Origin of the sequence: Rosistilla oblonga (assembly GCF_007751715.1) — a bacterium.
Lineage (GTDB): Bacteria > Planctomycetota > Planctomycetia > Pirellulales > Pirellulaceae > Rosistilla > Rosistilla oblonga.
In genome coordinates, this window is sequence record NZ_CP036292.1 from 6,862,907 (window position 1) to 6,920,577 (window position 57,671).

Annotated in this window: 46 protein-coding genes and 1 riboswitch (2 of these 47 running past the window's edge); of the genes, 15 read left to right on the forward strand and 31 right to left on the reverse strand. The window is 59.5% G+C overall.

All coding sequences use genetic code 11. The features are described 5' to 3' along the window. The 9 genes from CA51_RS24210 to CA51_RS24250 form a co-directional block, all read right to left on the reverse strand. Nucleotides 1-55, reverse strand: the start of a protein-coding gene (locus CA51_RS24210; protein WP_145123695.1) for a S41 family peptidase. Its footprint begins 1,379 nt before the window's first position; only the first 55 of its 1,434 coding nucleotides appear in the window; its start codon is at nt 53-55; its stop codon lies beyond the left edge, outside the window. A gap of 554 nt (nt 56-609) precedes the next feature. Then, the gene (locus CA51_RS24215) at nt 610-1,386 is read right to left on the reverse strand and encodes a hypothetical protein (protein WP_145123696.1); all 777 of its coding nucleotides are present in this window, start codon (nt 1,384-1,386) and stop codon (nt 610-612) included. Nucleotides 1,387-1,466: 80 nt separating this feature from the next. Then, nucleotides 1,467-2,174 (reverse strand): ABC transporter ATP-binding protein, encoded by a 708-nt coding sequence (locus CA51_RS24220; protein ID WP_145123697.1) that lies wholly within the window; start codon nt 2,172-2,174, stop codon nt 1,467-1,469. Nucleotides 2,175-2,433: 259 nt separating this feature from the next. After that, nucleotides 2,434-3,186 (reverse strand): 3-oxoacyl-ACP reductase FabG, encoded by a 753-nt coding sequence (gene fabG / locus CA51_RS24225; protein ID WP_145123698.1) that lies wholly within the window; start codon nt 3,184-3,186, stop codon nt 2,434-2,436. Nucleotides 3,187-3,240: 54 nt separating this feature from the next. Next, nucleotides 3,241-4,638: a GntP family permease gene (locus CA51_RS24230; RefSeq protein WP_145123699.1), complete on the reverse strand. Its 1,398-nt coding sequence runs from the start codon at nt 4,636-4,638 to the stop codon at nt 3,241-3,243. Further along, nucleotides 4,635-5,393 carry a 3-hydroxybutyrate dehydrogenase gene (locus CA51_RS24235; RefSeq protein WP_145123700.1) on the reverse strand — a complete coding sequence of 253 codons (759 nt, stop codon included), beginning with the start codon at nt 5,391-5,393 and terminating at the stop codon, nt 4,635-4,637. Before CA51_RS24235 ends, CA51_RS24230 begins: the two co-directional genes overlap by 4 nt. Then, a complete protein-coding gene (locus tag CA51_RS24240) occupies nt 5,390-7,240 on the reverse strand; it encodes an AMP-binding protein (protein WP_197451439.1) in 1,851 nt (616 codons plus the stop codon). The genes CA51_RS24235 and CA51_RS24240 overlap by 4 nt, the downstream gene beginning before the upstream one ends. Next, nucleotides 7,237-8,376: a thiolase family protein gene (locus tag CA51_RS24245; RefSeq protein ID WP_145123701.1), complete on the reverse strand. Its 1,140-nt coding sequence runs from the start codon at nt 8,374-8,376 to the stop codon at nt 7,237-7,239. Before CA51_RS24245 ends, CA51_RS24240 begins: the two co-directional genes overlap by 4 nt. 4 nt (nt 8,377-8,380) lie before the next feature. Continuing rightward, nucleotides 8,381-9,271 carry an alpha/beta hydrolase gene (locus tag CA51_RS24250; protein ID WP_145123702.1) on the reverse strand — a complete coding sequence of 297 codons (891 nt, stop codon included), beginning with the start codon at nt 9,269-9,271 and terminating at the stop codon, nt 8,381-8,383. Between the two features lie 270 nt (nt 9,272-9,541). Between CA51_RS24250 and CA51_RS24255 the strand changes: the two genes are divergently transcribed. Then, nucleotides 9,542-9,919, forward strand: a complete 378-nt coding sequence (locus CA51_RS24255) for a hypothetical protein (RefSeq protein ID WP_197451440.1) — start codon at nt 9,542-9,544, stop codon at nt 9,917-9,919. Nucleotides 9,920-10,032: 113 nt separating this feature from the next. Here CA51_RS24255 and CA51_RS24260 read toward each other — a convergent pair whose 3' ends face one another. From CA51_RS24260 to CA51_RS24280, 5 genes are read right to left on the reverse strand one after another with little or no spacing between them, the layout of a single operon-like run. Beyond that, nucleotides 10,033-10,815: a DUF1295 domain-containing protein gene (locus tag CA51_RS24260; RefSeq protein ID WP_231745875.1), complete on the reverse strand. Its 783-nt coding sequence runs from the start codon at nt 10,813-10,815 to the stop codon at nt 10,033-10,035. 10 nt (nt 10,816-10,825) lie between these two features. Further along, nucleotides 10,826-11,902, reverse strand: a complete 1,077-nt coding sequence (locus CA51_RS24265) for an SAM-dependent methyltransferase (protein WP_231745876.1) — start codon at nt 11,900-11,902, stop codon at nt 10,826-10,828. Further along, a complete protein-coding gene (locus CA51_RS24270; protein ID WP_145123703.1) occupies nt 11,881-13,122 on the reverse strand; it encodes an SAM-dependent methyltransferase in 1,242 nt (413 codons plus the stop codon). Before CA51_RS24270 ends, CA51_RS24265 begins: the two co-directional genes overlap by 22 nt. Next, nucleotides 13,119-13,976 (reverse strand): DUF1365 domain-containing protein, encoded by an 858-nt coding sequence (locus tag CA51_RS24275; protein WP_197451441.1) that lies wholly within the window; start codon nt 13,974-13,976, stop codon nt 13,119-13,121. The genes CA51_RS24270 and CA51_RS24275 overlap by 4 nt, the downstream gene beginning before the upstream one ends. Next, nucleotides 13,973-15,343: an NAD(P)/FAD-dependent oxidoreductase gene (locus tag CA51_RS24280; protein WP_231745877.1), complete on the reverse strand. Its 1,371-nt coding sequence runs from the start codon at nt 15,341-15,343 to the stop codon at nt 13,973-13,975. The genes CA51_RS24275 and CA51_RS24280 overlap by 4 nt, the downstream gene beginning before the upstream one ends. Before the next feature lie 211 nt (nt 15,344-15,554). Here CA51_RS24280 and CA51_RS24285 point away from each other — a divergent pair, with 211 nt between their 5' ends. From CA51_RS24285 to CA51_RS24295, 3 genes are all read left to right on the forward strand, one after another. Continuing rightward, the gene (locus CA51_RS24285; RefSeq protein WP_197451442.1) at nt 15,555-16,418 is read left to right on the forward strand and encodes a sigma-70 family RNA polymerase sigma factor; all 864 of its coding nucleotides are present in this window, start codon (nt 15,555-15,557) and stop codon (nt 16,416-16,418) included. Beyond that, a complete protein-coding gene (locus CA51_RS24290; RefSeq protein ID WP_145123706.1) occupies nt 16,415-17,422 on the forward strand; it encodes a thioredoxin domain-containing protein in 1,008 nt (335 codons plus the stop codon). Before CA51_RS24285 ends, CA51_RS24290 begins: the two co-directional genes overlap by 4 nt. A 221-nt stretch (nt 17,423-17,643) precedes the next feature. Next, the gene (locus CA51_RS24295) at nt 17,644-17,859 is read left to right on the forward strand and encodes a type II toxin-antitoxin system HicB family antitoxin (RefSeq protein ID WP_197451879.1); all 216 of its coding nucleotides are present in this window, start codon (nt 17,644-17,646) and stop codon (nt 17,857-17,859) included. A 27-nt stretch (nt 17,860-17,886) separates the two neighbouring features. Here the strand turns inward: CA51_RS24295 and CA51_RS24300 are convergent, their stop codons facing one another. The 4 genes from CA51_RS24300 to CA51_RS24315 form a co-directional block, all read right to left on the reverse strand. Further along, complete coding sequence (locus CA51_RS24300) at nt 17,887-18,231, reverse strand: type II toxin-antitoxin system PemK/MazF family toxin (RefSeq protein WP_197451443.1); 345 nt, start codon at nt 18,229-18,231, stop codon at nt 17,887-17,889. Beyond that, entirely contained in the window at nt 18,228-18,443 is a 216-nt protein-coding gene (locus CA51_RS24305; RefSeq protein WP_145101769.1) for a hypothetical protein, read from the reverse strand. The genes CA51_RS24300 and CA51_RS24305 overlap by 4 nt, the downstream gene beginning before the upstream one ends. Before the next feature lie 129 nt (nt 18,444-18,572). Further along, nucleotides 18,573-18,797: a ribbon-helix-helix domain-containing protein gene (locus CA51_RS24310; protein WP_145101771.1), complete on the reverse strand. Its 225-nt coding sequence runs from the start codon at nt 18,795-18,797 to the stop codon at nt 18,573-18,575. A gap of 119 nt (nt 18,798-18,916) precedes the next feature. Next, nucleotides 18,917-20,446: a sulfatase family protein gene (locus tag CA51_RS24315; protein ID WP_145123708.1), complete on the reverse strand. Its 1,530-nt coding sequence runs from the start codon at nt 20,444-20,446 to the stop codon at nt 18,917-18,919. 198 nt (nt 20,447-20,644) lie between these two features. Here CA51_RS24315 and CA51_RS24320 point away from each other — a divergent pair, with 198 nt between their 5' ends. Beyond that, nucleotides 20,645-21,883, forward strand: a complete 1,239-nt coding sequence (locus CA51_RS24320) for an outer membrane protein assembly factor BamB family protein (RefSeq protein WP_231745878.1) — start codon at nt 20,645-20,647, stop codon at nt 21,881-21,883. Between the two features lie 14 nt (nt 21,884-21,897). On the opposite strand, the gene CA51_RS24325 is transcribed toward CA51_RS24320, so the two are convergent. Beyond that, on the reverse strand, nt 21,898-22,251 hold the full coding sequence (locus CA51_RS24325) for a DUF4870 domain-containing protein (RefSeq protein ID WP_197451444.1): 354 nt from the start codon (nt 22,249-22,251) through the stop codon (nt 21,898-21,900). Nucleotides 22,252-22,447: 196 nt separating this feature from the next. Continuing rightward, nucleotides 22,448-22,665: riboswitch (cobalamin riboswitch) on the forward strand. 188 nt (nt 22,666-22,853) lie between these two features. On the opposite strand from CA51_RS24325, the gene CA51_RS24330 reads away from it, so the two are divergent. Then, on the forward strand, nt 22,854-23,741 hold the full coding sequence (locus CA51_RS24330) for a DUF1559 family PulG-like putative transporter (RefSeq protein WP_145124332.1): 888 nt from the start codon (nt 22,854-22,856) through the stop codon (nt 23,739-23,741). A 60-nt stretch (nt 23,742-23,801) separates the two neighbouring features. Then, nucleotides 23,802-24,137, forward strand: coding sequence for a hypothetical protein (locus tag CA51_RS24335; protein ID WP_145123710.1), 336 nt, complete (start codon nt 23,802-23,804; stop codon nt 24,135-24,137). A 536-nt stretch (nt 24,138-24,673) separates the two neighbouring features. Here the strand turns inward: CA51_RS24335 and CA51_RS24340 are convergent. The 5 genes from CA51_RS24340 to CA51_RS24360 are packed head-to-tail and all read right to left on the reverse strand — an operon-like array spanning nt 24,674 to nt 28,348. Beyond that, nucleotides 24,674-25,567 carry a DUF58 domain-containing protein gene (locus tag CA51_RS24340; RefSeq protein ID WP_145123711.1) on the reverse strand — a complete coding sequence of 298 codons (894 nt, stop codon included), beginning with the start codon at nt 25,565-25,567 and terminating at the stop codon, nt 24,674-24,676. A 22-nt stretch (nt 25,568-25,589) separates the two neighbouring features. Continuing rightward, nucleotides 25,590-26,618 (reverse strand): AAA family ATPase, encoded by a 1,029-nt coding sequence (locus CA51_RS24345; RefSeq protein WP_197451446.1) that lies wholly within the window; start codon nt 26,616-26,618, stop codon nt 25,590-25,592. Between the two features lie 33 nt (nt 26,619-26,651). After that, nucleotides 26,652-26,984 carry a hypothetical protein gene (locus CA51_RS24350; protein ID WP_145123712.1) on the reverse strand — a complete coding sequence of 111 codons (333 nt, stop codon included), beginning with the start codon at nt 26,982-26,984 and terminating at the stop codon, nt 26,652-26,654. 2 nt (nt 26,985-26,986) lie between these two features. Continuing rightward, entirely contained in the window at nt 26,987-27,604 is a 618-nt protein-coding gene (locus CA51_RS24355; protein WP_145123713.1) for a class I SAM-dependent methyltransferase, read from the reverse strand. 27 nt (nt 27,605-27,631) lie between these two features. Continuing rightward, entirely contained in the window at nt 27,632-28,348 is a 717-nt protein-coding gene (locus CA51_RS24360) for a sugar phosphate isomerase/epimerase family protein (RefSeq protein WP_145123714.1), read from the reverse strand. A 179-nt stretch (nt 28,349-28,527) separates the two neighbouring features. Between CA51_RS24360 and CA51_RS24365 the strand changes: the two genes are divergently transcribed. The 3 genes from CA51_RS24365 to CA51_RS24375 all read left to right on the forward strand — a co-directional run bounded on the left by CA51_RS24365 (nt 28,528) and on the right by CA51_RS24375 (nt 35,040). Then, a complete protein-coding gene (locus CA51_RS24365) occupies nt 28,528-31,311 on the forward strand; it encodes a COG1470 family protein (protein ID WP_145123715.1) in 2,784 nt (927 codons plus the stop codon). 129 nt (nt 31,312-31,440) lie between these two features. Continuing rightward, a complete protein-coding gene (locus CA51_RS24370; RefSeq protein ID WP_145123716.1) occupies nt 31,441-32,580 on the forward strand; it encodes a site-2 protease family protein in 1,140 nt (379 codons plus the stop codon). 24 nt (nt 32,581-32,604) lie between these two features. After that, nucleotides 32,605-35,040, forward strand: a complete 2,436-nt coding sequence (locus CA51_RS24375; RefSeq protein ID WP_145123717.1) for an alpha/beta hydrolase family protein — start codon at nt 32,605-32,607, stop codon at nt 35,038-35,040. On the opposite strand, the gene CA51_RS24380 is transcribed toward CA51_RS24375, so the two are convergent. Next, the gene (locus CA51_RS24380; protein ID WP_145123718.1) at nt 35,037-36,725 is read right to left on the reverse strand and encodes a serine/threonine protein kinase; all 1,689 of its coding nucleotides are present in this window, start codon (nt 36,723-36,725) and stop codon (nt 35,037-35,039) included. The genes CA51_RS24375 and CA51_RS24380 overlap by 4 nt on opposite strands. Before the next feature lie 215 nt (nt 36,726-36,940). Between CA51_RS24380 and CA51_RS24385 the strand changes: the two genes are divergently transcribed. Further along, complete coding sequence (locus CA51_RS24385; RefSeq protein ID WP_145123719.1) at nt 36,941-41,221, forward strand: serine/threonine-protein kinase; 4,281 nt, start codon at nt 36,941-36,943, stop codon at nt 41,219-41,221. Nucleotides 41,222-41,225: 4 nt separating this feature from the next. Here the strand turns inward: CA51_RS24385 and CA51_RS24390 are convergent, their stop codons facing one another. Next, nucleotides 41,226-44,393 (reverse strand): NAD(P)-binding protein, encoded by a 3,168-nt coding sequence (locus CA51_RS24390; RefSeq protein ID WP_145123720.1) that lies wholly within the window; start codon nt 44,391-44,393, stop codon nt 41,226-41,228. Nucleotides 44,394-44,573: 180 nt separating this feature from the next. Between CA51_RS24390 and CA51_RS24395 the strand changes: the two genes are divergently transcribed. Continuing rightward, a complete protein-coding gene (locus CA51_RS24395; RefSeq protein WP_231745879.1) occupies nt 44,574-45,854 on the forward strand; it encodes an OmpP1/FadL family transporter in 1,281 nt (426 codons plus the stop codon). Nucleotides 45,855-45,935: 81 nt separating this feature from the next. Here CA51_RS24395 and CA51_RS24400 read toward each other — a convergent pair whose 3' ends face one another. Together CA51_RS24400 and CA51_RS24405 are read right to left on the reverse strand one after the other, a co-directional pair. After that, nucleotides 45,936-46,934 (reverse strand): ATP-binding response regulator, encoded by a 999-nt coding sequence (locus tag CA51_RS24400; protein WP_145123722.1) that lies wholly within the window; start codon nt 46,932-46,934, stop codon nt 45,936-45,938. An 83-nt stretch (nt 46,935-47,017) separates the two neighbouring features. After that, a complete protein-coding gene (locus CA51_RS24405) occupies nt 47,018-47,815 on the reverse strand; it encodes an SDR family NAD(P)-dependent oxidoreductase (protein ID WP_145123723.1) in 798 nt (265 codons plus the stop codon). 387 nt (nt 47,816-48,202) lie between these two features. Between CA51_RS24405 and CA51_RS24410 the strand changes: the two genes are divergently transcribed. Beyond that, nucleotides 48,203-49,471 (forward strand): phenylacetate--CoA ligase family protein, encoded by a 1,269-nt coding sequence (locus CA51_RS24410; RefSeq protein WP_145123724.1) that lies wholly within the window; start codon nt 48,203-48,205, stop codon nt 49,469-49,471. Here CA51_RS24410 and CA51_RS24415 read toward each other — a convergent pair. Both CA51_RS24415 and floA read right to left on the reverse strand, forming a co-directional pair. Next, nucleotides 49,468-50,295 (reverse strand): alpha/beta hydrolase family protein, encoded by an 828-nt coding sequence (locus CA51_RS24415; protein ID WP_145123725.1) that lies wholly within the window; start codon nt 50,293-50,295, stop codon nt 49,468-49,470. The two genes, CA51_RS24410 and CA51_RS24415, sit on opposite strands and share 4 nt — an antisense overlap. Further along, nucleotides 50,282-51,211 (reverse strand): flotillin-like protein FloA, encoded by a 930-nt coding sequence (gene floA / locus CA51_RS24420; RefSeq protein WP_231746221.1) that lies wholly within the window; start codon nt 51,209-51,211, stop codon nt 50,282-50,284. The genes CA51_RS24415 and floA overlap by 14 nt, the downstream gene beginning before the upstream one ends. A gap of 254 nt (nt 51,212-51,465) precedes the next feature. Here floA and CA51_RS24425 point away from each other — a divergent pair, with 254 nt between their 5' ends. After that, on the forward strand, nt 51,466-51,804 hold the full coding sequence (locus CA51_RS24425) for a hypothetical protein (RefSeq protein WP_145123726.1): 339 nt from the start codon (nt 51,466-51,468) through the stop codon (nt 51,802-51,804). A 202-nt stretch (nt 51,805-52,006) separates the two neighbouring features. Beyond that, the gene (locus CA51_RS24430; protein ID WP_145123727.1) at nt 52,007-53,176 is read left to right on the forward strand and encodes an alkaline phosphatase family protein; all 1,170 of its coding nucleotides are present in this window, start codon (nt 52,007-52,009) and stop codon (nt 53,174-53,176) included. Between the two features lie 509 nt (nt 53,177-53,685). On the opposite strand, the gene CA51_RS24435 is transcribed toward CA51_RS24430, so the two are convergent. After that, a protein-coding gene (locus CA51_RS24435; protein WP_145123728.1) for a choice-of-anchor Q domain-containing protein crosses the window boundary here: on the reverse strand, nt 53,686-57,671 show its 3' portion. It continues 1,105 nt past the right edge of the window; only the last 3,986 of its 5,091 coding nucleotides appear in the window; the start codon falls outside the window, past its right edge — the gene reads right to left on this strand; its stop codon occupies nt 53,686-53,688.

Here is a 57,671-nt window from a genome sequence, read left to right on the forward strand (position 1 = left end):
AGGCGATCGAGACGATCATCACCGCCACAATGACATAGGTGTTGCGAACAGGCATTATCAATCCGACCAACGATCAGCAAGAGGAAAACAAAGGCGATTCGGGCGGCGACCGACGGGAAACGGTCGCGCCAAAGGAGCGGCAATCCGTCGCGGCCCCCACTCTGTTGAGCCTATCCGATCGCCGCATCTTTTGCCAGCTTCGAAGGCTTGCACGATGCGTGAAACCTCCCAGCGGTAGCGGAAAAGCCGCGGAGGCGGCGGCAGCATAGAGTCAGGGCCGCAGGCTCGACCATTTGCATAGCCCAGGCCATCGGCCTGGGGTCTAGTGGCGATGATTGACATGGTTGGGCTGTAGGCCCGGTCGATTGTCACCACCTCCCCCGGGGCGTTGCCCCTTCGCCTGTTGTGAAATGAAACCGGGCGACGTCGGCTGATACCCAGCCCTGCAGGCTGGGCTATGCAAATTGCTGGACCTTCGGCCCGCGACAGGCGTGCCAGGAATGTGCCTGTCCCCTTTCGCCCCTCACGCGTGTCGTGCTACCGCAGCTTCGATTCGGTTTGCATGCGATCGCGTTGTGCGGCGGGTTCACCTTGGACGCGAAGCCCAAACTACCGGCGGCGTTTCCAACCGATTTCGGGCCCACCAGGGCGGGTGATGAAAAGAGTCAGCAGCAGGCCCGACAACAGCCCCACACCGACGAACATCACAAACGGCAGCGGTGAATCGGACAGCCGCCAGCCCTCGGTGAAGACGGTACTAAACATCGCCGCCAGCGTGGCGATCGGAAAGAACATTGCCAACAGGACGTTCAACCGATGGGATGCCCGAGCCATCCGATCGCTCGCTTCGGCCTGCTGTTCGGCGCGGCGAACCACCGCGACGTCCATCGCATTTTTGGCGTCGCCGTACAGCAGTTCCGCCGTCCGCGAAATCTCGTAAGCCCGGTCGCGGCATTCGATCAGGTCGCGGTCCTGCGGAACCTCTTTGCGAGCCTCCTCCAAGACCTGCAACATATTTCGCGACGCTCGCAGCAAGGGCGATAGCCGTTCGAGCAACTGCAGGTACTGGTCGGCATGCAGCGCCTCGGTCTCCCGCTGCTCCGACGCATCCAACGCGGCGGCGTATTGATCCAAATGTTTGTGCAGCGCCGCCGGGCCAGCTCCCGAATCGGAACTGTGCCACGTCCCCGAGGTTTCCCGCCAGAAGAACCGCCCCGTTCGCGTCGTATCATCCGCTCCGGGAACGACGTGCAACACCAGCAACAAATGACCGTCGGCCAGCATCGCGCGCTGGCGGCCCGCGGTCGATCCCAAGCGATGCCGAAACTCTTCGGGCAACTGCCACATCGGCGGCAACAGTTGACGTTTAGGCTTTGTCGGACTCATCAGTTCCCCCCTCGTTCAAATCGATTCAACCGGCGGCGTTGTCGCACCGCTTCAATCGACGCCCCACGTAATGAAAAGGCCTACACATTTCCTGCTTCCCCCGCCACGCTTCCATGTCGCTCGCCGACAACCTGCCCGGCTTGCAGTTGGATCTGGCGATCGGTCATCCGATCGATCTGCTCGCCGCTGTGACTGGTCCAAACGATCGACCGCTGTGGATCCGCCGCTTGCCAATCGCTAATCATCGCTTCGACGCGACGAGTCAATTCAGCATCCATCGACGCCGTCGCTTCATCGAACAGCACGACGATCGGATCCAACTGCAGCGCTCGCAGCAGCGCAAACAACTGCCGCTCGCCGCCGCTGGCTTGCATCATCGGCCCTCGCGGCAAATCCACATTCAACCCACACGCGTCGATCCAAGCCGCGATCCGATCGGCGTCGTAGCGGCGATCTCGATGGATCTTCCATTCAAACGGCGACCGCAGAAATTCTTCGACAGTCCCATCGGTGACCGGGACCAATTGAGGCAGATACATCGCACGGCTGCGGAATCCGGGCACCTCGCTTCCAACAACCGGTTGCCCCTGCCATAAGATGCGGCCTTCTTGCACCGGATCCAACAAAACCATCGACCGCATCAAAACAGTCTTCCCTGCGCCGCTGGAACCGACCAAACCGATCCGTTCTCCGGCAGCGATCGACATCGAAACCCGATCGATCAACACGCGACCGGTGGCGGAATCGCGGCGGGTGATCTGTTCGGCGGTCAGTAGCGGTGCAGCCAAGGCGGTAAAACTCAGGTGGTGTCGTTCTGGAAGTTCGCCGATTATAAGCAGCCAGCAAGCAGCCTTCTAGGTTTAACCGCAATCCAGTTCAACGAAGCGTAGTGGACGAGGCTACGAGTCCCAACGATTTGGTCTGCTGCAAAAGGACTCGTAACCTCGTCCACTACTTCCCGCCGCTAATTCATTGGACGGTCCGAAGAGCCTGCGGCTTGCCCGGACAACATATTGCGACGTGCTTCGCCGACACCGCTCCGAGCGATTAGACCAGCCAACCGCCGTTGACGTGCAGCGTCTGGCCGGTCATGTAATCGGCCAGCGGGCTGCACAGAAACAGGATCGCGTTGGCAATTTCCGCCGGTTCACCAAATCGTCCCAAAGGAATTTGCTTCAGCATCTCGGCGCGGGCCGCTTCGGGAATCGAAGCTCCCATCTCGGTCAGCACCACGCCGGGAGCGACCGCGTTGACGGTGATCCTTCGGCTGGCCAGTTCCTTGCTGATCGCTTTGGTCAGTCCGACCACGCCCGCTTTGGCAGCTGAATAATTCGCCTGGCCGAAGAAGCCAGTAAAGCCGGAGATCGATGTCATGTTAACGATCCGCCCGCCATCGGCGATCCGCTCCGACGCCTCTTTGCAAACGCGATAGACGCCCGACAGGTTCGTATCGATCACCGAACCCCATTCGTCATCGGACATCTTCTTCAGCGTGCGGTCTCGCAAGATCGCCGCGTTGTTGACGACGATGTCCAACGATCCAAAGTGCCCGACCACGGCATCAAACATCGCTGCGATCGAATCGCGATCGCGGACGTCTCCTTCGACCGCCTTCGCCCGCGACCCCAAGCCGCTGGCCGCCTGCTCGGCTCGCTGCTGGTTCACCCCCGCAGCGTCCTGGAAGTAGGTCAACACGACGTTGGCTCCAGCGGCGTGCAGCGTCGTCGCCGTCTGCAGTCCCAGCCCTTGTCCGCCACCGGTAACCACGGCTGTCTTCTGTGTCAGGTCGATGCTGATCATTGTCTTTTATTCGTTTGTAGAGGAAGGGATGTCATCGCGACGAAGCGTCTGCTGTCAAACCAATCCGGTCCATTGATAGATCGCAATCACGACAAAGACCGCCAGCGTCTTGATCAATGTAATTCCAAAGATGTTCCCATACGCTTGGCGATGTGTCAGCCCGGAGACAGCCAACAGCGTGATCACTGCGCCGTTGTGAGGCAGCGTGTCCATCCCGCCGCTGGCCATCGAAGCGACTCGATGGAAGACCTCCAACGGAATCGCGGCGGCTTCCGCATTGGCGATGAACGTTTCGGACATCGCCGCCAACGCGATGCTCAAACCGCCCGATGCCGATCCTGTGATCCCAGCCAATGTCGTCACGGTCACCGCTTCGTTGACCAACGGATTGGGGATCCATCGCAGCGCATCGGAAACGATCAAGAAACCTGGCAACGCAGCGATCACCGCCCCAAATCCGTATTCCGATGCCGTGTTGGTCGCGGCCAACAACGCTCCTGCGATCGCCGGCTTCGTCCCCTCGGATAGCTTTTTGAACAGATGCCGCCAAGCCAGCAACATGACCGTCAAGATTCCCAGGATCAGCGCCGCTTCGATCGACCAGATCGCCGAGATTTTGGCGACGTCCTGAACAACCGGTTCCGATGTCCCAACAACCGCTGGAATAAATGCGTGCGATTCACCGTACAGTCGCGGAATCGCACCGGTCAGGATTTTGTTAGCGACCGCAACGACCAGTAGCGGCAGCATGGCGAGCCAGGGCGAAGGAAGCCGATCGTGCTCAAACGCCGCAGGTTCGTTCAACAAGACGTCGCCATAACCTTCTTCGTTCGCGGCGGCGACGCGGACACGCCACTCCAAAAACAGCAGACCTGCCAACAGCGTGAACAGCCCGCCCAGGATCCCCAACCACGGCGCCGCGTAGATGTCGGTCTTGAAGAATGCCGCGGGGATCACGTTCTGGATTTGAGGCGTTCCGGGAAACGAATCCATCGTGAAACTGAACGCTCCCAAAGCGATCGTCGCGGGGATCAATCGCTTCGGAATTCCGCTCTGACGAAACAATTCGGCGGCAAACGGATAGACGGCAAAGACCGCCACAAACAGCGACACGCCGCCATAAGTCAGCAGCGCACTGACGATCACGATCGACAGCACCGAGCGTTGGCGTCCCAGTAATTCGATGATCGCCGACGCGATCGATTTCGCAAATCCCGACAGCTCCATCGTTTTGCCGAAGACCGCGCCCAGCAGAAAGATCGGGAAGTAGAGCTTAAAGAAGCCCGCCATCTTGTCCATGAACAGCCCCGTGAACATCGGGGCGACTTCCGCCGGGGAGGTCAACAACACGGCTCCCATCGCTGCCAGCGGAGCGAACAGGATCACGCTGTAGCCGCGATAGGCGGCGAGCATCAAAAAACCGAGTGCCGCAAGGATGATCAGGAGGTTCATTGCGCGGTCCAGCCACCATCGATTGTGAGCGTTTGGCCTGTGACGTTCCGAGCCAACGGGCTGGCCAGATATTCGATCGCCGCGGCGACCTCGTCGCATTCGATAAACGCCTTCTTCGGCATCGGTGCCAACATCACTTGATCGATCACTTCGGCTTCGGTTATCCCGCGTGCGATCGCTTGGTCGCCGATCTGCGCGTCGACCAGCGGCGTCCGAATGTAAGCGGGGCAGATGACGTTGCTGGTGATCTCCGAACCAGCTGTCTCGAGCGCCAACACCTTCGAAAAGCCAAGGATCGCGTGCTTGGCAGCCGTATACGCCGTCTTGTACGGCGACGCCACCAACGAATGAATCGAACCGATATGGATCATGCGGCCATATCCCGCGGCTCGCATTCCCGGCAACACGGCTCGCGACATCAAGAACGTTCCCTTGACCATCACGTCGAACAACTGCTCCCACTTCGCCAGCGGAAAATCTTCCAACGGGGCGACATGCTGCAAGCCAGCGTTGTTGATCAAAATGTCGATCGGGCCGACGCGAGCAAGTAAATCCTGGACATTCTGTTCACTCGACACATCCAATTGATGAGCCTGCGCCGCACCTCCCGCAGCCACGATCTCCGCAGCCGTCTGTTCGGCTCGCGACAAATCGAGATCGGTTGCCAGAATCGTGTGTCCTTGCCCGGCCAGGCAGATCCCAAGCCCACGCCCCAATCCGCTGCCAGCACCGCTGATCAAAACTGTACGCTTCACGAGCAACCTTTTGCATGTTGGAGGTATTGATCGCGGAGCACGCGTCGCATGACTTTGTTCGACGCGGTTCGTGGCATCACATCGACAGGAATGATGTCGTGGATTTTGAACAACGGATTCAATTCTTTTCGAATCGCCGATTGCATCGCCGCCATCAGCTCCTTTTTGTCGACCGTCACGTCTTTCGCAAGCACCACGTAGATCACCAGTTGGCTAGGACCACCGTCGGGCGCGACGCCGATCGCCGCCGTTTCGGAGAGCCCCGCGACGCCTTGCAACACGCGTTCGATCTCCGCCGAACCGACTTTGATCCCACCCAGGTTCATCGTATCGTCGGCTCGCCCCATCGCTCGCCAGCCCCCAGCGGGAATCCGCTGGATCTGGTCGCCATGCCGTCGCAAAACGTCCCCTTCATGACGGCACGGGGTCGCTGCATAATACGATTTGTGGTGGTCCCTGTTCAACAATTGCGTCGACATCCCGATCGTCGGAGGGACAAGAAACGCCTCGCCGCTGTCGGCTGGTTGTCCCTCGGCGTCCAAGATCACCATTTCGGTACCAAGCGTCGGCGTGTTGAACTCACCGACTTTGCAAGGCAGCGCGAGCGTCGATACGATGTAGCCGCCGCCGAGCTCCGTGCCACCACAATATTCGATGACCGGTCGACCGCCAGCCTGCTCCATCAACCACCGCATATCGTCCGCGGCGGAGCATTCGCCGGTCGTACTGAACAGCTCGATCGAACTCCAATCGAGCCCTTGAGCCGCGTCCACAGCTCGCCACGTTTTCACCAGACTGGGAATCACTCCCAACATCGTCGTCCGCGCGTCCTGAACAAACCGGCAGAACTCCGCACCGGTGGGCGATCCGTAGTAGAGTCCCATCGAAGCCCGATTCATCAGTGCAGAGAAGATCAGCCACGGGCCCATCATCCAACCGATATTAGTTGGCCAAACAGCGACGTCGCCCGGCTGGATGTTCTGGTGGAAGTGGGAATCGGCCGCGCATTTGATCGGCGTCGTATGCGTCCACGGAATCACTTTGGGATCGCCCGTCGTTCCCGACGAGAACAGGATGTTCATCGGATCCGAGGGCTCGCAAACCGCAACCGGCGCGTCCTCGTCATCGCCAAGAAAATCGCTCCAGTGACAATCTCCATCGCGCAGCTCGGCCGTCGACCCTTCGGAGACGACGATCGCCGCCGGCGCATCGGCTTGCTTGACGCCAGCGAACAACGGATGCGATTTCCCACCGCGGCGGAAGACATCTTGAGTGAAGATTCCGACGGCGCCAGAGAGTTTCAGCCGCGTCGCGATTTCTTTGGGTTGGAAGCTGTCGGCGATACTGACAGCGACACAGCCAGCCCACGCGATGCCGAGATAGATCGCAACGCATTCGACAGTCATCGGCATCAAGATCGCAATCGCATCGCCAGGCTTGTAGCCGCGCCGCCGCAGCCCATCGGCGACTCGCGACGCAAACGCCCGCAATTCACGAACGGTCAACGTTTCCAATTCGCCCCCTTCGTGCTGATAGATGATCGCCGTCGAATCGGCAGCCGCGTTAAAGCAGCTCTCGACAATGTTCAACTTCCCGCCGGGGAACCACTTCGGCGAGGCGACTCCTTCGGAAACATCGACGATCCGATCGAAGGGCGTCTGGAAAGGAATCGCCAATCGTTCGACGACCGACTCCCAAAACAGTTCGCGACGCTGGATCGACCAATCGTGCAAGGCTTCGTAATTGTCGACGCCGGCGCGCTGCATCAGCCAAGCCACGTTGGTGGCGTCGATCGTTTCCTGGGTTGGTTCCCAGATCCCACATTGTTTCACTTCGACAGCTTTCACTCTGGTTTATCCAAAACAACGGCACATCCCATCCCACCACCGACACACAGCGTCGCCAGCCCGCGTCGGGGCCGGCGGTGTGCCAGATGGACGATCAACCGCGCTCCGCTGGCACCAATCGGATGCCCCAATGCGATCGCGCCGCCGTCACAGTTGACCTGGGCTTCATCTAGTTTCAATTCACGCATACAAGCCAGCGACTGCGCCGCAAAAGCTTCATTTAATTCGATCGCATCAAACGACTGCGGATCGACGCCCAGTTTTCGCACCGCGTGAACCGGACCGAGCCCCATCAATTCAGGCTCGCAGCCCGCGACGGCGCTGGCTGTCAGAACCATCATCGGTTCCAAGCCGCACTGGCGTCCCCAGTCTTCGTCGCACAACAGCAACATCGCCGCGCCGTCGTTGATTCCCGAAGCGTTCCCCGCGGTCACGGTGCCATCGCTTTGGAACGCTGGCGACATTTTAGCCAGCTGTTCGACAGTCGTTCCCGGCCGCGGATGTTCGTCTTCGACGCAGCCATCAACAGCGACGATCTCGTCGGCGAATCGCCCCGCCTGCTGCGCCGCGGCGTACATCGCTTGGCTGCGAACCGCAAACTCGTCTTGCGCCGCGCGGGAGACCTCGTACTTGGCCGCCAACCGCTCGGCGGTTTGGCCCATGTGATCGCCGCTGAACGCGTCGGTCAGCCCGTCGCGCAACACCGAATCGACAAGCACCGCGTCGCCCAACTTGTATCCCCTGCGGGCCCGCTGCATCAAGTGGGGTGCGTTGGACATCGATTCGGTCCCGCCGCACAAAACCATTTTGGCCGATCCGTTCTGAATCGCTTGAGCCGCCAGGATCACCGCCTGCATCCCCGAACCGCACATCATATTGACCGTGAAGGCGGGCGTGCTGACCGGCAGCCCCAACCGCACGCCAACTTGCCGCGCGACGTTCATCCCCAGCCCCGCACTCAGCACATTGCCAACGATCACCGAGTCGATCCAACCGGGATCGACCGATGCCACGACCTCGCGTCCGGCCGCGACAGCCAGATCGACCGCCGATTGTTTTGCCAACGCGCCGAGCAAGCGTCCCTGCGGAGTCCGCTTCGCTGCGACGATCCATACCGTTTTTTCAGACTTCTCCATCCGACTACTTCTTCCCTATTGTTTCACGTACGAATTCGGAGGCTCGCTTGCCAGCATCTCCACCGGCTCCCGCAACTCCATGATTGGCTCCCGGCACCACAACAAGTGCCGCTGTGACACCTGCTTCTTGTAATTGTTTGTCCATCCGCCGGGCATGTTTGATCGGCACGATATCGTCCGCATCGCCGTGGACCTGCATGATCGGCGGATCGTCGCTGCTGACAAAGCTGATCGGCGAGACGTCTTTCATTTTGTCGGCATCCATTTCGGCAACCGCCGTTCCCGGTTGATAGCCCAGCAATTGTCGGTAGGCGGGATGTTTGTGTTCGATATCGGACAACAGCGACCAATCGGTGGGGCCAGCAAAACTGACAGCGCACGCCACGCGTGACGACTGTTTTTTAATCGGATCGGTCGCCTGGGCATCGGCCACATCGTCGTGCAATGCAACCCACAGCGAAAGGTGTCCGCCAGCCGATCCGCCGGTCACGCCGATCCGATCGGGATCGATGTTCCACGCTGCGGCGTTGCTACGGACAAACTGAATCGCTCGCAAGCAGTCGTCGGTCTGGGCCGGATGGGGCGCGACGTCGGTGAATCGGTATTCGACCGAGACGACTGAGAGCCAACCCTGCGCGACTGCGTTACTGAGCCATTGAGGCAAGCGATTCTTCGAACCTCCCCGCCAACCGCCGCCATGGATGTAGACCATCGCCGGGACCGGCGTTTCCGACTTCGCCAGATAGACATCCAACCGCTGCGACGCGTGCTGGTCGTCGTAGGCGAGATCGCGATGCGTCGGCGGAATCTGCTGGCAACTGGCCGTCATCGGCACGAGAACCAACAGCAACAACGGTAAACCAATCGACAGCGAGAGTCTCTGGAATCGACGCATCGTTTTTGCCTTGAGGGAGGTGGGGTGGAGAGAGTGGACGGATGATTGTAACTGGAGGGAGGGGAACAAGAAACGCGTCGGTCGCACTGCATACCAGGCCGACTGACAAACAATGGTTCCCTTGCCCAACGTCGCTCATTATTATGACGGGTCCTCAACTTGCGATCCTCCACCACGGCGACTGCTGTCCAGGCGATGCCGCCTACGTGGGGGGATCCCATCCGTTCCCCTTCACTCCGCCGCACGCAGCGGTGGCAACCGAAACAAACCATGACCAAAAAGCAGCGGATCCCGCACAAATTCCAACCGTGGATCGCCGTCCGCAAAAAGTATCGGCTGACCGACGCGCAGGTCCAGATGGCCCGCGAACTGGGGCTGAGTCCGAAGCGATTCAGCAACTACGCCGACCGCAAGGATCAGCCTTGGAAGCTGCCGTTGCCCGAATTCATTGAAGCCCTGTACGAAAAGCAGTTCGGCCGCGTCGCCCCCGAAGTCGTGCTGACGATCGAAGCGATGGCCGCCGAACACCAAGCCCGCCGCGAAGCCAAGAAGCTGGCAAAACAGGAAGCCTTGGCGCAAGAAGAATCGCAAACGGAAGAAGCCGCCGCCACGGACGAACCGGCATCGCCTGAAGCCGACGATCAATAAAGGCACTCAAGCGAAAAGGAAAAAGTGGCAAATCACAACTCGCCCCTACCACGATCGCTAAGTCGCTGCCGGATGCATCCGACAGCTTGATCGCGACGACCGCTCGGAAATTCCTAAACGCTGGCGGTGGTCTTCACGGGGCCGGGGAAGAAGGCATTCGTTCGGGCGACGTATTCTGCGTAGCCCGGCTTCGACGTCGACAACTTCGTCTCCAGCAAAGTCACGCCCGAGACACGCATCAGCAGCAGCGACATCAATAGCGGAGCGATGATCGTCCACCAAGCGGCGGTCAGAGAGAGGCTGACCAGAAACAAGCCCCACCAAACCAGGAAGTCGCCGAAATAGTTGGGGTGCCGCGTGTACCGCCACAAGCCGCTGTCGAGCACTTTTCCCTTGTTGCCCGGGGCGGCTTTAAAACGAGCCAACTGCCAATCGCCTACCGATTCGAAGCACAGCCCCGCAGCCCAAACGATCACGCCAACAACTTTCAGCCAGACCAGATTGCGGTCAGCCAACGCCGTTCCGATCTGAATCGGCAGCGCAACGACAAACATCACCACGCCCTGCAATCCAAAGACTGTCAGCAGACTGATCCACGCAAAGGCCGATCCCCACTTCGCCCGCATCTCCCGATAGCGATAATCTTCGGGTTGACCATGATTACGCCAGAACAAGTAGCCGCTGAGCCGCACGCCCCACAGCGTTGTCAGCACGGGCAACAACCAATAGGCCGAATCGCGATCGGCGATCCAATACGCCGTCCATGCGACCAGCACAAAGCCGATCCCCCAGCCGATATCGACGATGCTGGCATCGCGTTTCCACAGACTCAGCAACCAGATCGCGAGCATCAGACAGGCGATCGCGGCGGCACTGGCGAGCATGACGTTTAACAATGGATTGTGCTCATCGTTCGAACAGATAATGGGAAACGAACCACTCGTTGCCGCCGTTGAAAGCAAACAACTCCTCGCACGCCATAAAGAACATTCGCCAGCGATTCTGCCACATGATCGCGTGGTCCTCGCCGTAGGTCTGTTTCAGAATCGGTAATAGCGACTCGCTGCAGCGGTCGTGATTCTCCAGCCACGCCCGACTTGTCTTCGCATAATGCATGCCGCTCCATCGCGATTTGGAGGCCAAGGTCAATCGCGAGCCGACGCTCTCCAGCAGGTTCTCGCAGGGCATCATTCCGCCGGTGAAGAAGTAGCGTCCCATCCAATTCTGCTCGCCGTCGGAACGGAACAGATACGGGGTTCGCTTGTGACAAAAGATGTGCACAAACAGCTTCCCGTCGGGGACCAGCCAGTCGTGGATCCGGTCCATCAACTTGCGGTGGTTCCGCATGTGTTCGAACATTTCGACCGAGACGACGCGGTCGAAACTATCGCCCGGTTGGAAGTGATTGATGTCGACGGTAAGCACTTCCAAATTCGTGAGCCCCGCTTCGCGAGCTCGAGCGGTGATGAACTCCCGCTGCGAATGGGAATTCGAAACCGCAGTGACCTGGCTGTTCGGATAATGTTCCGCCATCCACAACGACAGCGATCCCCATCCGCACCCAAGCTCCAAGATGCTCATGCCATCTTCCAACTGCGCGTTCTCACTCGTTTCGCGCAACGCCTGCTCCTCCGCCTGCTGCAGTGAAAGAATGCCTTCGGTCCAGCGGCAGCAACTGTACTTCAAACGCGGCCCCAACACCTGCCGAAAGAACGCCGCCGGGACTTCGTAATGCTGATCGTTTGCCTTCTCCGGCACGACGGCGATCGGTTGCGGACGCGTCGCTCGCAGAAAGGCTTCACAGTCGCTGTCGTCGGCGAGTTCATGAAGGTCGCGCAGCCGCGAACGCAGCAACCGCCGGATGCCAGCCCGCAGCAGCGGATCGGGCAACCAACCGGCTTCCGCCTTCCGCGTCACGAATCCGAAGAACGACTGCAGGGTGCTCTCGTCGGTCGCCGGATCTATCGCTTCGGTTTGTCCCACACAACTTGAACAACTCGAACCGCCTGTTCGCTGAACGCCGCTTCGCAATAACACAAATAGTACTCCCACATCCGAATAAAACGATCATCGAAGCCAAGTCGCCGCACATCATCTAACCGCCGCATGAACCGCTGTCGCCAAGCATGCAGCGTGCGAGCGTAATGCGGCGAGAGATCCTCGACCGTATGCAGCCGCAGATCGGTCGTCTGGCCAACCGCCTGTTGCATCGCAGCGACCGACGGCAGGAAGCCGCCCGGAAAGATGTACTTCTGAATAAAATCGACGCCCTGGCGATAGGCGTCGTATCGCGATTCGGGCATCACGATCCCCTGCAGCACAAACCGACCGCCGGGCTTCAACAGACTGCCGCATCGCTCGAAATAGGTCTTCAGAAATCGCTCGCCCACCGCTTCGATCATCTCGATCGAAACCAGTTTGTCGTAGCGGCCGACGAGATCGCGGTAGTCGCTGTCGAGCAGTTCGACGCGATCGGCGATCCCGGCCGCTTCAAATCGCTGGCCAGCTTTTTGGTACTGAGCCGACGAGATCGTTGTCGTCGTTAATCGAACGTCATAGTTCTGGGCCGCATGCAACGCAAAACCGCCCCATCCGGTCCCGATCTCCAGCACATGATCCCGCGGCTGCAGATCCAATTTCTCGCAGATCCGCTGCAGCTTCGCCTCGGACGCCTCACGCAGCGAAAACGAATCCTCAGCGAAGTAGGCCGACGAATACATCCCTGTCGAATCGAGGAACAAGTCGAAGAATTCGTTGCTCAGATCGTAATGCGCCGCGATGTTTCGGCGACTGCCTCGCAAAGTGTTGCTTGCCAATTGATGCGAATACCGGGCAGCGTGACGCGTCAGCTTGGCGATCCACGACGTATCGCCAGACGCCTGGCGGTCGTTGCGATACAGGATCCGCAGCAACGTCGTCAGGTCATCGGTCTGCCAGTGATTGCGAAGGTAAGATTCGGCGAACCCCAGCGATCCGCCGGTTGCCAATTGAGAATAGAAGTCGGGCTCGAGGACATTCAGACTGGCCTGCAAACCATCCTCCGCCGTCGTCCCGAGCACACGCTGTTGGTGGCTGTCGGAAAAACGGACGACGCCTCCGTCGGCGGTCGAAAGCCAGTCGAGCATCTTGCCGCGAGCCGAGCGTTGCAGCCAGGAGAGCGAAGGGGCCGCGGGATGTGGAATCGTGGTTGCTGTTGTGCTCATGAAGATGCCTCGCGATGGCGGCCTGGATGCGGAACAAACGGAACTTTTTTCCACCACAGTCGCAACGCCTGCCAATAGATCGCGGCGACCACTTGGCAGGTCATCAACGGAAAACGGACGACGGCCCAGACCAACCGGCGGTAGGAAAACGGTTGGCGTTTCAGTTGCAGTGTCGCATCAAAAACTTGCGTCGCTTCGTCGAAGTTTTCGATCTGCACCGACAACTGCTGGGCCGGCGTGGAGATTCGCCAGCGATACATCATCTGCATCGGCATGAACGGCGAGACGTGGAACACTTTGCGGCATTGATGGCGATGGATTCGTGAATCCCCATCGCACGGAATCACATAACAATGACGCTCGCCCCACGGCGTGTTGGTGACTTCGGCAACGATCGCTTGCAACCGTCGACCGTCGGCGTGGTAGCAGAAGTAGAACGAGGCGGGATTAAACGACAGCCCGAAGAATCGCAGATGGGTCAGCAGACGAATCGGCCCGGTGATCGTCAGTCCAATCTGATCTTGAACCAAATCGCGGATGCAATCGGCCAGTGGACGCTCGGGATCGCCCATGTAGTCGCTGCGGCGAAAACGGAGCAGACTGAATCGTGAAGTGCTGCAGAACAATGGGAAGCGAAACAGCGAATTAACTTCGTCCAGATCGATCATCGCCAGGAACAACGAATAACAGAACTGGTGTCCGACGGGGACGAAGCGGCGGTGCCGGATCGTACCGAAATACAGACAGCTCGATCGGGCTGGCGGCGACAAGTCGCTCGTCACCTCCGCGGCCGATTCAACTTCGAGTTCACTCATCAGCGGGGCGTCGCTTGGAATGGCAGCCGATGCGTTCACGATGACTTTCCTCCACTGGCCACCGCCGCGGCCGCTGGTTGCGATCGCAACGAGGCGCCTGGCTTTTCAGCCGCCGGTTGTTCCGGAAGACGATGTTTGGTTTGCAGCGACCAATCGGGGATGCCAAACTCTCGGCAGACCGCCAAACCGCTGACCACTCCGTCCTCGTGAAACCCGTTTCGCCAATAGGCTCCGCAAAACGAGGTCCTACGGCGGCGAATGACTTCGCGGTGCCGCTTCTGAACCGCCGCGCGTTGAACCGTAAACAACGGGTGCGAATACTTGAACCGAGCGATCACCTTCTCCTCTGCGATTCGCTGATCTTCGTTTAACGTGACACAAAACGTCTGCGGCGAATCGATCTGCTGCAACATATTCATGTTGTAGGTCAGCGTCGGCCGGTCGACTTGTGTTTTGGGAAGGTGGTAATTCCAACTGGCCCAAGCGCGGCGACGTTTGGGCAGCACGCGTTCATCGGTATGTAGAACTGCCGAGTTGTCGCTGTACGGAAACGCTGACAATAACTCCGTCTCCAGCGGATCGGCATCAGCCAGCAACCGCAACGCTTGATCGCTGTGGCAAGCGAAAACGATCTCGTCGAAGATCTCCTCGCCCCCGCGAAAGCTTACTCGCACACCATCGGCTTGGCGGCTGACCGATTCGACGGGGCAAGCCATGCGAATGTTGTGGCGGAACGGTTCGACTAACCTCTCGACATATCGCATCGATCCGCCGCGGATCACCTGCCACGTCGGCCGGTCTCGCAAACTCAACAGACCGTGATTGACGTAAAACTCGAGAATGAAACGGATCGGAAAGTTGGCGAAGTCGGCGCAGGGACAGGACCAAATCGCCGCTCCCATCGGCAACAGATACTGCTGTGCAAATTCATTCGAGTAGCGATGCTGGGCGAGGAACTGGCCGACCGTCTCGTTTTCGGTGACCGTTTCGAGATGCTGAGGCCCTTCGCGATTGAACCGCAAAATGTCGCGAAGCATCCGCAAGAAGGAGGGCCGCAGCAGATTTCGCCGCTGGGCGAAGACGCCGTTGAGCGAGGTGCCGTTGTATTCCAGACCAGTCCGCTCGCAACAGACACTAAAACTCATCGACGTCGGATCGGTCGGGACGTCCAGATCGCGAAGGATACGTGTGAAGTTGGGGTAGGTGCGGTCGTTGCAGACGATGAACCCGGTGTCGATTTGGTGGCGTTGTCGGCCGGTTTCCGCCGTTCCGACCTCGACCTCTTGCGTGTTGACGTGTCCGCCCAAACGCCAATCGGCTTCGAAAACGACGACGTCGTGGATCGCGGAGAGCATTCGCGCTGCAACAAGTCCCGAGACTCCCGATCCGACGATGGCGATTCGCACACTCAACTCCGCTGAAATTTGCTGGCGTCACGCGATGATGCCGACACCCACTTCTTTGTAGAGCTAACTGCCGGATTGACCAATGAAATTCTTGGTCCCGCCGAGAATCACTTTAGTTTTGTGGTCAATTCAACGCGTGCCGCTATAAAGGATGCGGGGTCGAGAGTCGGCCGGCTCCCCCACTCCGTCAATCCACTTACTGGAAATCGACTTGGGCCGTTCAGAAATCGCTTACATTCCGAACGAAGACTTTGACACGGCGTCCGAACAAGACTTCGCCGAGATCGATGGGCAGTTGTATGCTGACGAAGAGGAGTCCGGACGCAGTCGCCGCGATGCCGAAGCGTTCTTGATGGCGATCGAAGCGTCGCGATTGTTGACGGTCGAAGGCGAACGTTTTTTATTCAAGCGGTTGAACTTCCTGCGGTTCCGAGCCAACGCCTTGCAAGCGTCGCTGGGGCGTGGGCGAGCCGCTAGGCGGAGTCAGCAGGAGATCGATCGGCTGCTATCCGAAGCGAACCAGACACGCGATCAGATCGCTTGTGCGAATCTGCGGTTAGCCGCTTCGATCGTTCGCAAATATTCGAACTCGCAAGACGATTTCGACGAGTTCCTGGCCGAAGCGAATGCGATTTTGCTGAACGCTGTCGACAAGTTTGATTACTCACGAGGTTATCGTTTCAGCACGTACGCGACTCACGCGATCCAACGACATATTTACAGGTTGCTGCAGAAGACGCGGAAGGCTCGCGACCGCCAAACGGCCGACGGCAACGACCAGATCCTGCAGATCGAAGCCTCACCCTATGTCGGCGAAGCGGCTTGCGAAGACGCAGCCAAAGCGATGAAGAAGCTGATCGCTAGTTTTGATCGCGTGCTGGACGATCGCGAACAGGAAATCGTCCGCCGCCGGTTTGGGCTGAATGCATCGGGCAAAGGGGCGTCGATGCGAGCCATCGGCGACGATTTAGGGATCAGTAAAGAACGCGTCCGACAGCTCCTGAACAGTAGTATCGAAAAGCTGGCCAAAATCGCTGAGCCGCTGGAATCCATTCTTCAACAAGACCGTCCATGACATACGCAGACGTTCCTATCGATCGGGATTCCATCAATCCCGCCTACAAACCACGAGGTTGGATGCGGTACGCGCTGCGCGGTGCGGCCGTCTACCATCTCGCCTGGGGTGCGTTGGCGATCATGATGCCCGCGACGATGCTCGGCTGGCTGGGTGCCGACGGCGACGGATTAGCCCTCACCCTCTGGCAATACATCGGCTTGCTTGTCGGGCTGTTTGGAATCGGGTGCGGGATCGCATCGCGAAACCCGACCGGGCACTGGCTGCTGCTGACGATCGGGTTGATGGGAAAGATCTTCACAGCCACAGGATTCGCGCTGGCGTTTTCAACTGGTGCGGTCCCTATGGCGATCGGTTGGACTGTGCTCACCAACGATCTGATATGGATGGTTCCATTGGCGTTGATTCTTTGGGAATCGGCGCACACCGCCCATGCCGTCGATTCGGCTCACAGCGAACCGGAAGCCGACGATCCGATGAACGATCTGCGGACCAACACCGGCAAAAGCTTAAACGAACTGGCCAACGCCAACCCGCAAATGATCGTCTTCCTGCGTCATGCCGGCTGTACGTTTTGCCGTCAGACGCTGGCCGACATCTCGCTGCAACGGGCGTTGATCGAGGAGACCGGATGCCGGTTGTTGTTCGTCCACCTTGGCCCCGAAGACGCTCAAGCGACCGAAGTCTTTCGCCGCTACGACGTCGACGATGTTCCCCGAATCTCCGACCCGAAGTGTCGGTTGTACCGGCAGTTTGGACTGGAGCTCGGTGGCTTTTCGCAGCTGTTTGGCCTGCGAGTCTGGCTGCGTGGCTTGATCTACGGATTTGTCAACGGACATGGGATCGGCGCGATCCAAGGCAACAGCTTTCAGATGCCGGGAGTCTATCTGTACCACTGCGGCATGATCCTTGACGGCATCCGCCACGAACTCGCGTCGGATCGCACCAACTACGTCGACTTCGCCCGCCAGATCGAACAATCGCCCCCCGCAGTCTCCGCATAGAGGCGAAGCAGGTGGGCGGTTTCTCAAGCGATTCACGGAAAAGATTTGCATTGCGTCCTTCCGGCATCCGGGGATGCATCGATGACACGACGGTATCAAATCAACGAATAGTCGCTTGCCTGCGCAGGTCCAACGCACGACAATTGTTAACAGAGGCTTTTCACTGCGATCCCGATCGCCCCGCACAGCGCACACCTGAATCCCCATTCGAAGGAATTTGCATGCTGACTCCCAACTTCAATGCAGTAATTCGCCGTGATGGCCAATGGTGGATCGGCTGGATCGAGGAGATTCCAGGCGTCAATTCACAAGGTGCAACTCGCGATGAGCTGATAGCGAACCTACGCGATGCGCTTGTGGAGGCGATCGAACTGAATCGCGAAGACGCTCGAAGAGCTGCGGGCGAAGCATATGAAGAGGTGGCGATTCAACCGTGAAATGCCTGCTCTTAACAGTGAACGAGATCAAATCGACCGCCCCAATAGTTTGCTCAACTCATTGAAAACGGCTTCGCAACCGGCATCGCCGATGTGCCCCATCTTCTCGCGGATACGGCCTCGGTCGATCGCTCGCAATTGAAACACCAACGCAACGGAAGCCTTGCCCAACCCGCTTTCTGACGATGCGGCAATCGTCGTGGTTCCTGCGAACCGCAACGCTCGAATTGCCGTGCTCAGCGGCACCACCAGCGCTGTAGGTAGACCTCCTGCATATCGATCTTCCTGCATGATGATGGCGGGGCGACGGCCATGTTGTTCCCGACCATTGGCCCGCGGAAAATCGACCCAATGAATGTCGCCGACATTCATTGCTCCTCTGCCTCCCATTTTTCGATCATCGCCCACGCTTCATCGCTAGCTTGATCCCATGCCTGCATCTCGGCACGCAGTTCGGCCGGAATCGATTCCGGCTCGACCACGATCTCGACATGCGTCCCTTCAGCCAACTGCTGGGTTGCTTGCGGAACAATCACGCCATCTTTCACGATCCCAGGAATGCTCGCTCGACTATCTGTGGACATCTTTTCACTCCGATCAGCTCTCTGTTCCGTCTCCGCCGACCAAACTTGAATTACTCAAGCCTGATGATTCCCTACCGGAACCTTTTAACCTAGCATAACTGGACGTCTGCCCTTAAGTCCACAAAGAAATCAGGACTGCGGACGTTGATCGAGATCGGCAAACACTTCGTCGCCGTTTATGCCCAACCCCGCATCCAGTTCAGCAATCCCCTTCTGGATGTCAGATCGCAACTGTTGCCGGCCCATCAACAATCGCACGCCGTCGACAACGGCCTCATTTGCCGAATCGTATTCGCCGGAGGCGACGAGCCCCTCAACAAACTGCATTGCTTCGCGTGGTAGTTCGATGTTCATTCCAAACCTCTGCTGTTGAGACCAGGAGACTGAATGTGGTTTCTCACTAGGTCTCTTTGATTCTACGCCACCGAGATTCGATTTGACAGAATCCGCTTGGTATTACCCATACCTCAAGCCTATTTGTCGACGCGGCCTGGCGGGCGGGCACCGGTGGCAGGGCGTTTGGTCAGCTTGTCCCCCAGGTCGTTGCGAGCGGCTTCGGCGTGCTTCTGCAACATCGCCACGACTTCGGGATGTTGGTCGATCACATTCGTCGTTTCGTTGACGTCGTTGTCGAGGTCAAACAATTCGAGCCCGATCGTTGTGTGCTGATAGTTCGTCGGCAAACCATCGGTTCCTCCCGGCTTGCCAGCAAGCGTTCGGTAGCGATGCGGGAAGTGCAGCTTCCAGCGATCGTTGCGAACCGCATGCAGCTCGCCACCGCTGTAGTAACAGTAAAACGCTTCGTGAGGAGATTCGGCTTCCCCCTCTTTGTCGAACATCAGCGGACCGATGTCCTTACCGTCGATCTTGTGTTTGGGTAACTCAGCACCAATCAAATTTGCGACCGTCGGCAGGATGTCGATCGTCGACGCCAATTGATCACACGTCGTCCCAGCGGGAATTTTTCCTGGCCACTTCATCACCGTCGGCACGCGGTAGCCTCCCTCGAACATCGTTCCCTTCCCTTCGCGGAGGCTCGTCACGCCGGCGTGATCGCCGTACGACAACCAGGGTCCGTTATCGGAGGTGAAGATCACGAGAGTATCGTCCTCGATGCCGTTCTTCTTCAGCGCCGCGTTGATCTGACCAACCGACCAATCGACTTCCATCACGACATCGCCGAACAGCCCACGCTTGCTCTTCCCTTTGAACTTTTCCGAGACGTACAGAGGGACGTGAACCATGCTGTGAGGAACATACAAAAAGAAGGGCTTGTCTTTGTTGCGTTCGATAAACGAAACCGCTCGTTCGGTGTACTGAGTCGTCAGTTGCTCCTGATCCTCGCCGCTGACCTGCGGATTGATCGTTTCGTTCCCTTCGATCAACGGCAGGTGTGGCCAGCGTTTCACACGTTGTTCCATCGGCAGATGCAACACGTTGGGATGGTAGGGCCACATGTCGTTGCTGTAGGGCAAACCGAAGTACTCGTCGAAGCCGTGCTGCAGCGGCAGGAAGGGTTTCAAGTGTCCCAGATGCCACTTGCCATAGATCGCTGTCGCGTAGTCTTTCTGTTTACAGAGTTCGGCGATCGTCATCTCATCGGGATTCAGTCCCACCTTGGACGCTGGCCCAAACGCGCCACTGATCCCAAGCCGGCGGTTGTAACATCCGGTCATCAGCGCAGCTCGCGACGCCGAACAGACGGCCGACGAGACGACAAAATCGGTAAACCGACGCCCTTGCTGGGCCATCTCATCGAGGTTCGGCGTCTCAATCCCCTCGGCACCAAACGGGCCGATGTCTTCGTATCCCATGTCGTCGATAAAAATGACGACCACGTTGGGCAAGCGTTCCGCTGCGGCGGCGCGTTGTGATGCCGATCCGCCGACCAACAGACAGATCAACAAACTCAGCGGTGCTGCGATCGCTGGCGTCCATGTTCGGATCGCCCGCGGTCGGCGATGAATTCCCGACGACTGGATTGGAGGGTGGCTAGAGAGCATGGAAATCCCGGGTGGCTGAAGGTCTTGGGGGCGAGGTGGGAACCAAAATCGGCAGCCCCCAGTTTTATTGCTCGCCCGTGCCCGGTCAATTCCCGGCCGTAATTGAGGCGATTGGGTTGCGAGTTGCCACGTTGACAATCATGGTTTAATCTCAACGATCCCTCCCCAACCTGTGTTCAACTCCTGCCGAGGTGCCTTGTGAAGTCGATTGCCGCATTGATTGTTCTGTTGCTGGCTGGCACCGCGGTTGCCGAACAACCGAATTGGAACCAGTTCCGCGGTCCCGATGGCGACGGCAAAACCGGGGCGACAGGGCTGCCGGTCACCTGGAGCGATACCGAAAACGTCGTCTGGAAGACGCCCATTCACGGCAAGGGATGGTCCTCGCCCGTCGTTTGGGACGACCAGATCTGGATGACGACGGCATCCGAAGATGGCAAGCAGATGTCGGCGGTCTGCGTCGATTTCAACAGTGGCAAAGTCGTGCACGATGTGCCGCTGTTCGAAAATGCCGAACCGCGATACTGCCATCCGCAAAACAGCTACGCCTCGCCAACCCCGGTCGTCGAAGCGGGCCGGTTGTACGTTCACTTTGGCAGCTACGGAACCGCGTGTGTCGACACGACCAAAGGTGCCAAGATCTGGGAGCGACGCGATCTGATCTGCAACCACTGGCGTGCCCCCGGATCGTCGCCGATCGTGCATGGCAACCTATTGATCGTCGCCTACGACGGATACGACAACCAATTTGTGATCGCGTTCGATAAACAGACCGGCGAGACGGCGTGGCGGGTCGACCGAAACATCGAATACGGAACCGACAACGGCGATCACAAGAAGGCGTACAGCACGGCAAAGATCATCCAACACGAAGGTCGATCGGAAATGATCAGCCCCGGCGCTGTCGCCACGATCGCGTACGATCCCGAAACCGGCAAAGAGCTGTGGAAGGTTTATCACGGCGGAATGAACGCGGCCCCACGTCCGCTGTTCGCCAACGGTTTGGTCTACATCACCGGCGGCGCACACGATCTGGGTTTGATCGCCGTCCGCCCCGGCGGCACCGGCGACGTCACCGACTCCCACATCGTCTGGGGCAAGGGGCGTGGAATGCCCAAACGCGGATCGCAGATCATCGTCGACGACCTGATGTTTGCGATCACCGACGACGGGATCGCGATCTGCTTGGACGCCAAGACGGGCGACCAAATCTGGAAACATCGCATAGGCGGCGACTTCTGGGCCTCGCCGCTGTACGCCGAAGGTCGCATCTACGGCTTCAACAAAGATGGCGACTGCCCCGTGTTCGAAGCGAGCGAAAAATTCAAACTGCTGGCCAACAACAAGCTGCCCGAGACGATCTGCGCATCGCCCGCGGTGATCGGCAACAGCTTGATCATCCGCACGCAGTCGCACCTGTACCGGATCGAAAAATAGCGGCGGCGCGGCGGTTACTTCAACAGTCGCAGCGTGAAGGGATAGCGATACATCTCTCCCTCGTTCGCAGCCAAGGCGGCTCGGATTGCGAAGTAGACGTGGAAGACGACCAGCCCCAGGCCCAACGGAGCTGTCAAAAAGATCCCAAAACCAAAGGTCAGAAAGGTGGCGGCGACCAGCGCGATCCCATACAGCATCACCGAGATGTTGAAGTTCAACGCCTCCTTGCCATGCGCGTCGACAAACGGCATCTCATCCTTCTTCAGGATCCACACGACCAACGGCCCAAAGATGCTGCCCAGACCATTGGCCAGGTAGCCCAACAGGCCACATAAATGACATGCCATGGCGATAGTATTTGCATTCATGCTGCGATTCCTCCGTCTGATTCCGTCACCCAAACACCCGACAATCCCGCCGCACAGTGTGGTTCTTATAATGACAATTCGCCACGGCAGCGGCAATCTTGGATGATCGCAGGAATCGGGGGGCTCGCCAACTACCAATAGCTTCCGCGGCCGCGAGCCAGATAAATCAGCGATTGACGGACACACGACCGGTGTTAGAATCGACCGCGACATGGGTGCCGAGCGTCGACTTGTGGTCCGCTCGGAGAATAGGGAAAACGGTGCAAATCCGTTGCGGTCCCGCCGCTGTAACCGGGGACGAGGCTTAACTCACTGCCACTGTGACCGATGCGATCATGAAGATCGCGGTTGCGGGAAGGCATAAGCCGAGGCTGAACCGGGAGCCAGAAGACCTGCCCAGCTGTCATCGCACAATAGCGTCGTACCCTCGGGGAACAGGGAGCGGACGTGATTTTTCAGACCGCTCGCGCTGCAACGGCACTGGCCGGCAATCGTGCGAGCGACGAAAGATCTCGATCTTCGCTCATGCTCTGTGCCGGTAGGAACTGCGAACCGTAGAGCCACCGTGGCAGTCGGCTCGAAAGATCTTTCCATCCATGAAAATGAACAACACGCGCCGCGCCGGCTTCACGCTGGTCGAACTGCTGGTCGTGATCGCAATCATCGGCATCTTAGTTGGATTGCTGTTACCCGCCGTGCAACAAGCCCGTGAAGCAGCTCGCCGCATGCAGTGCAAGAACCGGCTGAAACAGATCGCATTGGCGCTGCATAATTATGCCGACACCTACCGCGAGACGATGATTCCGTACGTCGTCGAAGATCAAGCGCGGATCAATTACTTGGCGACCTACTCGGGAGCTCAGGGCAAGGCACAGTTCTGGTTCGGAACCGTCGACTACGACCAACCCGATCCGAACCAACAACTCGATTACACCCAAGGCCCTTTGGCCCCGTTCATCGAGACAAGTTACACATCGTTCCAATGCCCCGACTTTGGCCCCGGCCAGATGGACACTGTGAAATACGGTTTCCCCGCGTCGGGCTTTGGATTCAACGGCTACAACCTCTCGCGGTCCTCGGGGGTCGATTGGTTGCCGCCAACTTACGCCGCGGTCCCCAATCCCGAACCGATGGTCCGCCGTTTTGCCGAGGTCCGTTCGATGAGTGCAACAGTCGCTTTTGCCGACAGCGCCCAAGTCAAACTTGTCTCCTTCTCGCCGCCAGCTTACAGCTTTGAAGAGAACTGGTTGTTGGACCCTCCCAGCCACAACTTCCCCAACGTTCACTTCCGCCATCACGGCGCAGCGAACGTTGCCTTCCTGGACGGACACGTCGAATCGCGGCAGCGACATTTCAAGATCGATGTCCCTGGCACCAACTACATGTCATCCGAACAAGCTGCACTGATCGACGAGAAAAAGCTGGGCTATGTCAGCGACGGACACTTGGACGATCCTGCGTTGCAAGACGAACTGTACGATCGCGAGTAGGCACACGTCAGCCCGCTGAGTTCCTATTCGCCCCCAACGCCTTCCCCGGAAGTTCGATCGATGTCCGCCAAAGTAAAAATCCGCCAAGCTGCCGCTTGCCTGTTGCTCCTGACCGTAAACGGCTGCGGCGAGACCGCACCGCCGGTCGCCGAGGTCACTCAATCGGTCTACGTCGACATCGACACGATGCAAGCGGTTGTCGCCGACACCGCCACGCAGACTCCCGCCATCCACCCGGTCACTGGCAAACGGACGCTGCAACCGGCACTCTATTGCCCAAAGTGCGAGCGATGGCACGCGATCCCATCGGTCGAACAGATCAACCGAAAACCAGGCGCCACCCGCTGCCCCAAGACCGGCGCCGAAATGACCGCCGACGGTCCCTGGCCTGAATAGCGTTCGGCGGCCAATGGACCGCGAAGCGGCCCCAGAAGGTAGCCGGTGGTTTGAGCGCAGCGAATACCACCGGTAACCGATTCGCGAAATCGAACGCCGTCCCCGAACGGGGGCTCACATCGATCTGCGCTCCCTTCGGGAGCGGCTGCGCGTGTGCGGGCGTCGTGTTCCGGAGGTACGCCGCGGCGCGGCGACCTCCGGCTACCATCTGCGATCCCTGCGGGACTCGGTGTATATATCACAACCGTAACGTGCTCGCACCCAATGCAGGTGCCGGGCCGAAGGCCAGGCGATTTGCCTAGCCCAGGCCAGCGGCCTGGGAACACATCGCGCCCAGGTACAGCGAGGGCCAACGGTCCGGCGATTTGTTCGCCGATCGATCCGAACTGAGCAAATTGCCGGGCCGTTGGCCCTACCGATCGGATGCTGCGATCGCCATTCCCAGGCCGTTGGCCTGGGCTAGGCAAATTGCTGGAGCTTCGCCCCGCCAAACCCAACCAGGCTCCAAACGTTCCGACGGCCATTGCACCGGAGTTCTAAAACCGCGATTGGCGGCTGGCGAGGTATTCCGTGAGGGCTTTGTCGAAGGGCATGCTGGTGTCCAGCGGCACGTAATCGACTCGCAACTTGCTGCACCGCTCGCGATAGCCTTCGCGAAACTCTTCGATCGCTTCCAGGTAATCCTGGCGGATCTCGGTCGCGTCGACAGGCATCTTCTGTCCCGTTTCGGGATCCTCGAATTCGACAGGCCCATCGTACGGGAAATGGACTTCGGATTCGTCCAAGATGTGAAACAGGATCACGTCGTGCCCGGCGTGTCGCAATTGCGCAAGGGCTCGATAAACCGGCTCGGGATCGCCCAGCAGATCGGAAAAGATCATCAACAGGCTGCGGTGCGGCAACATCGCCGCGACGCGGTGCAAGCTGTCGCCGAGGTCGGTCTCCCCCTCGGGCTTCAAGCGCGACAACTGGGCTAACAGATCGGTCACCTGGCTGCGACGACTGCGCGCCGGCAGATTCGCTCGCAACTTGTCGCTGAACGTCAGCAGCCCCACCGGATCCTGCTGCATGATCATAAGATAGCAGAGCGAGGCGGCTAGGCAGATCGAATACTCAAACTTCGAAAACTGCTGGCGATGCGTAAACCCCATCGAACGACTGAGGTCCATCATCAGATAGCCGGTCAGATTCGTTTCCGATTCGTATCGTTTGACGTAATACTTGTCGGTCTTGGCGTAGACCAGCCAATCGATCGTCTTGGGGTCGTCCCCTTTGCTGTAGCGGCGATGCTCGCTGAACTCGACCGAAAACCCGTGGTACGGGCTGGCGTGCAAGCCCTGCAAAAAACCGCGAACGACCATCTGAGCGCGTAGATCCAGACGCTTGATCTGGTTCAGAACTTCCGGCTTCAGATAGCTTTCGGCGGACATGAGTTTCGAACCTAACGGTGGATCATTGAGCGAACTTGGGGGCTTCGGGAACGGGGACGTCTTTGATCAGTCGAGCGACCAAGTCGTCGGTCGTTACCCCTTCGGCCTGGGCCTGGAAGTTCGTACTGACGCGGTGCCGCAGGATCGGAACTGCCACGTGCCGCATATCGTCGATGTCGACGCTGAAGCGTCCATCCATCGCGGCGATCGCTTTGCCACCGTTGATCAAAAACTGACCGGCCCGCGGACCAGCCCCCCAGTCGACCATCTCCTTGATGTAATCGGGAGCCGACGGATCGCGAGGCCGCGTGGCGCGGACCAACATCGATGCGTATTTGATCGCATACGGGCTGACCGCCACGCTTTGCACCAACTTCTGCACGTTCAGAATCGCCCGCCCCGACAGGACCTTGTTCGGTACCACGATCTCGCCGCGGGTGGAGTTGGTCAGGATCTGCTCCTCCTCAGCCGCCGACGGATAGTCGACTTTGATGTTGAACATGAAGCGATCCAGTTGAGCTTCGGGCAGCGGATACGTTCCCTCTTGCTCGACAGGGTTCTGCGTGGCGATCGTGAAAAACGGATCGGGCAGACTGTAAGTCGTATTACCGACACTGACCTCGCGTTCCTGCATCGCTTGCAGCAGCGCCGCTTGGGTCTTGGGCGGAGTCCGGTTGATCTCGTCGGCCAACAAGACGTTAGTGAAGATCGGGCCTTCCATAAAGCGGAACTCGCGGCGGCCGTTGGGATCCTCTTCCATCACGTTGGTGCCGGTGATGTCCGACGGCATCAGGTCGGGAGTAAATTGAACCCGCTTGAAATCGACGTCCAAGATCTTCGCCAGCGTGCTGACCATCAGCGTCTTAGCCAGACCGGGGACACCTTCTAACAGACAGTGGCCGCGGGTGAAGATCGCCGCCAGCAATTGCTCGACAACCTCGTTCTGCCCCACGATCACCTTGCTCAATTCTTGCCGCATCGTCTGTTGATGCTGCGCGAATTCTCGCAGCACGTCGCCCAGGTTGCGTGGCTTGTTGGTCGGAGTGTTCATGCGGCGTACCTGCCTGAGGGTTGGGTGGTTCCGTTACTCTTTCGCCAGCGACTTGACGAATTCCACAAAGATCTCGATCTGCTTGGGCGATTCGGTCCGGTCGATCACGCGGTACAAATGCTTGGCGGTGCCCGACTGCTTGCCGTCCAACGGAACTCCGCCAGCCAACAGGTCGCCGATCGTGCCGCCACCGGTCGTCTTCAGCGTCCGCCCGACCTTGCCACCTTGAGTCATCGCCCAAAAAGTAGTCGCGGCGTTGGTGCTGTCGCGATCGGTCGCCACGTCGGATCGAACTGTGTCGCCTTGCAGCGGTCCGTCGCGGAAGTGAAAGATGATCACGCCACCTTCGATTTGATTCACAGTCATATTTATCTGGGCACTTTGCGAACGAGTCTCATGTCGTAGGGGCCGCAAAAGGTTAAAAAGCAGGCCCCGTTTTCGGCGTACTTTTCAAACACCGTCTCTAAAAAGTCGCCTTCTCCCGGCCAAGGGTAGGCGAAGATCAGATCGAAGTCATCCACATACAAACCAATTTCTGGATACACACTATCCTCGGAATGCCCCAGCGAGGGTAGCCCCAGGTCATCGGCCAGTCGCTCGCTGCCGTCGGGCAGAAAGTTTCCGTGCCACAATTCGACCGATGCTTGCAGGTCGGCGATCGTCCGCCGCGCCTCGACGATCAGATCGGCTTCGGCTTCGATCCCGATCACGTCCCAGCCCAGTTCGTCCGCCAGGCAGCTGACGACAGCAAACCCGCAGCCCCATTCGCAGAAGCGATTCCCCGAGACGATCCGCTGACTGCGGATCAGGTCGAGCGACTGGTGGACCAGTTCAAAATCGGAGGCGACAAACTGTTCGATCGGCGCGCGATCCCAACGATCTTGAAAACGCTGGATTCGATCGCTGGCTCGCTGCAGCCAATCGATCGTCGCCTGCGGGGGCTCGCGGTCCAGATCGATCGGCAGGTCGATTTCTATCAGAGGCACAGAGGGTGACTTTCGAAGGTTGCCAGCTTACATATTGGCCAGATAACCGACGGCGTCGGCGATCTCGGCGATTGGATCGGCGGCGCCGCTGCGTTGCACCACGACCCAACCTTGATAGTGATAGTTTTCCATGTAGCCGAGGATGTCGTGAAAATCGGCAAGCCCCTGACCAAGAGGAACTTCGATTCCGCGACCCGCCGCCAGATCCTGAACCCCATCGCGAGCGCAGATCAATCGAACCCGATCGCCCAAAACGCGGAGGGCTTCGCCGGCGGAGAAGCGGTTGATGATCAGGTTGCCAGGATTGAAGGCGACCGGCGTAAACGACTCCTCGTTGGCATCCAACAACCGCAACAGATCCGCTCCATCTTCGGTCCCCGTTTCGGGAGTCAAGAAGGCACCGATGTGCGCGCCATAGCGATTGATATCATCCAAAACGCAGCGGAGATGATCCCAAGCGGCGCTCTCGGGATCGCTGGGAACTTGGCCGATTTGGTTGACGACAACATCGGTCCCCAACCGGAACGCCATCCGCAACGTCTGCTTGGTCGCTTCGACGCGGCGGTCCAGATCGTCGACGACGTCGTAGCCGCGGCGGGTTTGAAAACGGATCGAACTAATCCGCAAATTCAGATCATCCAGCATCTTCCGGAACTGCCGAACACCTGTATCGGTTAGTTCGGCTGGACGCAGCTCGGTTCTGGCGTCGATTTCGACAGCACCGGCTCCCATCTTTGCCGCCATAAGCAAAGCTTTCTTAAAGGGCAGGTTCAGAGATCCAAGTCGGACGGCGATACGAGTTTGAGACACGTTAGTTTCGTTAGACTCCGCGCGGTGAGGACTGACCCGATTTGTGTCAGCCCCAATACTAGAAAGGCGCCACTTTAAGCGGCATCGAGGCCAACAGAAAGTGGATTGAGATTTTGAAACGAAAATCGCTCACCAACGCATCGATCGCAGCCCCCAGAGGCTGCCGGTTCGTTCCGCCAGCGGCGGTGCGATTGCTTGCGATATTCGCCGCCACAATTTTAATCGCCAGCCCCGCCGCTGCGAAGGGAGCCATCTCGACAGCCAAAACGGTCACTCAGTGGTCGTTCAATCAAAGCGACGACATCAATTACGACAACTGGCCCGACAATTGGCGACGCCGACAGGGCCCCCAGTACCCCGCCTACCTGTCGATCGAGATCGTTCCCAAGTCGACCGAACTGATGGAAGCGGCGATCCGCGCAGACCATCAGTTTGGCCCCTACCGAAAGCTCGCCGAGCGGATGGGGATGCCCCGAGATTGGTTGTTCGCCGAACGGCTGGTCGACCGCTACCTAAGGGTTCAATTGAACGGCGGTGCGGCAGTCGTGCAAAGTCCGCCAGTTAAAGTCGAATCGATTTACAGCTACCGTTTCGTCGGTTCAATCTCCACCAAAGGGTTGAAGCACGATTCGGCTTGGATCGAATTCCTGTTCATCGATGCGGAAGGCAAGGTCGTAGGGGCGCACTCGACGCCCAAGTTCAGCGGCGATACCGACTGGACTCAAGTCGCTTTGCCAGCAGTCCCGCCCCCCCACGATGCAGCCAACATCATCGCGCGGCTGAACGTCCAACCGGGGCGTGAAGCAGACATCTATGGCGAAGCCGGCTTCGACAACATCCGCATCGAAAGCTTGCCACAACTGCAAGTCACCACCGACCAACCGCGCGGACTCTACGCCGTCGGGCAACCCGCCATGGCCTCGTGCCACGTCTCGGGATTAGCCGAACCTGTGACGCGACTGCGTTTCCGATTGCAGGGCCCGATGGGCGAACGGATCGCCGAACACGAGGCCGCGTTGGAAAACGACGCGACCGCGCGACGACTGCATGGACCACAGCCTCAGTCCAATGCAAGCGGCCCTTCGCAACAATCGCTGACAACCTCCTGGCAACTCCCATCGCTAGGACCCGGGTTTTATCGCGTGCATGTCGACCTGTTCGCCAACGAGACGCAAACGCACACAGCCACCGCGACGCTAGCGGTCCTGGAAAAACTGTCCGGACAAAGCGGTCCTTTCGGATGGACGCTCGGTTCGGGGCACGATCCGATCTCGCGGCGCGAACTGCCGCAATGGCTGCAGCAATGCGGCGTCGGTTGGGTGAAATATCCCTGCTGGCTGGATCAGTCCGACACGCAAGGCGCCGACGACCTGGCTTGGATGATGGAGCGACTGCAGGAACGAGGGATCAACAGCGTTGGGATGTTGGACCAACCGCCTCACGAGACGCGGACTCACAACGATCCGCGAGCCAGGAAGCCGCTGGCGCCGCTTCTGCGCAACCCGACCGACTGGCAACCACAACTCGAGGCTCTACTGACACGCCTTTCGATGCGGACGACGTGGTGGCAGATCGGTGGCGAGGGAGATCACAGCTTCTTGCGGCACCCCAATCTCGCCGACACGATCGACGAGATTCGTCGCGAACTGCAAGGTTTCGGGCAACCGATTCGCGTCGCCCTGCCGTGGCCATGGCTGGATCCGCTTCCCACCGACTACACCGGCGGATGGAAAGCTGTCTGCATGACCGAACCCGAACCGTACACGACTGCCGAATTGGACGCGAACCTCGACGCGATGCCATCCGATGGACTGGAGAAGTGGATCACGTTGGACCCGCTGAATGTGGACCGCTACCTCCTGGAGGATCGGATCCGCGACCTCGTCGGCCGGATGTTGACGGTCCGTCGCCACAACGTGCCGATCGCTTTCGTCTCCAATCCGTTCAATTCGGAACTGGGGATCCTGAATCCCGATGCAACTCCCGGCGAGATGCTGCTTCCCTGGCGAACCACCGCGACGTTGATCGGCGGGCTGCAATACGAGGGTGCGTTGCAAATGCCCAACCGCAGCCAAAACGTCGTGATGTCCGATGGGCAGCGGGCGGTGATGGTCGTTTGGAACACCGAACCGACCGAAGAGCGGATCTATCTAGGGGATAACGTTCAACAGATCGATGTCTGGGGGCGTGGGGAAGAAGTGCCGACCGATGCCGAGGGCCGCCAGATCATTCAGGTAGGAACGCTCCCGACATTTTTAATCGCGATCAATCCGGCGATCGCCGAGTTCCGACTGGCTGCCGATCTGCACCCAACGCGGCTGGAGAGCCTGCCTGGGCGACGACAAACCTTGCACATGCGGCTGAAAAACACGTTCGAATCGACGATCACAGGCCGCTTTACTCTGCAGCCCCCAATCACTTGGGAGACGCAACAACAACCGACGACGGTGAACCTGGGCGAGAGCGCGACCGCTGATGCCACCGTCGACGTGGCGCTCCGCAGCAATGCGGCGATCGGCCGCGAGCGGGTTCGCTTCGATTTCCTTGTCGACGCCGAAAAACGCCACCGCTTCAGCATCTGGCGCGACCTGGACGTCGGCCCCGAAGATATCCAAATCGATCCAAGCATCCGCTTTGATCCCTCCGGTTCGTTGATCGTGACAGTCAATTTGATCAATCTGTCCGATCGCCAGCAGGACTACAATTGTTATATGTTGACTCAGTCGCAGACGCGGCGACACCAGCGAAATCAATTGTCGGTCGGCCCCCAACAACAGGTCGCCAAAGACTTTGTCTGGGCTAACGGCAAGGAACTGCTGGGGACCACGATGACCCTGCAAGCTCAAGATCGCAACAGCAAGCGGGTGCTGATCTACCCGATCCCTATCGAACACTAAGCCCCGTGGCTGGCAGCGGTCGGTCGAGCCGGTATGCTGAGATGTCCGCGTCGCGCGGTTCGCTGCGACCAACCGCCAGCCTGCGACCGACAGCCCATTTCCCAAGCCCCAGTATTCTAGAACTCATCCATGATGTCTCGCCGCTTCAAGCTGGGAACCTTTTTCGGAATCGCGCTGTTCATCCATTGGAGTTTCTTCCTGATGCCCGCGCTGGTGGCGTACAGCGAATGGAGCAACGGGGGCCGCTGGATCGATGTGCTGTTGACCCTTGGGTTTGTCGTGCTGCTGTTCGCCTGTGTGATCCTTCACGAATACGGACACGTGCTGGCCGCGCGAGCCTTCGGAGTTGGCACCCGCGACATCACGATGCTGCCGATCGGCGGCGTCGCCCGGCTGGAACGAATGCCCGAAGAACCGTGGCAGGAATTGATCGTGGCCGTCGCCGGACCGGCGGTCAACGTCTTGATCGCGGCGACGCTGGGGATCGGGATCGTCGCCTTTTATGGTTTTAATCTCGATGCCGATGGCGAAAGCAACATGTTCGCCCATCGATTGTTTGCGGTGAACATCGCCCTGATCGTCTTTAATATGATCCCCGCCTTTCCGATGGATGGCGGCCGGGTCTTCCGATCGGTTGCGTCGATGTTCACCAACCACCGCCGCGCCACCTGGCTCGCGATGCGACTGGGACAAGTGATTGCGATCGCGCTGTTTGCATTGGGGATCTCCAACCTCTCGAACCTGCCGTTCCTCCCCTTCATCGCCGCCTTTATCTTTTGGGTCGGGATGATGGAATATCGCCAAGTCGATATCGCATCGCAAGTCAAAGACCTCCGCGTCCGCGATGCGATGCTGCGACAGTTCTGCGTTGCGCCGATCGACAGCTCGATCGCTGATTTCGCCGAGCGTGCGGCCGACCAACTGCAGCGAACCTTTCCGGTCGTCGAACATGGTCTCTATCGTGGCGTGCTGCAACTGGAACAAATTGCCACCGCGATGCAGACCGCCAACGGGCAACAGCAAACCGTGGGTGAGATCGCGCGTTGGGATTCGATCACCGTCGATGAAGATGCTCCGCTAGAAGAGGTTTTGGTCGGCATGCCTCGCGACGCGACGCAGATCCCGGTCCTCGATACGACAAACAAAGTCGTCGGACTGCTGGACACCGACAGCTGCCTGCGACGAGTCGCGTTGCGTTCCGGGCGGTCCCACAATCCGGCAGCCCCCGCCAGTATCGACTATTATTCACCTCCTGGAGACGAACGTTAGCCCACCCACCTCGCGAGCCCACCCATGAGCCAACGCCCCGCCGCGCTTCTAATTCTGCTGTCGATGCTCGGCCACGCCGCAGCCGACGACGCGATCAAAACCCGCCCGCTGAAACCGACTCCACAAAATTCCAGCGACGCCGCAGCCGATGGCGAATGGTCCAACGACGGGCCGCCGCGACTGCTTTCTCTCCCCGCAGATCCCGCCGCTGCGATGGCTGCCGGGATCGATCGATTCCTGTTGAAAAAGCTTACCGACGCCGATAACGCCCGGCAGCAATACTGGCAAGATGCCGATGCAGTCGCCGAAAACGTTCGCTTTCTGAGCCGACAACTGGGGCTGGAACCAGAGCGTTATCCAGCCGATCTGCAATGGGAATCGCCGCCGCTGCGAACCAGCGACCGCTTCGAAGTCCATGCCGTCCGCTGGCCCGTCCTCTCCCATCCGGCGCCTCCAAGCGTCACCGAACCGGGCACGCCCGCCGGCTTGCAATTGCAGCCATCGCTGTGGGGCGAGGGCCTGCTGTGGCTGCCTCGCAAAGCCAACGGATCGTCCGTCGTGATGCTCTCCCACGACGGCGAACCGTCGCTCTGGTCCGATCCGATTGCCGACGACCAACGCGATCGATGCGAAGCGCTCGCCGCCCAAGGCTTCACCGTTTTAGAAGTCGCCACGACCGGGCACGACCGGATCCAACATGGCGGCGCCAAATTGCCGCGTCGCGAATACCTCAACCGTGCCGCCTTTGAACTCGGCCGGACTCTGGTCGGCTACGAAATTCAAACCGTCCAGTCGGCGATCGATTGGCTGGCCCAACAACCTGCGGCATCCGAAGCCGCGGACGCCAAAGTCATCCTCGCCGGATGGGGCGAAGGAGGCCGCACAGCGCTGATCAGCGCCGCGATCGAACCGCGAATCGACCTGACGATCGTCGCCGGCTACTTCGGCCCGCGCGACCGAGTCTGGCAGGAACCGGCCGACCGCAACGTCTTCGGTCTGCAGAACCGCTTTGCCGATGCAGAGCTTGCCGCCGCGATCGCTCCGCGAAAACTGGTCGTCCAAACCGAGCCTCGCTTCGCGCTCGAAGAATCCGGAGATGCCGGCGCTTCCCCTGCCACGTGGCAATCTCCCAGCCGCGACGAAGCGCAACAAGAGTTCGATCGGATCGCAAACGTACTGACGGCGATCGGCCAACCGGCTGGGACGCCAGCACACGCCAAACTGATCTCCGACGAAAAGTCCGATCTACTGAACGACATCATCTGTCCGGCGCTCGACCTGCAGGTCCCGCCAGCGGTCGCGGTAAATTACGCAAAAACCGAGGCCAGCGAAGCGGCGGCGACCGACAAACGCAACGCGATCGATCGGCGAGCACGACGGCTGGCGATGATCGATCGCCACACGCAAGCGCTGCTGAAGGAGAGCGAATACGAGCGGGGCGCGTTCATGAATCTCGGCCACTCGCGAACGATCGCCAACAACGCTCACAACAAGCTCGACACCTCCTCGCCCGCCGCCTATGAAAAGTCGGTGGAGCGGTTCCGCAAGATCTTTCGCGAGCAAGTAGTCGGTTGGTACGACCAGCCGAAACTGCCCGCCAACCCGCGGTCGCTGCAATCGTATCAAGGAACCGGTTGGACGGGGCACGACGTCGTCTTGGATGTCTTTCCAAACGTCTTCGCCTACGGCGTGCTGCTGGTCCCCGACAACATCCCCGCGGGCGAGCAGCGGCCAGTCGTCGTCTGCCAACATGGGCTGGAAGGGCAACCGCGAGACACCTTCGCCGACAGCCATCGCGCCTATCACGACTACGCAGCCAAACTGGCCGAAGCCGGCTACATCGTCTTCGCGCCACAGAACCCCTACAAAGGCAAAGACGCATTCCGCACGCTGCAACGCAAATCGTACCCCGTCGGCAAGACGCTGTTTTCGATCATCGCGTCGCAGCACCAACAGATCCTCGATTGGCTGAAAACGATCCCCAGCGTCGATCCCCAGCGGATCGCGTTTTACGGTCTGTCGTACGGGGGCAAATCGGCGATGCGTTTGCCCGCGTTGCTGCCCGATTATTGCCTGTCGATCTGCAGCGCCGACTTCAACGACTGGGTCTGGAAAAACGCTTCGACGCGAGCTCGATACAGTTACATCGGAACCGGCGAATACGAGATCTATGAGTTTGGTTTAGGCAAGACCTTCAACTATGCAGAGATGGCGGCACTGATCGCGCCGCGGCCGTTTATGGTCGAACGAGGACACTACGACGGCGTGGGGCCAGACGATCGCGTGGCCAAAGAGTTCGCCAAAGCGAGGTTCCTGTACGCGGCGAGGTTGAAGCTGCCCGAGCGATGCGAAATCGAATGGTTTGACGGACCGCATATGATCAACGCCGTCGGCAGCTTTGAATTTCTCGACCGCCATCTGCGGAGCGGCGACGAGTCGCCGCTGCCGCCGAAAAACTAACTCGACTCGTGACCGCGCGTCGCCGCAGTGAGACGCTCGTTGCGGCGGCGCTGCCGATAGTATTTCAGCCCCGGAAAGAAGAACGATCCGGCGGCGACGACGCCGAAGATCAGATGAGCTTGCGCTGGCCAAACCGCCATCGCCACAGCCGACAACAACAGCGCGGCGACTTGGATGTAGAACGCTCCGCTCAACATCGCCGCTTTGACGACAAAGACCATCGCCGCGATCACGCCCACCAACGGCGTCAGGCTCAGCACCGGCAAGCCCAAACTGGCCTCCATCGGAAACAACGCCGCGATCCCCAACATGCTGGCGCCCCAGACGTGCGCGATCTGGCGTTCGACAAAGGTGACCGGCCCCATCCGCCGTCGCAGGACCCAAAACACGGTTGCCCAAGCGACCCAGCCGACGGTCCATAGCGCCGCAAAAGCCAGTTGGTTGGTGATTCCGTAAGCCTGCAGTCTCCAGGTGAGGGCGCAAGCGACCAACAGGACCAAGCTGTGCCACATCCATAACACGCCCCAATTTTCGAGCACTGCGGCGTGATGAGTTTCCCGCAGCGCGCGGCCGAGCACTTGGGCGAATCGACCGCTCCGCGCCGCAACCGGCTCGCTGCTGAGAAAGGCATCCAGATCGTCGGCCAATTCCGCCGCCGTGGCGTAGCGGAGGTCGGGCGGTTTCTGCAGGCACTTGATCACGATCATCTCCAAATCGCGATCGATCCCCTGTCGCAAAGCGCGGGGCGGCAACGGCTCCTGCTCCAAGACCATCATCACCATTTCGACCGCCGAATCGGAGACCAACGGCGGGCGACCGACCAATGCGTGGTACAGGACACAGCCGAGGCTGTAGACGTCGCTGGCGGGACCGATCAGCCCACGCCGCCCCGCCGCCTGCTCGGGCGACATATAACAAGGCGTCCCCAGAACGGCGCCGCTGCGCGTCACATCGGCATCGTCGGAGATCTGTTTGGCCAAACCAAAATCGGTGACCAGCGGCCGCCCGTGCGAATCGATCAAGATGTTCGAAGGTTTGAGATCGCGATGCAGAATGCCGCGGGAATGAGCGAATTCGACCGACCGAGCGACCTGGCTGACGATCCGAGCCGCCTCGCGTTGCGGCAACAAACCGTCGTGGATCCGGTCGGCCAACGTGGGACCGGGAACATATTGCATGCTGAAGAACGAACGGCCGTCGAATTCATCGACGTCGTAAACCGGAACGATTCCGGGATGTTCCAACCGCGCCGCCGCGACCGCTTCGGAATCGAATCGCGCTTGATCGGTCTCGCTAGCCAAGCGGCCCTGAGCGATCATCTTGACGGCGACTTCGCGATTCAGACTGATCTGCAGCGCTCGAAAGACCACGCCCATCCCGCCGCGACCAATCTCCTCCAGCAATTCATAATCGCCCAACCGCAGCGGCAATTGGTACATCCCCTCGCTAACGCTTGCGGCTTCGGTCGCCGGCGATCCATCCTCCTGATACGCCTCTCCCGCAACACCGGCAACCACGACGGCTCCCCACAAACTGCGAAGATCTTTCGCCAACAGCGGATGCTGCCGACAGACCTGTTCGAGATCGACCGGCACATTGCGAGCGACGCGATCGGCCAGATCCGACAACAGCTCGGCAAGCTGATGATCCCGATCTTCGGATTCGTTGACAACGGGATCTGACACCGGACACTCCTTCGCGTCGAGCAGAGAATCTCCCAACAAACATCGCACTCACCATCAAACGAACCGGTTGCGGTTCGCCACAAGAGCGTACGCAGATGCTTGCAAACCTTGCTACTAGCGATCCAAGGCGATGAGACATAAAATGGCGCTCAACATCCTTTGCGGTTGATGATCAACCCAATAGGCGGTGGTCTGCAGCACCAAGGAACGCGATTGTGAGTCGTGGAACAAACACCCAACGAGCACAAATTGCCCTCACCACCATACTCACTCATCTGGAGGATGGAAGTGGCACAAATGCGGAATTGCCCGTCATCGGCCCGTCGCACGAAGCGATCTCCAGCATTCTGGACCAGTTTCGCAACGGCACCGACGCAGACCAGTTAGATCTGCTGACCGATCTGATCATCCAAGACATGAAACTGGGATGGCGGAGCGGAAGCCCCAAGGATCTGGAATCGTATCTTTCCCAGTGGCCTCACCTGGCGCAATACGCACTGAATATGCGGCAGATGTTGACCGCCGAGGTGACGTTTCGGGCAGCGTTTGCCGAACCGATCGACCGCGAATCGGTGCAGCAGCGATTTCCCGACGTGCCGCTCGATGCAGCCGAGTTCGACGACTGGACCGAGGCCGGAATCCGGCTGGGCGTCGAGGAAAGCTACCAAGGAACGGGCCGCTTTTTTCTGTTACGCGAGATCGGATCGGGCGGCATGGGGGTCGTCTACATGGCGTTCGACCGCCAACGCCGGCAGCGTGTCGCCTTAAAAGTCTTGCCGACAGTCAGCAGCCGAGCGCTGCACTACTTCAAACGCGAATTCCGAGCGCTCTCGGATCTGGTCCATCCCAATCTCGTCGTTCTGTACGAGCTGTTTGTGGAATCAAACCACTGGTTCTACACGATGGAACTGATCGACGGCCGCGACCTCTGGAAACATTTGGGAGCTTCCAAGTTCCTGCCTTTGGACTGCGCGTTGATCTCGACCGATTCGTTGAATCAGACCAAATCGGAATACGGCAGCACGCAAGAGTTGGAGGTCGGGCAAAATTCGCTGGCCGGTGCGCCTGCCGCACCGGGATCCGCCGACGCCGAACGACCACCGCTGGACTACGCGATGTTGCGGCGACTGTTCACACAGATCGCAAACGGCGTCTCCGCACTGCATGCATCGCGGAAACTGCATCGCGATCTGAAGCCCTCCAATATTGTCGTCCGCGATGATGGCAGCCTCGTGATCGTCGACTTCGGACTCGCGATTCCGCTGGACGCCAACACCGCTCCGCCAGCCGACGAATCGCCGCAGCGACCGCGGATCGCATCGGCAAACGATCTGACCGACATGCACGCCGCCGGAACGGTCCCCTACATGTCGCCCGAGCAGACTCGCGGCGAAAAATTAACCCCTGCGAGCGATTGGTTTTCGGTCGGCGTGATGCTGTGCGAAGCTCTCTCGGGACAGACGCTGTTCCGCGGTTTGCGGGCACTGGTGTTGCAACACAAACGCGAAGCCTACGCGATTCCCGATCTTCAGTTCCCCGAGGATGCTCCCGAAGATCTGACTCAACTGGCGATCGCAATGCTCGCTGGCGACCCAGCGGCACGCCCGACGGGAAGCCAAATTCTAGAGGCACTGAGATCTCCATCGGATCCAACCGCCAACACCACGATCGAACCAACCCCCGAACCGCCCCAGCAGTTTCCTTTTGTCGGTCGCAGCGACGACCTGCAAAAACTTAACGCCGGACTTCAGCGGATGCTGCAGGGCGAAACCGTGATCGCGCACGTGCGAGGCAACTCCGGTTCGGGCAAGAGTCGCTTGATCGATCATTTCCTCGAACACAACCAACTGGGAACCGAAGCGTGTATCCTCAGCGGGCGCTGCTACGAAGGGGAATCGGTTCCCTACAAAGCGATCGACGCCTTGGTCGACGCGCTCTGCCGCTACCTGACTCGGTTGCCCGAAGAGGAAGTCGAACCGCTGCTGCCAAGCAACATCGCTTCGCTTTGCCGGATCTTCCCGGCGCTGAATCGGGTCGCCACGATCGCTCGTTCGCCACAACACCATGCTCGCCAACTGGAAGCTCAGGAGCAGCGTCGGACTGCGTTTCTGTCGCTCCGCGAACTGCTCGACGCGATCGGACAACAGCGGCCGCTGGTTCTGCATATCGATGATCTGCAGTGGGGCGATATCGACAGTGCGGCGATCCTGGCGGAACTGGTTCGCGGTCCCAACCCGCCGCGGATGGTGCTGTTGTTGAGCTATCGCAGCGAACACATCGAAGCCAATCCCTGCCTGAAGGCGTTGCGAGCGATTGGCGATCATAAAAACCGGATCGCGATCGCTGTCGGTGCACTCTCGCCGGAGGACTCGCGCGAACTGGTGTTCCAACTGCTGCCCGATGATATCGCCGACGCCGATTCGATCGCCGACGCCATCGTCCGCGAATCGCAGGGGATCCCGTTTTTCATTTCGGAGCTGGCACAAAGTCGCGACAGCGGCAACACGTGTGCCGACGCCGACCTCGACGAAGTCCTATACCAACGGATCGGTCGGCTGCCCGAAGAAGCGCGGCGATTGTTGGAGACGATCGCCGTCGCCGCCCAACCGATCCGCACCCGCGTTGCGTTGCAGTCGTCGGAAATGGACAGCTCGCGCGAGAACTTGCTGGGGCTGCTGCGAACCGAGCGATTGATCCGCACCACCGGCCGCGATGTCGAGGACGACGTCTGCACCTATCACGATCGCATCCGCGAAACCGTCGCCAGCCGGATACCGATGGGGGCTCGCATCACCAGGCACATGCGATTGGCCCAGACCCTGCAGCGAGAACCCGATGCCGATCCCGAACGCATCGGCGACCACTTCCAAGCCGCTGGCGAACTCTCTCAAGCTGGCAGCTACTACTGCACCGCAGCCGACTTGGCCGCCGACAAACTGGCGTTTGACCGAGCCGTGCGGCTGTATCAGAGCAGCATGGCGCTGCGGGAATGGGCTCCCGCCGAAGCTCGCCAATTGGGAATTCGATTGGCCGATGCCCTCGCCAACGCGGGGCGTGGAGTCGAAGCGGCGGCGCAGTACCAAGCGGCGATCGATCCGGCGGACGCCGACGAAGCGTTGCAACTCGAACGCAAAGCGGCTTACCAATATTGCATCAGCGGGCACATCCCCGAGGGCCGCGCAGCCCTCGCTCGCGTGCTTCGTCACAGCGGCATGCAACTTTCCAAGTCGCCACGGCGAGCGCTGTTGTCGATGCTCGGCCAGCAAGTGTTGCTGCGGCTCCGTGGCCTCAAATTTCAAACCCGCAACGAAGACCAAATCGATCCCGCCGACCTGACCAGGATCGACGTCGCCTGGGCAGCTTCGGCCGGCTTGAGCATGTTTGACGTCGTCGAAGGAGCGAGCTTTCAAACGCGGAACCTTCGGTTGGCACTGCGGGTCGGCGAACGCACTCGTCTGGCCCGCGCCTTGGCTTGGGAAGCTGCTCATGTTTCCAACGCCGGCGGCCACACTCAGGGCCGCGTCAACAAACTGCTGGGCCTAGCCAAACAACTCGCCTCGGGCAGCAGCGATCCCTACGTACACGTGATCACTGCGCTTTCCAACGGCGTCCAGCACTGGACCAACGGGCGCTGGCAAGACTCGCTCGATGCATTGATCGATGCCGAACATCGGCTGCGGAACGAATGCGCGGGCGTCGCTTGGGAACTCGACACCGCCCACACCTTCATCCTCTGGGGACTGTTTTACCTGGGACAGCTGGACGAACTCTGCACGCGCTCCGACGCCTTGTTGACGCAGGCCAGGCAGCGAGGAGATTTGCACGCCGAGACAACCCACGGTTCGTTCAGCGTGGCGATGGCGAAATTGGTGCAGGACGATCCGGCAGCCGGCCGGATGGCGATCGACGACGCGTTGAACAAGTGGGTCTACCCGGGTTTCCATGTGCAACACAGCATCGCTCTGATGGCCAACACCTACATCGATCTCTACTGCGGAAACGGCGTCGACGCATGGAATCGTTACGAACAGCAGTGGCCGCAATTAAAGGCATCCAACCTGCTGCACCTGCAAACCATCCGAATGTTTAACCTGCAACTGCGAGGTCGGGCGACTCTCGCCGCGGTGATGCAGCCAGGCAACCGTTTCGCCTGGAACGAAGCCAACGCGATGCTGGCTCGCGTCGAACGCGACGCATGCAAGATCATCAAGTCGAAAATGCCTTATTGCATCCCGCACGGCAAGCATCTGCTGGCGGGCGTCGCCGCGGCGCGAGGCAACGGGGAAGCCGCAAGCGGTTTATTGGAAGAAGCCGAACATGGTTATGCGTCAGTCGACATGCAAATGTTTGCCGCGGCAATACGCTGGCGGCGCGGACAGCAGATCGGCGGCGAGCAGGGCGACGAACTGATCCGCACCGCGCAGCAGACGATGCAAGCCCAGAAGGTTCAGAACCCGTCGGCGCTCTGCGACGCGATTGCAGTTCGCGTCAGCTGACCGCTTAAGCACGCCAGACTTCGCGTCCCGCTTGCATCGTAAAGTTGAACTTCAGATGCCACGCATTGGCAACGTCGCGAGGAAAACTGCTCCAGCCAAAATCGGCTAAAAACGGATGCGTGATCGTATCGATCCCTTCGACTTGATAGGAATCTGACAACGAACCGCCACCCAAAAAGGAAGGCTTCGCGTCGGCTTCCACGATCGCTTGGTAACACGCTTGATTGCCAACCCCGGCGTCGCGGAACTGCTTCAAAAAGACACCGGTCAGATCGGTCAGACTCAACAAGGTGTCGACTCTCGATTCGACCGCGCTGCTATTGTTGTTGTGCGCCTCGGGCTCGACAAGCACCTTCCGCTTCATGTCCTCCACCAGATCGGCGGCTTGAGTTTTATCGAACTGCCGTCCTGCAGGGACCGCCGAACTCGAGGTCGGGCGAATTTTCAACAGTTCCAAACGACGAACCTCCGCAGCGGGATCGGCGGCTTCGACAGCAAGCGTCTTGACGCCGAACGCCGTCTGATCGGTCCCAAAGCCGGGAATCGTGACGTCGGCCAACGCCTTGGGATATCCATAGACCTCGCGTCCACTGGTCAAGGCCCAAGCCTGATCGACCATGATGTAGGGCTGATACCAGACGATCGCGCGAGGCCACGGGATACCGGTGGAAGTGCTTTCCATCGCGATCAACGGAATCCAGATCGAGAAGTTTTTCTCGGGCAGCCAACCGTATTCGCTCGCCGGCGGCAGCGAGGGACGCGATCTCGAGATGTTCGAAAAGACCATCATCACACTCGAAAACGGCGCGACGTACGAGAGTCGCCCGCCGGTGGGGGCGTTCAAATGTGCATCGCACAACCGCTGCAAGGCGGATGCGGGAGCTGACAGATAAAACGCAAACGCGTCGACGGTTTTGAATTCGAATGGAGCCGGAAAGGATTGATCGCCACCGCGTTCGACATACATCGGCAGCGACGGCGTTGGCAGCGGAGCAGGGGGAGGCGGCGGGCAACAGATCCGACACAACTTGCGAACCCAAGCCAGCAGTGGCGAGAAGATCGCCAGCAGCGACGTAAAACATCCGCTGGTCCGCGGACAGAAATCGAACTCTCCGGAGATCTCTACCGGTTGCCCGCAGATCGCGCGAGCCGCCATCAATCCGCCATTGGTCGCACTTTCGATACAGCCGACGTTTAGGCCGGTGCGAATCCAATCGCCGGCCAACACGACGTTGTCAAAGCCAGATTCTCCGGCGCCGACGCGGTACTGCGTCGTCCCGGCCAGCGATTGAATGTAGCGGTCGGTTGGATTGACGTTGGCACACCAGAACTGGGCGTCGAAGCGGGCCTTGCCGACCGATTCGGGAGACTGCAGATCGACCAACCGATCCCAATGAAACTCACCCTCGGCGGTGTAGCTGTCGGTCCAGATCGGTTTCATCCCCGTCTCACCGCCGAGAAATTCGTCGCGCCGCAAACGCTTCACCCACTCGGTTCGCTCCACCGGATAATCCGGATTTGGACCGACCGGCGGCGGAGCATCGGGCTCGGGCAGCGTTCGCGAGAAATACGCGATCGACTTGACCGTCTGCGGCGGGAAACTCTCGACAGCTTCGAGATGACTGAAATCGGCCCAACTGTCGAGATAAGAATCGAGGATCGTGGCATCCCCCTGCCATCCCAGCCCATGCCGATCCTCGGACATCCACAACTGGAACGACTGGGTTCCAATCGTCGGCATCCCCAGCACCATCTTCCGCAGGTCGGGACTGTTTTCGATCAACTCTTGGCAATGCAGCGGCAGGGCTCCCAATGCGACCGCCAGCACAACCTTGTCAAAATCGGTGCCATGCCGCAGTTCCAACTTCTCCTGGCTGGCCCACGGCGAATAAGCCGACTCCAACGGTTCGAGCCCCGGATGTTCCTCAGCCAACGCCTGGATCGCTTGCTGTTGCGCCAGCGGAATCTGCCGCGTTCCATCGTCGCGCTGATACATCGGTTCCGACGGCCAACAGGGAACGCCTTTGATCCAGGTCAGCGGATCGTATTGCGGCGTCTCGAGATCGACTTGGCGATCGATCGACACCGATGCGACGTGCGACTTGTCGGGCGATAGCGACATCGTGTCCAAGCGATGGAAAAATTTGAACTCCACGCCGCGGTTCTTGAGCATCAGATACAGCGGCGAAAAGATGATATCCCCCATCCCCGCTCGCATCTTATAGATCAGCGAACCCTCGTAGGTCAGCACCCAACGCAACATAAACCGCGTTGCGACGCCGGCGGCATAGCTGGGCTTATCGTCCTCGCCGCGATGGTATCCAAACACGATCTCGTAAGCCGCTCGAACCGGTGCCGAATCGCAGGCCTGGCGACTGGCACCGTGCTGTCGCAGCCAGCCGCGAAAGTCGTGCTGATCGAGAACGTCAAACGACGTATGGCCTTCCAACAGAACATCGCGCAAGACTCCCTTGCCCAACGTGATCGCCAATTCGATCAGGATCGCTCGCCGTCGCTGCTCCGGCGTCTGATCCTCCGCCGCCCAGCTGCGTTTACTGTCGATCTGCAGCGACTCAAGTGACTGCAAAACCGCTCGATAATCCTGTTTGCAGTTCTGGCACTCCGAATCGTCCAGCCGCTCTTTCGCCTGACGGACCTGGCCCAACCGCTCCGGCGACATCCGATCCAAAGGCACCTGTTGCAGTTTGTCCATCAACTCCAACAACCGGCGAACCGCTCCGGCAACGCTGATGCATTGCGATTGCTGCCCCGGAAACTTGCCGGTCGACGGCATCGTGATCGACCACGGATCCCAACTGCCCGCCCCGTCGGGCTCCATCATCGTGATCAGGTCTTGGGGATCAAACGCATCCTCGACGCTCTGGAAGGGCGAATCGGGCGTCAGATTCGCGCGGCGGCATTCGTCGTAACAGGTCCGCATGACGCGGAAGGCGTTCTCGTAGCAGCCGAGCCAAATGTGCAGCCCATGCTCTTCGATGCGGTCGTGTCGCTCGCGGTTGCGACCGCTGGCTCCCTTCCCTCCCAGCCGCCAACCCATCTGGTAGACGGTGACCTCGTAGCGAGTGGCAAGCGAAGGATCGGTCAATGCATACGCGGCTGTGAGCCCCGCGATCCCGCCGCCAAAAATGGTAACCTTTTCCGATTGTGACATGCTGTAATCCTAAAAATGCAGAGTTTCCATGCCATCGCGCCAATAGCGATCATCGAACCAAATGTTGCTACCGAAACAACCAGAGGCAGGGGATGGGGGCGTCCCCCCCGCAATGGGCTTCGTTTTTATAGTGGGCATTAGATGCGAAATCAAATTACTCCTCGGATACTTATCACCACCTTGGCATGTCTAATCGCCGGTTCAAGCTTCGCTCAAGGGATCGTGCTACCCGGTGCTGGCCCGATCAATCGCTCGATGGGAGGTGCATCGACAGCAGCCCCGATCGACGCCGCGGGAGCCCTCCTCTGGAACCCCGGCTCGATCACCGCATTGAGTAGTTCGCAGATGATGTTTGGCGCCGAGTTCCTGTACACGCGGACGACGCTCGATTCGTCGCTGCCAGCCGACGCTTTTGGCCCCGCCATCCCCGCAATCCCGATCGGGGGCTCCAGCGACAGTCATTCGGGCGTTCCCGTGCTGCCGACGATTGCGTTGGTCTTCACCGAGCCCGATTCGGATTTTGCCTTTGGTCTGGGCGTCTTTACGATCGGCGGTTTTGGAGTCAACTACTCCGCCAGCGCAACCAATCCACTGCTGACGCCTCAGCCACCCAACGGTTTTGGAATCGGCAACGCTTACTCGCGGCTGAACCTGCTGCAGATCGCCCCCACCGTCGCGGTGCAACTGATCGACGGCCTATCGGTCGGATTTGCTCCGACCGTCACGATGGGCGATCTGGCCTTGGCACCCGCACTGTTCGCGGCTCCCGACAATGCCGACGGCGGCCTGCCGACCTATTCCGACGCCCAGAACGGACGCTGGCGGTACGCGCTCGGCTTCCAAGTCGGCGTCTATCTCGAAACGCAGTCGGGCTGGAACTTCGGCGCTTCGTTCAAGAGCAAGCAGTGGTTTGAAGAGTTTGAATTCCAATCGGCCGGAGAGACCGGGGCGCCGCGGACGCTCACCGCCAACCCGGAATATCCGATGATCATCAGCCTCGGCACATCGTTCACCGGATTTGAAGGCTGGGTCAGCGCTGTCGACGTCCGCTACATCGACTACGCCAACGCATCGGTCTTTGGCGACGATGCGGCATTCCAAGCCGACGGTTCGGTGCCGGGACTGGGTTGGGACAGCACCGTCGGAGTCGCCTTTGGACTGCAACGCGAATTCCAAAACGGCGTCAGCTTGCGAGCCGGTTACGACTTTGGCCAGTCGCCGATCTCCAACGACAAGACCGGGTTCAACGTGCTGTCGTCGGCGCTTTGGAATCACGCAGTCACCACCGGAGCGACGCTGCCGGTCAACCACGCGCTATCGATGTCGCTGGCTTATGTTCACGTCTTCGAGGATTCCAGCACCGGAGCGATTCAAACGCCCGCTGGCCCAATCCCGGGTTCATCGGTCGAGATCACCCAGGTCAGCGATACGTTGTCGATGGGCTTCGACGTGAAGTTTTGATCGCCAACAAACGAGCTGAGATCCCATCGCTGGCGACCGCTACCTAAAGATCCGCCAGCGAATCGACTGACCGCCAAGCGATCAATCGCATTGGCCGTCGCTGGGTTCGCTGCAACAGTCTTCGCCGCCACAGCAGTCGTCGTCATCGCAGCAATCGTCGTCGTCATCGTCGACTGCATTGGGATCGACGCGCAGCTTGACCATCGTGATTTGATTCCCCGCGTCGTTGTGCTGGACCTCGTCCATAAACGACCGGATCAACAGCAGGCCGCGGCCGCTGACAGCTTCCCAATTCTCGGGATCGGTCGGATCGGGCAAGCTGTTGACATCAAAACCAGGACCTTGATCGGTGATCACAAAGACCGCCTGTTCAGGGTTCGCGGTCAACGAGACAAAGACGCGTCGCGACGCGTATTGTTCGTCCTTCAAACGGGCTTGGATCAGATCGATGTACGCCTGCCCGCAGCTCTCATCGCGAAGCGAACTGGGCACCTCCAGGTTTCCATGGATCATGGCGTTACGCAGCGCTTCATCGAGCGCGATCCCGATGTGCATCCGGGTCGCTTCGGTGACGATCCCCAGTTCGACCAACGGGGCCTCCAGACGAGCCAGGATCTGCGACAACAGCGTGTCGTCGTTCGTCAGTTCCAACTCGATCGCAACGGTCCGAATATACTTGGCGAACGACAATCGCTGGCGTTCGGAATCGGCGACCGAAATCGTCCGTTCGATCGTGTCGGCGAGGTCTTTTGCCAAATTGCGTTTGGGGACATAACTGGCCGCTCCGGCCTGCAACGCTTCGACCGCCAGCTCTTCGCTGCCGCGCGAGGTCGTTAGCACGACGGGCAACTGCGGCGATTCCATGTTCAGCATCATCACCAGATCGAGCCCCGACATGCCGGGCATCTCGAGATCGGTGACGACCAGATCGGGGTTGTGTTCGCGAGCGACCGAAAGAGCCTGCTCGCCATCGTCCGCTGTCAACGTTCGATAGCCCGCCTTCTCCAGCAGCATCCGCATCTGAGCCAACTGGGTCGCACTGTCGTCAACGACCAGAATTAGGCGTGGTTCATCGGACATAGGGTAATGCTGTGGTCGGGGTGTTACGAAAAGGAAGCCGACAAGATACGTGTCGCGGTCGACACGGGAACTGCCAAGCTGGATTAGACGGACTGCGGCTTTTCATCGATGCGGAACATGTCGCGCCACGGCAACTGGATGCCGCCGTCGATTGTCAGCGTACTGCCGGTGACGTATTCACTGGCCGGATCGCTCAAGAAGACGATCCCACGACCGATCTCTTGCGGCTGCCCCAAACGGCCCCATGGCAATTCAGCCCCCTTTTCCTGCAGCGTCTGTTCGCTGAAGAACTTCCGTTCTCCGGGAGTGTCGATCCAGCCGGGATGCAAGATATTGACGCGGATCCGATGCTGAGCCAGTTCGACAGCGGCGGTTCGCGCCATCTGATCGATCGCGGCTTTGGCCATGTTGTACGCCATCGCGCCAGGCATCGCCTGGACCGCGTGTGGCGAACTGACGATTACGATGCTCCCCTGGGTGCCGGCATCGATCATCTTCAAACTGGCCGCCCGAAGCAGGTAGAACGGTCCCCACATCGTGACATCGATCGTTCGCCGAAAACCATCCAGATTGGCGCGATAGAAAAGTTCGCGATCACTGTACGCGGCATTCGAAACCACAATCTCCAGGCCGCCCATCCGATCCCATGCTTCGGCGACAAGCCGCTCGCAATCGGCTTGTTCGCCGGTGTCTGCTTGAATGCTTTCGGCGCGCACACCAAATTCGCGACAGCGTTTGCAAGTCGCTTCGGCCTCGTCGGCGTTGCTGAAGTAATTGATCACAACATCCGCCCCAGCCCGCGCTAGTTCGATGGCCGCCGCCGACCCAATGCCACGACTCGCTCCGCTGATCAACGCTCGTTTGCCAGACAAATTACTCAACGCAGTTTCCTTCAATGGATCGATAGTGATCGGTAAATTATGGCTCCGCGGCGATGCAAAACATGCCCGACAAAAACCGTGTTCCTGATTGAAATCATGTCGAATCGAATGGCTCGTGAAAAGAGATCTACCCGTTCAGTGACCCTGAATCCTCTAAAAGACTCCATAATTCCAATCCTATTATGCCCCAATTGGCCACGCTGTGAAGCATTTCACGGCGGAACTCGCCCAGAGTTTCAGTGGGTACCGGCCGTGGATCGAAAGTCTTGACGACTTCCGCTACGGCTAAAATAGGCAAACCGCTTACAAAAACGCTTCACGCCGTTGTCCCACCGGGCGAACGCCACAAGCTTGTTCGATGCCATCTTTATTTGTATCGTTGCGATCATGCTAACCTACGACGCTACCGATCGGCTCTCCTTCACGCGGCTCCGTCGCGACCTGCTCGAAGCGATGCAGATCGAGCGGTTCAATCGCTTGATCGAAGCGATCCTTCCGCAGAATTCATTCCACGACGACCGACTAGACGACATCCAGTTCCCGCTGCAAGCGCTCGGCGAACTGCGTCACCTGCCGACGCTTTCCAAAGCCGACCTGATCGCTGCGGGAGACATGTTTCCGCCACGCTTCCATACCTTCGATGCATCGCGTTACATCCGACTGCATCGAACCAGTGGGACGACGGGCCGGCCGCTGCCGCTGTTGGATACCGCGGACGATTGGCAATGGTGGATCGATACCTGGCAGTTTGTACTCGATGCCGCTGATGTGACAGCTGACGACCGCGCCTTCATGGCGTTTTCGTTTGGCCCCTTCATCGGTTTCTGGAGTGCCAACGATGCGCTGGCGGCTCGCGGCGCGATGGTGATCCCCGGCGGAGGCCTTTCGACAGCGGCGCGGTTGACGTTGCTGCAAGATTCCGCTGCCACGATCCTCTGCTGCACGCCGACCTACGCGCTGCATATGGCGGAAGTCGCCCGCGACGAATCGATCCCGATCGAATCGTCGGCGATCCGATGTGTGATCGTGGCGGGTGAACCGGGCGGATCGATTCCCGAGGTCCGCCAGCGGATCGAAGCTGCTTGGGGCGCCAAAGTGATCGACCACAGCGGTGCGACTGAAATCGGCCCTTGGGGCTTCGGCACCGCCGACGGCACGTCGCTGCACGTGATCGAAACCGAATTCATCGCGGAGTTCTTGTTGGAGGATGGGACTCCCGCCGCCGAGGGCCAGCTGAGCGAACTGGTGCTGACCAACCTCGGCCGCATCGGCGCTCCGATCATCCGCTACCGCACGGGCGACCTCGTCCGCCCCAGCTGGGAACATTCCGACGAATGCCGGTTCGTCCGTCTGGAGGGAGGCGTTCTGGGGCGAGCCGACGACATGGTAGTGGTCCGCGGCGTCAACGTTTTTCCCAGCAGCATCGAACGCGTGATCCGCAGCATCCCCGAACTCGGCGAGTTTCGGATCCTGTTGAGCAAACAGGGAGAGATGGACCAGGTGAGCGTCGAGGTCGAGGATCCGCAGAACGATCCGCAGCGGATCGGCAAACAATTTGAAACGGCGATCGGATTGCGGATCGCAATCAAAATCGTTCCCGAAGGTTCGCTGCCACGCTTCGAAGCCAAGGCGCGGCGCGTGGTCGACAACCGCTAGCCGGCGTCGTGCGCGTGACGCTCGATCCATCCGGCGATCACCGTCGCGGCAAACTCCAAGTCGCGAGGGTTCTTTAAAAGCAAGTGATCCGATCCGGGAAGCGTGATCAGGCTGCGAGGCAGCGGCGAATCGGAGGCTTCACCGTCGTGGCGAGGCACGATCTGCGAGACGCTTTCGTAACCAACCGTCTCATCGGTCGGCGAGTGCAACGCCAGGATCGGTTTACGGATCGCAGCGATCGTCGATTCCAGATCGTACTGCCGCCATTGATCCAGCGTCGGTTTGCGGATCGTAAACGACCGCCCGCCGATCGTCACCTGCCCCTCACCATCGACTTCGATCGCGGGGTTCATCCGCAGCATCGTATCGGCCAGGTGCCAGATGTCGCTTGGTGCGGCGATGCTGACCGTGCCGCGAATCGAATCCAATTTGTCGGTTAGCGCCAGCGAAGCCGCTCCGCCAAAACTGTGGCCGATCAGGAACGCGGGCAGATCGAACCGCGAATCAAAATATTCGACAGCGGCCCGCAGGTCGGCGAGGTTGGTTTCGAAATTGGTCTCCGCAAAGTCCCCTCGGCTGTCGCCGATCCCGGTCATATCAAACCGCAGCACGACGATCCCACGCTGCGCCAACAAGCGGCTCAACCGGACGATCGTCTTCAGATCCTTGCCGCAGGTAAAGCAGTGCGAAAAGGTAGCCCGCGCGATCGGCGGGGTGCTGGGCATCTCGATGATACCCGCCAACGGAAAACCATTGCCGCCGGGAAACTCGACGCGCTCATTGCGCCGCGGCGCGAGGGAACCCTCAGCTTCAGATCCGGCCATTACTTTCGCCTACGGTGATCCGACCGCCACGAAACGCTTCGGCCATCGCTTGCGGCACCTCCGATTCGGACAGCACCAAACGGGCTCGGTTTTCAGCGACCTTGGCCTTGTTCTCTTGCTCGACAGCAACCGCTTCGGCGCGGCGTCGTTCGGCGTTGGCGCGAGCCACACGCGTGTCGGCTTCGGCTTGATCGGCTTGCAAGCGAGCGCCGATGTTCTCGCCGACGTCGATGTCGGCGATATCGATCGAGACGATCTCGAACGCGGTGTGCGCGTCGAGTCCGCGGCTGAGCACAGCTCGTGTGATCAAGTCGGGATTCTCCAGAACCATCGAGTGCGACTTGGACGATCCCAACGAACTGATGATGCTCTCGCCAACCCGCGCGATGATCGTCTCTTCGGTCGCTCCGCCGATCAATTGCTCCAGATTCGTCCGGACCGTGACGCGCGCCCGAACTCGCAATTCGACACCGTCCATCGAGATCGCGCTAAGCGTCGTCTTGCCGCTGCGCTTGGGATCGGGACAGTCGATGACCTTCGGATAGACGCTGGTACGTACCGCATCCAAGACATCGCGGCCGGCCAGATCGATCGCCGCGGCTTGATCGAAGACCAACGGGATGTTCGCTCGGTGAGCGGCGATGATCGCGTTGATGATGTTCATCACGTTGCCACCGGCGAGATAATGAGCTTCCAAACGGCGGGTGCTAATGCCGCTGCGAGGGCTGATATCGAGGCCCGCCTGAGCCGCCATCACCTTGGCGGTAACAATTGTCGATGCATGGACCTTGCAGAAATGCATCCGCAGCAACGAAGTGATGCTGACATCGGCACCGCTCATCCACGCCTGGAACCACAGCTTGCCATACCGCAGCCCGAAGAAGGTCGCGATCAAGCCGAAGAACACGCAGAAAATGACGAAACCGAGAAACAAGGCAGCTTCGGTTGTGATGCCTAGCAGGTCGAATTGTGAAAACACGGTTAAACACCTTGGTTTTATAGCGTATTGCCTTTGCCAAAACTCATTATCAACAACATCATAGAGGTATGCCAGGTCGACGCAACCGTTTTCATCCGGCGTGAACCAACTGGCAAGCAGCGGAAATCGAAGCAACAAGAGATGATTTAAAGGCGGTCGGTTTCCCCTGTTCTCAATCACGGAGCAAGGTCATGATACGTCCAACCTATATGCCAGGCGACTGGGTCGTTTACCGCAAGAGTAAAACCGGGCCTCTTCCCGGGCCCCACGCTCAACAAGTCCACCCCTCTCCCAAGGGTGAACAGTATTCGTACGTCGTCGAAAAATATTGGGTCGTCAAACAGGTATTCTCCGACGGCCGACTGCTGCTGAAGACGCGGCGGGGCAGGGAACACATCATCGATTCGGCCGATCCAGGCCTGCGATTGGCTGGATTCCTGCGTCGCTGGATGCATCGCGACAGCTACACGATCATCGAAAAACTCACCCGCGACAGCGGTTCCAGCCCAACGATCTCGCACGAAGCCTGATCCAGCGGGCGTCTTACCCCTGCCCGCTTCGCGATATAATATGCTCCGCTGTCGTACCGGCTCCCCAACTCTCCGGGGAATCGGCCCGCGCGATACGTTGTCCTATATATTAAGATGTCGCCACCCGCATGCGACGCCGCGGTGTCGGATCGCTGCAGGCTTGCCGCTCGCCCCTCAGGTCGCTTTGAAGTCTTCATCCCCTATGCCCGCTCGCGCCATCGTTCTCTCTGTCGATGGGTTTGCCCCAGCCAGCCTGCAACCCTACGGCTGCTCGTGGCAACCGACCCCCAACCTCAACCAACTGGCCGCCAGATCGCTGGTCTTCGAGCGCTGCTACGCCGATTCGCTCGACCCGATCGCTTCGCTTTGCTCGATGCTTTCGGGAACTCACACCGCCGCAGGCGCCTCGTCGGCAGCTCCGTTCGATTCCACCGGATCGACGCTGATCACCGACTCTCCCGCCGTAGGCGATCTGCCGTTGGCAAAGTCGTTCGAAAACCAAATCGTCGTCCCGTTCGAGGTCCCCGCCGCTGCGTGCGAAGAAGTCGAAGAGACGTCGCTGGCAAATCTGTTTGCCGCCGGGATCGATGCGATCAGCGACAGCACCCAAAAGCTCTGCTGGCTGCATGCGGCGAGCCTGCCGCGATGCTGGGACGCCCCCCGTTCGCTCTGCCACGCCGACGATGAAATGCAGCTGCCGGAGCAAACGTCGCCCCCAGAGCTAACGGGGCAGGATCCCCTCGAGCCCGATGAGATGCTGGGCTGGATGACGCTTTACGGCGGGCAAGTCCGCCTGCTGGACCTCTTGATCGGAGTGTTAGTCGACGCGATCGATTCAAGCCCCGCATGCGACGAAACGCTGCTGATCGTGATCGGCACCGGCGGCATGCCTCTTGGCGAAAACAATCGCTTCGGGCTGGCGACCGACGACCATCGCAGCGCTTCGCTACACGTGCCGCTGATCATCCGCATCCCCCAACGCGATCCAATCCGTTCGATCCGGATCTGCCAACCGTGGGAGATGGCCTCCACGATCCACAGCTGGATGGACCAGTCCCCCGCGGGCCTACTGAACGACGCCACACCAGCCGGTTGGACCGACGCTCAATCGCCGACCAACTGGGCAACCGCGATCGATGGCAACGGCGAGGTCGCAAGCCTCCAAACCCCATGGTGGAACCTCTGCCTCTCGGGAACCGAAGCCGGGCTGTTCCGCAAACCGGACGACCGTTTCGACAGCAACGACATCGCGTCGCGAGCCCCCGAGATGACTCAGTTGATGCGAGAACAAGCCGAACTCGCCCTGCAATCTCTCCGCGACCAGTCCCCACGACACCAACTGCCCCCCGAAATCTTATCGGGCTCCTGGTAGCCGCCCGAGGCCGTTGGTTTGCCCACCGGAGCGGATGCAACCGCGTTGCGGTTATGTTCAGCGCGGCGTTCCCGCAGGGATCGCCGATGGTAGCCGGAGGTCGCCGCGCCGCGGCGCACCTCCGGAACACAACGCCCAACATGCGCGACGCTCCCGGAGGGAGCGCAGATCAACATGCGCCCCCGTCCGGGGCGGCGTTTGATTTCGCGAATCGTTCCGGTGGTGTTCGCTACGCTCAAACCACCGGCTACCTTCTGAGGCCGCTTCGCGGTCCATTGGCCGTTGGCCCTCTCGATGTTCGCGTGCGGCGGGGCCCCAGGCCGCTGGCCAGGGCTAGGCAAATCGCCTGGCCTTCGGCCCTGAATCCGCAGCGGATGCGCCCGCGTTGCGGTCGATGGGGGCAACCGCAAGGCCAGGCCAGTCCCCGTCCAATCCAACGCTAAACCCCATGGCACGAACCGGTAACGGTCGCACTAAACGAAACCAGAAACAGTCCCGGACAAATCCGTTTAACGTTCGCCCAACCATTGCAGGATCGCGAGATCGACCGATTCGCGTTGGTCTTCTTCATCGGTCTCTTGGTTCACCGATGGCAATGCGGAGATCGACAAAAATGCTTCACCCGTAGGTGCTTTGCCTTCGCCGCGGCCGAGGGCATTGATAATCCGCAGCGCGTCGATCGGTGCAACTTCGTTATCCCCCGAGGTATCGTAGAACTTCATCGGGAACGATCCACCCAACGATTCGGGAGCAACCAGCGTCGAGGTGCCAGGCTGAACGTAGCTCTTGCGTCCCAGTTCATTCAGGATCAGCAAAACATCGAGCGGTTCAAGCGTCCCGGAACCGTCAACGTCCAAGCGATTCAGCGGGTTGGTCCAACCTTCACCGGAGAATTCGATCGTGCTGGAAGCTGATTGGGCCGCGATGATCAATTGACCATCCTCGACTCGGGAACTGTCGATCTTAAACGTTCCGCTGCGGAAGGTGATCGTGTCGCCAAAATCCTTGACAACTCTGAGCGTCTGCCCGGCGTCGGGGATCGCCGAAACATCCTGCTCGCTAAGGGAGAGGTGGTTCTCCCCGGTCCCTCGCAAATCGAGCACCTCCACCCCCTTGATACTACCTGCGGGCAGATCGCTGGTATCAATCGATTGGCCGCTGCCGCCGACCTGCAAGATGTCGCGCCCCGTGCCACCATCGAATCCGACGGTCCCTGGGAAATCGACAAGGCTGGCGTTTAATAAAAGTGTGTCGTCGCCGCCGGTACCGGTGAAGTCGAGCACGGCCAGGCTGGCGGCGGGACCTTGGAATAAGATCGTACTCCCTTCGCGGACAATCATGTCGCTGTCGCTCTCTTCGATCGTCACACTGCCGGGAGTGATCGATGTCACGTTGACGGCGCTGCTGTCCACGGCGGTGAGCGTCGTCACGTAGTCTTCGACTTCGCCGTCGCTGGCCGCTCCGGTGACATTCAAGCCGCCGGCGGAACTCAATCGGAAACGCGCCGCCGCGCCGCCGACCGTCGCGCCGGCAGGAACTTGATAACTGAGCGTATTTGCGCCAACCGAGACGTCGACACTGTCGAAAATCTGCTCAGCAGCTTGCCATGTTCCATCGCTGTTGAAGTCGATCCAGGCGTCCAACTTACCTGCGGCCGATGCAACGACAGCCAAACTGCTGCGCGTGGCGGAGGTGCTGCTGGCGATTGCTGTCGCTAAGGAGGTCACGCCGTCGTCGCCCGTGTCGCTCGAAGCCGTCGGACTGGCAACTCCATCGAACTCCGCACCTACGCTGCTGCCAAGGAACAGATCGCCGACCGTGTGCCGCGCGCCGTCTTGAGCTTCGGTCACAGGGAAACTGGTGGGTGCATCGCCAAAGTCCAACGTGGAAGCAGACGATCCATTGACCGTGATTTGCGCTGTGACAGTCGCTTGATTGCCAGAATCATCAGTACCGGTGAAAGATACCGTAGTCACACCGACCGGCAATTCCCCCACAGCGGAAAAATCGTTGGTGATTGTCACGCTGGCATCGACAATGTCGGTGGCCGTTGCTGCACTGAGAAAATCGATGATCTCCTGCTGCGCGACCGACGCGCCCGTAGCGGTATCCGCTTCGATAGTCAGGTTCGGTGGCGCCGTGACCGACGGGGCCGTAGTGTCCACGACGGTCAGATTGACCGACGCCTGAGAAGCATTCCCCGAGGCGTCGGTTGCGGTTACGGTAACCGAGGTGGTTCCCAGCGGCAGTGTTGCGGGAGCATCGTTGACGACGGTTGGATTCGGATCGTTGTCATCATCAATCGCAAACCCGTTAAGGAAATCCTGAACTGCCTGCGACGAACGGTCGACACCCGTTGCCGATGTCGCTTCCAGCGTGGCGGGCGATGGCGAAGTAATGACGGGCGCGGTGATATCTGGCGGGATGATAACGTCGCCTGGAGATTCAAATGCCCCCATGTCGACGGTTGCCGTACCATCTCCATCACCATCGGTGATTCGAGGCAAGCCGCGGGCATCGGTTAACAAGTCGGTGCCCACCGCGTTGTTCCCCGCATCGATCGCCGGATTGGTAGTCGTTTCGGTATTGGGCAACAAGGCAACCGTCTGAACCGGGCCGCCATTGTCGGTCAACAGCGGAACGACCTGTCCATCGACCATGTGGCTGGCCAGGACCGTCGTCCAGTCGACTCCGATCACGCTGCCAATGAGATCAGGCGAGGAAGGATCGACAAAACTTGTGCCTGTCGAGTCGCCGATCAGACTCGACAGGATATGCAGGTTGATATCCGAATCGTCAGGGGCAAGAAAATCGGGAGCCGTACCGTCATCCAAATTCCCAGCGACGATCGAATTGTCGAGCGTCAGGGACGTAATATAAGAGGAGTTCTGTCCACTGAAAACGATACCGCCCCCCTCACGCGAGGTAACATTACCTGCAAGCGTGCTGCCCGTTAACTTCACCGAACCGTTCGATGAAAAGATTCCTCCCCCAAGAGCAGAAAACCCCGTGTTTCTGTTACCGCTCAACGTGCTGTTCGTTAACGTCACCAAGCCGGCGTATGTAAAGATTCCGCCGCCAGAAGCAAGATCCCCCGTGTTGCTGTTGCCGCTCAACGTGCTACCCATCAGCATCACCGAACCGTTCCACGCAAAGACTCCACCGCCAGCAGCACCATACCCAGCATTGCTGTTGCCGCTCAGCGTGCTACCGGTCAACGACACCGAACCGTTCCAGGAATCGATTCCGCCGCCCCCTACAAAATCCGCAAAGGTGTAGTTGCCGCTCAACGTGCTGCCCGTTAACGTCACCGCACCACTGTACGTAGAGATTCCGCCGCCCCCTGCATATTCCGCAAAGGTGTAGTTGCCGCTCAACGTGCTGCCCGTTAACGTCACCGGACCAATGTCCGTAGAGATTCCGCCGCCCCCTGCATATTCCGCAACGGTGTAGTTGTCGCTCAGCGTGCTCCCCGTTAAGGTCACCGAACCACTCTTCGCATAGATTCCACCGCCGCGAGCACTCTCCCCGGTGGTGCTATTGCCGCTCAGGGTGCTGTCGACCAAGGCAAGCGTGCCTGTCGAATCGAATCGGATCCCACCTCCGCTGTGTGTCGTTTCCCTCGTACCGTTTATGAATTCATTCGAACCGGTCGTGCGGCCACCGGTCAGCGTCATTTGCTGCAGCGTTACGTCGACCGATTCTCCGACGACATTCAGCACTCGCGATTGCTGATTTGCATCGATCACAGTCGTTGCTTGCCCAGAGCCAGTGATCGTAACGGTGTCGGTGATCGTCAATTCGCCAAGCCCCAGCACGATTGGCTGGGTAACGGTTTCGGAAAACGCGATCTCGTCCGCACCAGGCGAATCATTCGCAAGCGCGATCGCTTCACGCAGACTGACTTGAGGGTTGGCGCCGCTGTTGTTGCTGTAATCCAGTTCATCTAAATGGGTCGTGACGACAAACGGGGCGACGGGCAGAGGCTGCAACTCGTAAGCGCCCATGTCGACGCCGCCCCCCGCAATGCGGACAAACGGCAAGCCGCGGGCGTCAGTCGTCAAGTCGTTACCCGCCGGGTCTTTGGCCAACGCGTTGTCACCCGCATCGATCGCCGGATTGGTAGTCGTTTCGGCATTGGGCAACAAGGCAACCGTCTGGATCGGGCCCCCATTCTCGACCAACAGTGGAACGACCTGATCATCGACTGTGTGGCTGGCTAGAACCGTCGTCCAGTCGACTCCGACCACATTGCCATTGGAATCGGGCGTGGAGGAATCGAAAAGACTTGTGCCTGTCGAGTCGCCGATCAGGCTCGACCGGACATCCAAGTTGTTGGCCGGATCGTCAGGGGCAACAAAATCGGGTGCCGACTCAACGCCGCCAGCATCCATGTTCCCTGCGACGATTGAATTATGAATCGCCAGGGATTCCCCCCGACCGTCGTCCAACATGCCAATGCCGCCCCCCCGCCCCGAGGAGACATTGCCCGTGA

Coding starts and splice junctions, on each gene's coding strand:
- CA51_RS24215 (WP_145123696.1), bottom strand. CDS start 1,386: ATGAGTCCGACAAAGCCTAAACGTCAACTGTTGCCGCCGATGTGGCAG.
- fabG (WP_145123698.1), bottom strand. CDS start 3,186: ATGATCAGCATCGACCTGACACAGAAGACAGCCGTGGTTACCGGTGGC.
- CA51_RS24230 (WP_145123699.1), bottom strand. CDS start 4,638: ATGAACCTCCTGATCATCCTTGCGGCACTCGGTTTTTTGATGCTCGCC.
- CA51_RS24245 (WP_145123701.1), bottom strand. CDS start 8,376: ATGGAGAAGTCTGAAAAAACGGTATGGATCGTCGCAGCGAAGCGGACT.
- CA51_RS24250 (WP_145123702.1), bottom strand. CDS start 9,271: ATGCGTCGATTCCAGAGACTCTCGCTGTCGATTGGTTTACCGTTGTTG.
- CA51_RS24255 (WP_197451440.1), top strand. CDS start 9,542: ATGACCAAAAAGCAGCGGATCCCGCACAAATTCCAACCGTGGATCGCC.
- CA51_RS24270 (WP_145123703.1), bottom strand. CDS start 13,122: ATGAGCACAACAGCAACCACGATTCCACATCCCGCGGCCCCTTCGCTC.
- CA51_RS24290 (WP_145123706.1), top strand. CDS start 16,415: ATGACATACGCAGACGTTCCTATCGATCGGGATTCCATCAATCCCGCC.
- CA51_RS24295 (WP_197451879.1), top strand. CDS start 17,644: ATGCTGACTCCCAACTTCAATGCAGTAATTCGCCGTGATGGCCAATGG.
- CA51_RS24300 (WP_197451443.1), bottom strand. CDS start 18,231: ATGAATGTCGGCGACATTCATTGGGTCGATTTTCCGCGGGCCAATGGT.
- CA51_RS24305 (WP_145101769.1), bottom strand. CDS start 18,443: ATGTCCACAGATAGTCGAGCGAGCATTCCTGGGATCGTGAAAGATGGC.
- CA51_RS24310 (WP_145101771.1), bottom strand. CDS start 18,797: ATGAACATCGAACTACCACGCGAAGCAATGCAGTTTGTTGAGGGGCTC.
- CA51_RS24315 (WP_145123708.1), bottom strand. CDS start 20,446: ATGCTCTCTAGCCACCCTCCAATCCAGTCGTCGGGAATTCATCGCCGA.
- CA51_RS24325 (WP_197451444.1), bottom strand. CDS start 22,251: ATGAATGCAAATACTATCGCCATGGCATGTCATTTATGTGGCCTGTTG.
- CA51_RS24330 (WP_145124332.1), top strand. CDS start 22,854: ATGAACAACACGCGCCGCGCCGGCTTCACGCTGGTCGAACTGCTGGTC.
- CA51_RS24335 (WP_145123710.1), top strand. CDS start 23,802: ATGTCCGCCAAAGTAAAAATCCGCCAAGCTGCCGCTTGCCTGTTGCTC.
- CA51_RS24340 (WP_145123711.1), bottom strand. CDS start 25,567: ATGTCCGCCGAAAGCTATCTGAAGCCGGAAGTTCTGAACCAGATCAAG.
- CA51_RS24345 (WP_197451446.1), bottom strand. CDS start 26,618: ATGAACACTCCGACCAACAAGCCACGCAACCTGGGCGACGTGCTGCGA.
- CA51_RS24350 (WP_145123712.1), bottom strand. CDS start 26,984: ATGACTGTGAATCAAATCGAAGGTGGCGTGATCATCTTTCACTTCCGC.
- CA51_RS24360 (WP_145123714.1), bottom strand. CDS start 28,348: ATGGCGGCAAAGATGGGAGCCGGTGCTGTCGAAATCGACGCCAGAACC.
- CA51_RS24370 (WP_145123716.1), top strand. CDS start 31,441: ATGATGTCTCGCCGCTTCAAGCTGGGAACCTTTTTCGGAATCGCGCTG.
- CA51_RS24375 (WP_145123717.1), top strand. CDS start 32,605: ATGAGCCAACGCCCCGCCGCGCTTCTAATTCTGCTGTCGATGCTCGGC.
- CA51_RS24390 (WP_145123720.1), bottom strand. CDS start 44,393: ATGTCACAATCGGAAAAGGTTACCATTTTTGGCGGCGGGATCGCGGGG.
- CA51_RS24400 (WP_145123722.1), bottom strand. CDS start 46,934: ATGTCCGATGAACCACGCCTAATTCTGGTCGTTGACGACAGTGCGACC.
- CA51_RS24410 (WP_145123724.1), top strand. CDS start 48,203: ATGCTAACCTACGACGCTACCGATCGGCTCTCCTTCACGCGGCTCCGT.
- CA51_RS24415 (WP_145123725.1), bottom strand. CDS start 50,295: ATGGCCGGATCTGAAGCTGAGGGTTCCCTCGCGCCGCGGCGCAATGAG.
- CA51_RS24425 (WP_145123726.1), top strand. CDS start 51,466: ATGATACGTCCAACCTATATGCCAGGCGACTGGGTCGTTTACCGCAAG.
- CA51_RS24430 (WP_145123727.1), top strand. CDS start 52,007: ATGCCCGCTCGCGCCATCGTTCTCTCTGTCGATGGGTTTGCCCCAGCC.